The organism is Streptomyces sp. NPDC050145 (assembly GCF_044460245.1).
In the GTDB taxonomy this organism is placed as follows: Bacteria; Actinomycetota; Actinomycetes; order Streptomycetales; family Streptomycetaceae; genus Streptomyces.
Map to the genome: position 1 here is coordinate 1 of NZ_JBITJS010000017.1, position 57,671 is coordinate 57,671.

General features: G+C 71.2%; 47 protein-coding genes and 1 tRNA gene. 29 read left to right on the forward strand and 19 right to left on the reverse strand.

What is annotated here, in order from left to right; all coding sequences use genetic code 11:
* Positions 1-155 precede the first annotated feature (155 nt).
* A complete protein-coding gene (locus tag ACIBTU_RS29745) occupies positions 156-818 on the forward strand; it encodes a DegT/DnrJ/EryC1/StrS family aminotransferase (RefSeq protein ID WP_399129811.1) in 663 nt (220 codons plus the stop codon).
* 94 nt (positions 819-912) lie between these two features.
* A tRNA-Thr gene (locus tag ACIBTU_RS29750) sits at positions 913-985 on the forward strand.
* A gap of 94 nt (positions 986-1,079) precedes the next feature.
* On the opposite strand, the gene ACIBTU_RS29755 is transcribed toward ACIBTU_RS29750, so the two are convergent.
* A complete protein-coding gene (locus tag ACIBTU_RS29755) occupies positions 1,080-3,701 on the reverse strand; it encodes a SpoIIE family protein phosphatase (RefSeq protein ID WP_399129626.1) in 2,622 nt (873 codons plus the stop codon).
* 368 nt (positions 3,702-4,069) lie between these two features.
* Between ACIBTU_RS29755 and ACIBTU_RS29760 the strand changes: the two genes are divergently transcribed.
* From ACIBTU_RS29760 to ACIBTU_RS29805, 10 genes are all read left to right on the forward strand, one after another.
* Positions 4,070-9,577, forward strand: a complete 5,508-nt coding sequence (locus ACIBTU_RS29760) for a HAMP domain-containing protein (RefSeq protein ID WP_399129627.1) — start codon at positions 4,070-4,072, stop codon at positions 9,575-9,577.
* Positions 9,578-9,851: 274 nt separating this feature from the next.
* A complete protein-coding gene (locus ACIBTU_RS29765; RefSeq protein WP_188336495.1) occupies positions 9,852-10,532 on the forward strand; it encodes a two-component system response regulator in 681 nt (226 codons plus the stop codon).
* Between the two features lie 173 nt (positions 10,533-10,705).
* A complete protein-coding gene (locus ACIBTU_RS29770; RefSeq protein WP_399129628.1) occupies positions 10,706-13,453 on the forward strand; it encodes a DNA translocase FtsK in 2,748 nt (915 codons plus the stop codon).
* A 226-nt stretch (positions 13,454-13,679) separates the two neighbouring features.
* Positions 13,680-14,528 (forward strand): helix-turn-helix domain-containing protein, encoded by an 849-nt coding sequence (locus ACIBTU_RS29775; RefSeq protein ID WP_399129629.1) that lies wholly within the window; start codon positions 13,680-13,682, stop codon positions 14,526-14,528.
* A gap of 70 nt (positions 14,529-14,598) precedes the next feature.
* On the forward strand, positions 14,599-16,059 hold the full coding sequence (gene rimO / locus ACIBTU_RS29780) for a 30S ribosomal protein S12 methylthiotransferase RimO (RefSeq protein WP_399129630.1): 1,461 nt from the start codon (positions 14,599-14,601) through the stop codon (positions 16,057-16,059).
* The gene (gene pgsA / locus ACIBTU_RS29785; RefSeq protein ID WP_399129631.1) at positions 16,056-16,814 is read left to right on the forward strand and encodes a CDP-diacylglycerol--glycerol-3-phosphate 3-phosphatidyltransferase; all 759 of its coding nucleotides are present in this window, start codon (positions 16,056-16,058) and stop codon (positions 16,812-16,814) included. Before rimO ends, pgsA begins: the two co-directional genes overlap by 4 nt.
* A complete protein-coding gene (locus ACIBTU_RS29790) occupies positions 16,811-17,380 on the forward strand; it encodes a CinA family protein (protein ID WP_399129632.1) in 570 nt (189 codons plus the stop codon). Before pgsA ends, ACIBTU_RS29790 begins: the two co-directional genes overlap by 4 nt.
* A gap of 109 nt (positions 17,381-17,489) precedes the next feature.
* On the forward strand, positions 17,490-17,870 hold the full coding sequence (locus tag ACIBTU_RS29795; RefSeq protein ID WP_399129633.1) for a helix-turn-helix domain-containing protein: 381 nt from the start codon (positions 17,490-17,492) through the stop codon (positions 17,868-17,870).
* 240 nt (positions 17,871-18,110) lie between these two features.
* The gene (locus ACIBTU_RS29800; RefSeq protein ID WP_399129635.1) at positions 18,111-18,584 is read left to right on the forward strand and encodes a Dps family protein; all 474 of its coding nucleotides are present in this window, start codon (positions 18,111-18,113) and stop codon (positions 18,582-18,584) included.
* Positions 18,585-18,620: 36 nt separating this feature from the next.
* On the forward strand, positions 18,621-18,968 hold the full coding sequence (locus tag ACIBTU_RS29805; RefSeq protein ID WP_399129636.1) for a hypothetical protein: 348 nt from the start codon (positions 18,621-18,623) through the stop codon (positions 18,966-18,968).
* Here the strand turns inward: ACIBTU_RS29805 and ACIBTU_RS29810 are convergent.
* From ACIBTU_RS29810 to ACIBTU_RS29820, 3 genes are all read right to left on the reverse strand, one after another.
* Positions 18,916-19,692 (reverse strand): SDR family NAD(P)-dependent oxidoreductase, encoded by a 777-nt coding sequence (locus tag ACIBTU_RS29810; RefSeq protein ID WP_399129637.1) that lies wholly within the window; start codon positions 19,690-19,692, stop codon positions 18,916-18,918. The genes ACIBTU_RS29805 and ACIBTU_RS29810 overlap by 53 nt on opposite strands.
* 139 nt (positions 19,693-19,831) lie before the next feature.
* Complete coding sequence (locus ACIBTU_RS29815) at positions 19,832-20,638, reverse strand: Fpg/Nei family DNA glycosylase (RefSeq protein WP_399129638.1); 807 nt, start codon at positions 20,636-20,638, stop codon at positions 19,832-19,834.
* 46 nt (positions 20,639-20,684) lie between these two features.
* A complete protein-coding gene (locus ACIBTU_RS29820) occupies positions 20,685-25,445 on the reverse strand; it encodes an ATP-dependent helicase (protein ID WP_399129639.1) in 4,761 nt (1,586 codons plus the stop codon).
* An 81-nt stretch (positions 25,446-25,526) separates the two neighbouring features.
* Between ACIBTU_RS29820 and ACIBTU_RS29825 the strand changes: the two genes are divergently transcribed.
* From ACIBTU_RS29825 to ACIBTU_RS29835, 3 genes are read left to right on the forward strand one after another with little or no spacing between them, the layout of a single operon-like run.
* Positions 25,527-26,384, forward strand: a complete 858-nt coding sequence (locus ACIBTU_RS29825; RefSeq protein ID WP_399129640.1) for an AraC family ligand binding domain-containing protein — start codon at positions 25,527-25,529, stop codon at positions 26,382-26,384.
* A gap of 59 nt (positions 26,385-26,443) precedes the next feature.
* Positions 26,444-27,316 carry an AzlC family ABC transporter permease gene (locus tag ACIBTU_RS29830; protein WP_399129813.1) on the forward strand — a complete coding sequence of 291 codons (873 nt, stop codon included), beginning with the start codon at positions 26,444-26,446 and terminating at the stop codon, positions 27,314-27,316.
* The gene (locus ACIBTU_RS29835; RefSeq protein WP_399129641.1) at positions 27,313-27,621 is read left to right on the forward strand and encodes an AzlD domain-containing protein; all 309 of its coding nucleotides are present in this window, start codon (positions 27,313-27,315) and stop codon (positions 27,619-27,621) included. Before ACIBTU_RS29830 ends, ACIBTU_RS29835 begins: the two co-directional genes overlap by 4 nt.
* 135 nt (positions 27,622-27,756) lie before the next feature.
* Here ACIBTU_RS29835 and ACIBTU_RS29840 read toward each other — a convergent pair whose 3' ends face one another.
* Positions 27,757-28,725 (reverse strand): hypothetical protein, encoded by a 969-nt coding sequence (locus tag ACIBTU_RS29840; RefSeq protein WP_399129642.1) that lies wholly within the window; start codon positions 28,723-28,725, stop codon positions 27,757-27,759.
* Between the two features lie 79 nt (positions 28,726-28,804).
* Here ACIBTU_RS29840 and ACIBTU_RS29845 point away from each other — a divergent pair, with 79 nt between their 5' ends.
* Together ACIBTU_RS29845 and ACIBTU_RS29850 are read left to right on the forward strand one after the other, a co-directional pair.
* Complete coding sequence (locus ACIBTU_RS29845) at positions 28,805-28,999, forward strand: DUF3046 domain-containing protein (protein WP_399129643.1); 195 nt, start codon at positions 28,805-28,807, stop codon at positions 28,997-28,999.
* Positions 29,000-29,058: 59 nt separating this feature from the next.
* Positions 29,059-30,279: an AI-2E family transporter gene (locus tag ACIBTU_RS29850; protein WP_399129645.1), complete on the forward strand. Its 1,221-nt coding sequence runs from the start codon at positions 29,059-29,061 to the stop codon at positions 30,277-30,279.
* On the opposite strand, the gene ACIBTU_RS29855 is transcribed toward ACIBTU_RS29850, so the two are convergent.
* Entirely contained in the window at positions 30,276-30,599 is a 324-nt protein-coding gene (locus ACIBTU_RS29855) for a DUF6191 domain-containing protein (RefSeq protein WP_399129646.1), read from the reverse strand. The two genes, ACIBTU_RS29850 and ACIBTU_RS29855, sit on opposite strands and share 4 nt — an antisense overlap.
* Before the next feature lie 249 nt (positions 30,600-30,848).
* Here ACIBTU_RS29855 and recA point away from each other — a divergent pair, with 249 nt between their 5' ends.
* Together recA and recX are read left to right on the forward strand one after the other, a co-directional pair.
* A complete protein-coding gene (recA, locus tag ACIBTU_RS29860; protein WP_399129647.1) occupies positions 30,849-31,967 on the forward strand; it encodes a recombinase RecA in 1,119 nt (372 codons plus the stop codon).
* Positions 31,968-31,970: 3 nt separating this feature from the next.
* On the forward strand, positions 31,971-32,750 hold the full coding sequence (gene recX, locus ACIBTU_RS29865; RefSeq protein ID WP_399129649.1) for a recombination regulator RecX: 780 nt from the start codon (positions 31,971-31,973) through the stop codon (positions 32,748-32,750).
* Positions 32,751-32,842: 92 nt separating this feature from the next.
* On the opposite strand, the gene ACIBTU_RS29870 is transcribed toward recX, so the two are convergent.
* The 8 genes from ACIBTU_RS29870 to ACIBTU_RS29905 form a co-directional block, all read right to left on the reverse strand.
* Entirely contained in the window at positions 32,843-33,262 is a 420-nt protein-coding gene (locus ACIBTU_RS29870; protein WP_399129815.1) for a rhodanese-like domain-containing protein, read from the reverse strand.
* 59 nt (positions 33,263-33,321) lie between these two features.
* Positions 33,322-33,867 carry a cysteine dioxygenase gene (locus ACIBTU_RS29875; RefSeq protein ID WP_399129650.1) on the reverse strand — a complete coding sequence of 182 codons (546 nt, stop codon included), beginning with the start codon at positions 33,865-33,867 and terminating at the stop codon, positions 33,322-33,324.
* A gap of 111 nt (positions 33,868-33,978) precedes the next feature.
* Complete coding sequence (locus ACIBTU_RS29880) at positions 33,979-34,167, reverse strand: putative leader peptide (RefSeq protein WP_399129651.1); 189 nt, start codon at positions 34,165-34,167, stop codon at positions 33,979-33,981.
* A complete protein-coding gene (locus ACIBTU_RS29885; RefSeq protein ID WP_399129652.1) occupies positions 34,106-35,788 on the reverse strand; it encodes an FAD-dependent monooxygenase in 1,683 nt (560 codons plus the stop codon). Before ACIBTU_RS29885 ends, ACIBTU_RS29880 begins: the two co-directional genes overlap by 62 nt.
* A gap of 208 nt (positions 35,789-35,996) precedes the next feature.
* The gene (locus ACIBTU_RS29890; RefSeq protein WP_399129654.1) at positions 35,997-36,920 is read right to left on the reverse strand and encodes an amino acid ABC transporter permease; all 924 of its coding nucleotides are present in this window, start codon (positions 36,918-36,920) and stop codon (positions 35,997-35,999) included.
* Entirely contained in the window at positions 36,917-37,564 is a 648-nt protein-coding gene (locus ACIBTU_RS29895; protein ID WP_399129655.1) for an amino acid ABC transporter permease, read from the reverse strand. The genes ACIBTU_RS29890 and ACIBTU_RS29895 overlap by 4 nt, the downstream gene beginning before the upstream one ends.
* A gap of 121 nt (positions 37,565-37,685) precedes the next feature.
* Complete coding sequence (locus ACIBTU_RS29900) at positions 37,686-38,606, reverse strand: glutamate ABC transporter substrate-binding protein (protein ID WP_399129657.1); 921 nt, start codon at positions 38,604-38,606, stop codon at positions 37,686-37,688.
* 96 nt (positions 38,607-38,702) lie between these two features.
* A complete protein-coding gene (locus tag ACIBTU_RS29905) occupies positions 38,703-39,482 on the reverse strand; it encodes an amino acid ABC transporter ATP-binding protein (RefSeq protein WP_188336472.1) in 780 nt (259 codons plus the stop codon).
* A gap of 252 nt (positions 39,483-39,734) precedes the next feature.
* Between ACIBTU_RS29905 and ACIBTU_RS29910 the strand changes: the two genes are divergently transcribed.
* A complete protein-coding gene (locus ACIBTU_RS29910; RefSeq protein ID WP_399129658.1) occupies positions 39,735-40,421 on the forward strand; it encodes a response regulator transcription factor in 687 nt (228 codons plus the stop codon).
* Between the two features lie 22 nt (positions 40,422-40,443).
* The gene (locus tag ACIBTU_RS29915) at positions 40,444-41,895 is read left to right on the forward strand and encodes a sensor histidine kinase (protein ID WP_399129659.1); all 1,452 of its coding nucleotides are present in this window, start codon (positions 40,444-40,446) and stop codon (positions 41,893-41,895) included.
* Between the two features lie 27 nt (positions 41,896-41,922).
* Here the strand turns inward: ACIBTU_RS29915 and ACIBTU_RS29920 are convergent, their stop codons facing one another.
* Complete coding sequence (locus ACIBTU_RS29920; protein ID WP_399129661.1) at positions 41,923-42,927, reverse strand: TAXI family TRAP transporter solute-binding subunit; 1,005 nt, start codon at positions 42,925-42,927, stop codon at positions 41,923-41,925.
* Between the two features lie 137 nt (positions 42,928-43,064).
* On the opposite strand from ACIBTU_RS29920, the gene miaB reads away from it, so the two are divergent.
* On the forward strand, positions 43,065-44,600 hold the full coding sequence (gene miaB, locus ACIBTU_RS29925) for a tRNA (N6-isopentenyl adenosine(37)-C2)-methylthiotransferase MiaB (protein ID WP_399129662.1): 1,536 nt from the start codon (positions 43,065-43,067) through the stop codon (positions 44,598-44,600).
* Between the two features lie 91 nt (positions 44,601-44,691).
* Positions 44,692-45,399, forward strand: a complete 708-nt coding sequence (locus ACIBTU_RS29930; RefSeq protein WP_399129663.1) for a class III extradiol dioxygenase subunit B-like domain-containing protein — start codon at positions 44,692-44,694, stop codon at positions 45,397-45,399.
* Positions 45,400-45,590: 191 nt separating this feature from the next.
* On the opposite strand, the gene ACIBTU_RS29935 is transcribed toward ACIBTU_RS29930, so the two are convergent.
* Both ACIBTU_RS29935 and ACIBTU_RS29940 read right to left on the reverse strand, forming a co-directional pair.
* Positions 45,591-45,863, reverse strand: coding sequence for an antitoxin (locus tag ACIBTU_RS29935; RefSeq protein ID WP_399129664.1), 273 nt, complete (start codon positions 45,861-45,863; stop codon positions 45,591-45,593).
* Between the two features lie 56 nt (positions 45,864-45,919).
* Positions 45,920-46,207, reverse strand: a complete 288-nt coding sequence (locus ACIBTU_RS29940) for a hypothetical protein (protein ID WP_399129665.1) — start codon at positions 46,205-46,207, stop codon at positions 45,920-45,922.
* Between the two features lie 182 nt (positions 46,208-46,389).
* Between ACIBTU_RS29940 and miaA the strand changes: the two genes are divergently transcribed.
* From miaA to hflX, 6 genes are all read left to right on the forward strand, one after another.
* Entirely contained in the window at positions 46,390-47,328 is a 939-nt protein-coding gene (gene miaA / locus ACIBTU_RS29945) for a tRNA (adenosine(37)-N6)-dimethylallyltransferase MiaA (RefSeq protein WP_399129666.1), read from the forward strand.
* Positions 47,329-47,435: 107 nt separating this feature from the next.
* Positions 47,436-47,903 (forward strand): hypothetical protein, encoded by a 468-nt coding sequence (locus tag ACIBTU_RS29950; RefSeq protein ID WP_384621365.1) that lies wholly within the window; start codon positions 47,436-47,438, stop codon positions 47,901-47,903.
* Positions 47,904-47,959: 56 nt separating this feature from the next.
* Positions 47,960-48,829: a diaminopimelate epimerase gene (dapF, locus tag ACIBTU_RS29955; protein ID WP_399129668.1), complete on the forward strand. Its 870-nt coding sequence runs from the start codon at positions 47,960-47,962 to the stop codon at positions 48,827-48,829.
* A gap of 139 nt (positions 48,830-48,968) precedes the next feature.
* Complete coding sequence (locus tag ACIBTU_RS29960; RefSeq protein WP_399129669.1) at positions 48,969-51,089, forward strand: RelA/SpoT family protein; 2,121 nt, start codon at positions 48,969-48,971, stop codon at positions 51,087-51,089.
* A 77-nt stretch (positions 51,090-51,166) separates the two neighbouring features.
* Positions 51,167-52,633, forward strand: coding sequence for a M1 family metallopeptidase (locus tag ACIBTU_RS29965; protein WP_399129670.1), 1,467 nt, complete (start codon positions 51,167-51,169; stop codon positions 52,631-52,633).
* 241 nt (positions 52,634-52,874) lie between these two features.
* Positions 52,875-54,371 carry a GTPase HflX gene (gene hflX / locus ACIBTU_RS29970; protein WP_399129671.1) on the forward strand — a complete coding sequence of 499 codons (1,497 nt, stop codon included), beginning with the start codon at positions 52,875-52,877 and terminating at the stop codon, positions 54,369-54,371.
* A gap of 142 nt (positions 54,372-54,513) precedes the next feature.
* Here the strand turns inward: hflX and ACIBTU_RS29975 are convergent, their stop codons facing one another.
* Positions 54,514-55,710, reverse strand: a complete 1,197-nt coding sequence (locus tag ACIBTU_RS29975) for a trypsin-like serine peptidase (protein WP_399129672.1) — start codon at positions 55,708-55,710, stop codon at positions 54,514-54,516.
* Positions 55,711-56,008: 298 nt separating this feature from the next.
* On the reverse strand, positions 56,009-57,232 hold the full coding sequence (locus ACIBTU_RS29980; RefSeq protein WP_399129673.1) for a trypsin-like serine peptidase: 1,224 nt from the start codon (positions 57,230-57,232) through the stop codon (positions 56,009-56,011).
* Between the last annotated feature and the right edge of the window lie 439 nt (positions 57,233-57,671).

The window sequence follows — 57,671 nt, forward strand, 5'->3', positions numbered from 1 at the left end:
CAGGGGGGACCCTGTGGGAGAGTAGGACGCCGCCGAACTCCTTTTGATAAAGCCTCTGGTCCTGAGCATTCTGCTCGGGGCCAGAGGCTTTTTTGTTGTGTGTCACCGTTCGTTCACGTTGGACGACGACCATCCGGGTCATGGGCACAGTCGCAATGCTGCAGGCCGCCGGCATCGGTACCGGCGACGAGGTCATCGTCCCTGCCTACGGCAACTCTGAGATCGCCGAGGCCGTCGCGCGCACCGGGGCCGCCCCCGTCTTCGCCGACATCGATCCGGACACGTACTGCATCGACCCCGCGCACGTCGCCGCCTGCGTGAACGAGCGGACGGCGGCCGTCGTCCCCGTGCACCGTTTCGGGCGCCGGGCCGATGTCGCCCGGCTCCGGGAGCTCGGGGCCAAGCACGGGCTGCTGGTTCTCGAGCACGGTGAGGCCGAGAAGCCGTACGACCAGGTCGTGCAACGTCGGGCCCACGCTGCGTACTTGAGCGGGCGGCTCAGCGGCGTACGGACGCCTCAGGGGCATGACGGGCACACCTATCAGCAGTACGTCGTGCGGGTGCCCGGGAACGGGCGGCCCGACCGGGACGCCTTCGCGCGGGTGCTGCGGGGCAAGGGGATCGAGTGCAGCGTGCCCGTGAAGACGCCAGTGCACCGCATGCCGGCCTTCCGGCGGGATGTCGCGCTGCCGGAGACGGAGCGGGCCGCTGACGAGACACTGGCGCTGCCGGTCGACGGGCGTATGTCCCGGCGCCAGTTGCAGCGGCTGGTGGCGAACTGCAATGCGCTCGGCGGACTCCTCCAGCCGGCATTCTGAAACGGAAGAACGGCCACCGGAGGGTGGTTCGAAGAGCCCTGAACTTCAGGTATGCTTTTTCTTGTTGGCGCGCGGGAAACCGCGAAAGCGACAGGCCCCTATAGCTCAGTCGGTAGAGCGTCTCCATGGTAAGGAGAAGGTCAGCGGTTCGATTCCGCTTGGGGGCTCGGGAATTGAGGCCTCCGCCCTGATCGGGCGGGGGCCTTTTTCGTTGGGCCGGACAGGACGGTCGCACCCGCCGGAGCGGGTGCGACCCGGGCCTCAGTCGTGATGCAGGCCGGCGACGCGCATCGTCAGGATGGCCATGTCGTCCGACGGGGCGTCCGCGGCGAACCGCTCCACCGCACGCATGATGCGCGCGGCCACCGCACCCGCCGTCAGACCCGTGCACGTGGACAGGACTTCGGCCAGACCGTCGTCGCCCAGCATGCGCGTGCCCTCGCGGCGCTCCGTGATGCCGTCCGTGACACACAGGAGGACGTCGCCCGGGTCGAGCGTCATCGTCTGCTCGTACAGCTCGAGGTCGTCCATGACACCCAGAAGCGGCTGGGGCTCGGCGAACGGCACGACCGTGCCGTCCTGGCGCAGGCGCAGCGGCAGGGGGTGTCCGGCGCAGACCATCTTCAGGACGGCCGAGCCGTCCTCCTGCGGCCACAACTCCCCGTAGAGGAGCGTGAGGAAGCGGCTGCGGGCGCCCTCGTCCAGGATCGCCGCGTTCAGACGCTCCAGGACGGCGGGGCCGCCGAAGCCCTCGCGGGCCAGGAGGCGCAGGGCGTGACGGGCCAGGCCGGTGACCGCGGCGGCCTCCGGGCCGGTGCCGCAGACGTCGCCGATGGCGAAGCCGTACGCGCCGTCACGGATCGGGAAGAGGTCGTAGAAGTCACCGCCGACCTCGTTGCCCTCGCCGGCCGCGCGGTAGATGACCTCGACCTCGACGCCCGGGACCTCCGGGAGCTCCGGCGGGAGGAGGCTGCGCTGCAGGGACTGGCTGATCGCCATGCGCTCCGAATAGAGGCGGGCGTTGTCGAGGGCCAGGGCGGCGCGGCGGCTCAGGTCCTCGGCGAGCTCCAGGATCTCCTGGCGGAAGTGCTCGTCCGTCGGCTTGCCGAGGGTGAGCATGCCGATGACGCGGTTGCGCGCGACCAGGGGGAGGACCACCGTCTCGCCGCCGACGGCCGAGGCCGTCTGCAAGGTGGTGCCGATGCCCGAGCTGACGCTCGCCGGTGCGCCGAGGCCGAGGCTGCGCATGGACGTGCGCAGTGCCGCCTGGTGGGCGGCCTCGGCCGGTGCGGACCAGACGCGGGCGCCCGGGGTCGGGACCGGCTCCGGCGGCGCGATCTTGGAAAGCAGGGCTTTCAGGCCATCGATGCGTTCCTCGTCCTCGTGCAGCACATAGGAGAGGTACGGCTCGGAGGACTGGTCGGCGATCGTGTAGACGGCGCACCAGGTGGCCAGCGTCGGGACCGTCATCTGTGCCATGAGGGCGAGGGTCTGGTCGCGGTCGAGCGTGCCGGCCAGGAGGTCGGACGCCTCCACGAGGAAGCTCAGCGAGCCGCGGCGCAGCTTCTCGAGCTCGCCCAGGCGGGCGGACTCGACGGCCAGCGCGATGCGGTCCGCGGCGAACTGGAGCCGCAGGGCCTCTTCGTTGGAGTAGCGGTCCGGGGCCTCCGCCGCGACGCCCAGCGAGCCGGTGAGGCGGCCCTCGACCTTGAGGGGGACCGTGACGACCGAGCGCATCCCCGTGCCGTTCAGGAGCGGGACCGCGCCCGGGACCTGGGTGAGGTCCTCGTGGACGGCGGGCATGCGGGCCGATCCGTAGCGGCCGGGGCCGACCTCGACGGGCACGCGCGCGAAGCGCTGACGGGCCGAGGGCAGTCCGGTGGAGGCGCGGACCTCCAGCTCGGTCTCGTCGTCCGTCGCGAGGAGCAGGAAGGCGGAGTCGCCGTCGAGCATGTCGCGGGCGCGCTCCACGGTGCGCTGGAGCAGGCCGTCGAGGTCGTCGGGGGCCGGTGAGCCGATGAAGACCTCGAAGGGATCCGAGCCCTGGCCGTCGCCGTGCGAGGAGGAGTCGGGGGCGGGCACGCGCAGCGGGGTCTGCAGGACGGCCCGCTCGTGGTCGCGCACCAGGAGGCAGACCGTGGAGGGATCGCCGTCGGTGTCGCGTACGCGCAGGTGCGATGCGTAGACGGGGGTGACGCGGCCGTCGGCGCCGCGGATGCCGTAACTGCCCTCCCAGCGCGACAGTTGGAGCGCTTCGGCGATGCCGGTACTTGTACCGGGGGTGTGCGGCCAGGCCGCGAGGTCGGTGAGGGGTTTGCCGACGACCTGCTCGGCCGGGTAGCCGAACAGGTGCTCGGCGTCCTCGTTCCAGGCGGTGATGGCGCCCGTCTTGTCGATCTGGACCACGGCGACGCGGACGCGCTCGTCGGCGAGCGGGAGCAGGGCCGAGGGGAGCGCGGGGCCGGCGGTGCGGGTGCCCACCGACCGCTCGGGCAGGTCGAGTTGGAACCAGACCAGCTTGTGGGTGGCCGAGTAGTCGACGCCCCAGCGGCCGGCGAGTGCGGCGCAGAGCTGGAGGCCGCGGCCGCCCTCGCGGTCGGGGCTGCCCATGTTGATGGCCGCGGACTGGAGCGGGATCTCCCGTTCCGGATAGCGGTCGGAGACCTGGATGCGGACGTGGTCCTCACTGCGCAGACACAGAACCTCCGCGGACGTGCCCGCGTGGACGACGGCATTGGTCACGAGCTCGCTGGTCAGCACCACGGCGTCGTCGATGATGTCGCTGTAGCCCCACCCTTGGAGGGTGTCGCGCACGAAGGAGCGGGCGGTCGCGACGGAGCGCCCGACGGGTTCGAAAGTGGCGGCCGCGCGCGCGGTGATCACAGAACTCCCTGTACGAGTAGTACTCGCTGTACGAATGTCGAGGCCCAGGTCTCCCGTACCCATGTCTCGGCCGCCCCTCCGATGCCCGCTCGTTTTCCGCCACCGACCAGGCCGGGCGGACCGGGGTGGGTGGACAGCCGCTGCCCAGGTTACTTACCTTCGCCGTTCGTGCGGATGCCGGTCGCCAGTGTTTCCGCCGGGCGGGTGTGCGGAGGGTGTGCGAAGCTGCCGAACTGTTATGGCCTGGTTCAGCCATGGTGAAACACTGGGCAAGCTTCCTGTCGGTACGCATCGAAACGCGGATGCGGCGGTAGAAGCGAAACCGAGCAACCCGAGCAGTACAGGTCGACCCCTGCGGGAGGGACACAGTGGAGTCTGGCGCAGCGACGCGGGGCAAGAAAGCGCGCGCGGAAGGCGGACAGTCCCTGACGAAACAGCGCAAATCGCGCGGCGGCAGTGGCACGACGACGGTCGACACGGCCTCGCTGAACCGGCTGCTGGCCGGTCTGGTCGCGATGCGGGACGGCAACTTCCGCAAGCGGCTGACGGTCAGCGGCGACGGCGTGATGTCCGAGATCGCGGCCGTCTTCAACGAGGTGGCCGACCGGAACCTGCATCTGACAGGTGAGCTGTCGCGCGTGCGGCGCATGGTCGGGCGCGAGGGCAAGCTGACCGAGCGGCTGGAGGAGGGCGCCTGCGAGGGATCCTGGGCCGCCGCGGTGAGCGCGTCGAACGCCCTGGTCGACGACCTCGTACGGCCCGTCTCAGAGGTCAGCAGGGTGCTCTCCGCGGTCGCGGAGGGTGATCTGTCGCCCCGGATGGAGCTGCGGGCGCAGGGGCCGGGGGACGGGACCGGGCATCCGCTGCGCGGCGAGTTCCTCAAGGTCGGCCGGACGGTCAACAACCTGGTCGACCAGCTCTCCACCTTCACCGACGAGGTCACCCGCGTGGCCAGCGAGGTGGGGACCGAGGGCAAGCTCGGAGGTCAGGCCCGGGTGCGCGGAATGTCCGGTTCATGGAAGGACCTCACGGATTCCGTCAACAACATGGCGTACCGGCTCACCGCTCAGGTGCGTGACATTGCTCTCGTGACGACGGCCGTGGCCAAGGGTGATCTGTCCCGGAAGGTCACCGTCGACGTCGCGGGCGAGATGCTCGAGCTGAAGAACACCGTCAACACGATGGTGGACCAGCTGTCCTCGTTCTCCTCCGAGGTGACCCGCGTCGCCCGTGAGGTGGGCACCGAGGGTGAGCTCGGCGGGCAGGCGCAGGTGCCCGGTGTGGCCGGCGTGTGGAAGGACCTCACCGATTCGGTGAACCTGATGGCCGGCAACCTGACGGCCCAGGTGCGCGGTATCGCCGAGGTCACCACGGCGGTCGCCAACGGTGACCTGTCCCGGAAGGTGACGGTGTCGGCGCGCGGCGAGGTGGCCCAGCTCGCCGAGACGATCAACCAGATGACCGAGACGCTGCGCACGTTCGCGGACGAGGTCACGCGCGTCGCCAACGAGGTGGGCGCCGAGGGCCAGCTCGGCGGTCAGGCCAACGTGCCGGGCGCGGCCGGCACGTGGAAGGACCTCACGGACTCGGTCAACACGGTTTTCAGGAATCTGACGACCCAGGTGCGTGACATCGCCACTGTCACGACGGCGGTGGCGAACGGTGACCTCTCCCAGAAGGTGACCGTCGACGTCGCGGGCGAGATGCTCGAGCTGAAGAACACCGTGAACACGATGGTGGACCAGCTGTCGGCCTTCGGTGCCGAAGTCACGCGCGTGGCACGGGAGATCGGTGTCGAGGGTGAGCTCGGCGGCCAGGCGCTCGTCGTGGGCGCCGCCGGCACCTGGAAAGACCTCACAGACTCTGTGAACACGGCTTTCCGCAACCTCACCGGACAGGTGCGGAACATCGCCCAGGTGACGACGGCGGTGGCGAACGGCGACCTCTCCCAGAAGGTCACCGTCGACGTGTCCGGCGAGATGCTCCAGCTGAAGAACACCGTGAACACGATGGTGGACCAGCTGTCGAGCTTCGCCGACCAGGTGACCCGTATGGCGCGCGACGTGGGCACGGAGGGCCGCCTCGGCGGCCAGGCCCGCGTGGACGGCGTGAGCGGCACGTGGAAGGAGCTCACCGACTCCGTCAACTTCATGGCCGGGAACCTGACTTCACAGGTGCGGCAGATCGCTCAGGTCACTACCGCTGTAGCGCGTGGTGACCTCAGCCAGAAGATCGACGTGGACGCGCGCGGCGAGATCCTGGAGCTGAAGAACACCATCAACACGATGGTCGACCAGCTGTCCGCCTTCGCGGACCAGGTGACCCGCGTGGCCCGTGAGGTGGGTACGGAAGGCCGCCTGGGCGGGCAGGCGCAGGTGCCCGGTGTGGCCGGTGTGTGGCGCGACCTGACCGACTCCGTGAACGGCATGGCCGGCAACCTCACGGCCCAGGTGCGCAACATCGCGCAGGTCGCCACCGCGGTCGCCCGCGGTGACCTCTCGCAGAAGATCGACGTGGACGCGCGCGGCGAGATCCTGGAGCTGAAGAACACCCTCAACACGATGGTGGACCAGCTCTCCGCGTTCGCCGAGCAGGTGACGCGGGTGTCCCGTGAGGTGGGTACGGACGGCATCCTCGGCGGACAGGCCGAGGTGCAGGGTGTGTCGGGTACGTGGAAGGACCTGACGCAGTCCGTGAACGGCATGGCGAACAACCTGACCCTTCAGGTGCGCAACATCGCCGAGGTCACTACAGCGGTGGCGCGTGGTGACCTCTCCAAGAAGATCACCGTCGACGCCAAGGGCGAGATCCTCGAACTCGTCACCACGGTGAACACGATGGTCGACCAGCTGTCGTCGTTCGCCGAGCAGGTGACCCGCGTGGCCCGCGAGGTGGGCACCGAGGGCCAGCTGGGCGGCCAGGCGCGCGTCCCCGGCGTCACGGGCATCTGGAAGGACCTGAGCGACAACGTCAACCTGATGGCCAACAACCTGACCATGCAGGTGCGCAACATCTCGCAGGTGGCCGCGGCCGTCGCCAACGGCGACCTGACCCGCACGGTGACCATCGAGGCGCGCGGCGAGGTCGCACAGCTCGCCGACACGTTCAACACCATGGTGAAGACGCTGAGTTCGTTCGCCGACCAGGTCACCAAGGTGGCCCGCGAGGTGGGCACGGACGGCATCCTCGGCGGCCAGGCCCGCGTACCTGGCGTGTCCGGGACGTGGAAGGACCTCACCGAGTCCGTGAACGGCATGGCGTCGAACCTCACCGGCCAGGTGCGCAACATCGCGATGGTCACGACGGCCATCGCCAAGGGTGACCTGACCAAGAAGATCGACATCGACGCGCGCGGCGAGATCCTCGAGCTGAAGACGACGATCAACACGATGGTCGACCAGCTGTCGTCGTTCGCCGAGGAGGTCACGCGCGTGGCCCGCGAGGTGGGCACCGAGGGGCAGCTGGGCGGCCAGGCACGCGTGCGTGACGTGGACGGCACCTGGCGCGACCTCACCGAGTCCGTGAACGAGATGGCCGGGAACCTGACCCGTCAGGTGCGCGCCATCGCGGCCGTCGCCACCGCGGTGACCCGCGGCGACCTCAACCTCAAGATCGACGTCGACGCGGCGGGCGAGATCCAGGTCCTCCAGGACAACATCAACAAGATGATCTCGAACCTGCGCGACACCACGATCGCCAACGAGGAGCAGGACTGGCTCAAGGGCAACCTGGCGCGCATCTCGGGCCTGCTCCAGGGCCGCCGCGACCTCGACGACGTGGCCTCGCTGATCATGAGCGAGCTGACGCCCGTGGTGTCGGCGCAGCACGGCGCGTTCTTCATGGCGCTGCCCCTCGACGAGGCCGCGGACCCGGCGACCACCGACGAGGACGCGTACGAGCTGCGCATGCTGGGCAGCTACGGCTACTCGATGGGGTCCATGCCGACCTCGTTCCGGCCCGGCGAGACGCTCATCGGGACGGCCGCCCAGGAGCGGCGCACGATCCTCGTGGACAACGCGCCCAGTGGCTACCTGAAGATCGCCTCCGGGCTCGGGGAGGCGCCGCCGGCCCAGGTCGTCGTGATCCCCGTGCTCTTCGAGGGCACGGTGCTCGGTGTGATCGAGCTGGCGTCGTTCACGCCGTTCACGCAGATCCAGAAGGACTTCCTGAACCAGATCGCCGAGATGATCGCGACGAGCGTCAACACGATCTCGGTGAACTCCAAGACCGAGGTCCTGCTGAAGCAGTCGCAGGAGCTGACCGAGCAGCTGCGCGAGCGCTCGGCCGAGCTGGAGAACCGGCAGAAGGCCCTCCAGGCATCCAACGCCGAGCTGGAGGAGAAGGCCGAGCTGCTCGCCCGGCAGAACCGCGACATCGAGGTGAAGAACACCGAGATCGAAGAGGCGCGGCAGGTCCTGGAGGAGCGTGCCGAGCAGCTCGCCGTGTCGATGCGCTACAAGAGCGAGTTCCTCGCCAACATGTCGCACGAACTGCGGACGCCGCTCAACTCGCTGCTCATCCTGGCGAAGCTGCTCGCCGACAACGCGGACGCGAACCTGACGCCCAAGCAGGTCGAGTTCGCCGAGACGATCCACGGGGCGGGCTCGGACCTCCTGCAGCTGATCAACGACATCCTGGACCTGTCGAAGGTCGAGGCGGGCAAGATGGACGTGTCGCCGACCCGCATCGCCCTGGTGCAGCTCGTCGACTACGTGGAGGCGACGTTCCGGCCGCTGACCGCGGAGAAGCAACTCGACTTCTCCGTAAGGGTCTCGCCGGAACTGCCCACCACCTTGCACACCGACGAACAGCGCCTCCTCCAGGTGCTGCGCAACCTGCTGTCCAACGCGGTGAAGTTCACCGACTCCGGAGCGGTGGAGCTCGTCATCCGGCCCGCCGGCAGCGACGTGCCCCACGCCATCCGCGAACAGCTCCTGGAAGCGGGCTCGTTGCAGGACGCGGACGCCGACCTGATCGCGTTCTCGGTGACCGACACCGGCATCGGCATCGCGGGCAGCAAGATGCGCGTCATCTTCGAGGCGTTCAAGCAGGCCGACGGCACGACGAGCCGCAAGTACGGCGGCACCGGGCTCGGCCTGTCCATCAGCCGCGAGATCGCCCGCCTGCTGGGCGGTGAGATCCACGCGGCGAGCGAGCCCGGACGCGGTTCCACGTTCACGCTGTACCTGCCGCTGCACCCCGCCGAGCTGCCGCCCCAGGGGTACGCGCAGCTGGCGCCGTCCGTGGAGCCGGGGCGCCCGCTGGCCCTCGAGCCCGCGCCCGAGTCCACCGAGTCGGAGCCCCCGGCCGAGGTGAAGTCGTACCAGGAGACGCAGAGCGGTGCGGCCGCGCTCTTCAGGCGGCGGCGCAGGCACGCGCCGGCGCCCGAGCAGGGCACGGACCTCGGGGCGCGGGCGAACGGCTCGGGGCCGCAGGGCCGCGAGCGCTGGGACGCGGCGGCGGAGGAGAGCGCACCGAAGCCGCGGCGCGCCTTCCAGTTCGGCGGCGAGAAGGTCCTCATCGTCGACGACGACATCCGCAACGTGTTCGCCCTGACCAGCGTCCTGGAGCAGCACGGCCTGTCGGTCCTGTACGCGGAGAACGGCCGTGAGGGCATCGAGGTCCTGGAGCAGCACGACGACGTGACGGTCGTGCTGATGGACATCATGATGCCGGAGATGGACGGGTACGCGACGACGACGGCGATCCGGCGGATGCCGCAGTTCGCGGGGCTGCCGATCATCGCCCTCACCGCGAAGGCGATGAAGGGCGACCGGGAGAAGGCGATCGAGTCCGGGGCTTCCGACTATGTGACGAAGCCGGTCGATCCTGATCACCTGCTCGCTGTGATGGAGCAGTGGATGCGCGGTGAGTGACCGGAATTCGGAACCTTCACGTGTACTTGCTGACTGAGTGTGGTCGAACTCGTGTAGAAGTACGGGAATCGGGGAACCTTCAGGTCTCCCGCTACGTTTCTGCTACGTGCACAGTGACATCGCGGTGACAGGGTGTGGCGACAGGCGGGGTGCGGCTACCATGACCGGCACAAGGACGGGCGGCGCAAGGGAGTCGTTCCCCGGGGCGGCGGCAGGAGCCACCCCGAGTCCTGCGGACAGGGGCGGCCCCATGCCGGGGCGAGGAGGGCGGGCCATGGTGCAGAAGGCCAAGATCCTCCTGGTCGATGACCGGCCGGAGAATCTGTTGGCGCTGGAGGCCATTCTCTCCGCGCTCGATCAGACGCTGGTGCGGGCATCGTCCGGGGAGGAAGCGCTCAAAGCGCTGCTCACGGACGACTTCGCGGTCATTCTGCTGGACGTTCAGATGCCGGGAATGGACGGATTCGAAACCGCCGCGCACATCAAGCGCCGCGAGCGGACACGCGACATCCCGATCATCTTCCTCACCGCGATCAACCACGGCCCGCACCACACCTTCCGGGGCTACGCGGCCGGCGCGGTGGACTACATCTCGAAGCCGTTCGACCCGTGGGTGCTGCGCGCCAAGGTCTCGGTCTTCGTCGAGCTGTACATGAAGAACTGCCAACTGCGGGAGCAGGCCGCCCTGCTGCGCCTCCAGCTGGAGGGCGGCGGCAAGGCCGTGGGCGACACGAAGGAGCCCGCGGGGCTGCTCGCCGAGCTGTCGGCGCGGCTCGCCGCCGTCGAGGAGCAGGCCGAGGCGCTCTCCAAGCAGCTCGACGACGACTCGGCGGACGCGGCCGCGGTGGCCACCGCGGCGCATCTGGAGCGCAAGCTGACCGGACTGCGCAGAGCGCTCGACGCGCTGGAGCCCGGCACCGGCAGCGGCGCGCCCACGCTCCCGTCGCAGAACTGAGCGGAAGACTCAAGAGGCCCGGTCCGGTCCTAGGCGCGGAACCGAGGTGCAGATCCGAGGTGCTGACCGGCCCTTGAGGCCGCGTCAGCTCACGGCACGTCAGTCCGCGACACGAACGGGTGAAGCGGTGGGCACACGTGTCCCGGGTCGCCCTCCCCGGTAACCTCACACCTATGGCCTCACGTCCCGCAGCCAAGAAGACGCCCGCGAAGAAGGCGGCCGCGCCGACCAAGGCTCCGGCGAAGAAGGCCCCTGCGAAAAGAGCCCCCGCCAAGAAGGCACCGGCCAAGAAGGCACCCGCCAAGAGGGCCGCGGCGAAGAAGGCCGCGCCCAAGCCGGCACCCAATCCGACGGGCGGCCTCTACAAGGTCGTAAGGGCCCTGTGGCTCGGCCTCGCGCACAGTGTGGGCGCGATGTTCCGCGGCATAGGGCGTGGCGCCAAGGGGCTCGACCCGGCGCACCGCAAGGACGGCCTCGCCCTGCTGCTGCTCGGCGTCGCGCTGATCTGCGCCGCCGGTACCTGGTCCAATCTGCGCGGCCCCGTCGGCGACCTCGTCGAGATGCTGGTGACCGGTGCCTTCGGCCGGCTCGACCTGCTCGTGCCGATCCTGCTCGGCATCATCGCCGTCCGCCTGATCCGGCACCCCGAGAAGCCCGAGGCCAACGGGCGCATCGTCATCGGCCTGTCCGCGCTCGTCATCGGCGTCCTCGGCCAGGTCCACATCGCCTGCGGCGCACCCGCGCGCGGCGACGGCATGCGCGCCATAAGGGACGCGGGCGGGCTGATCGGCTGGGCCGTCGCGACGCCGCTGAGCTTCACCGTCACCGAGGTGCTCGCCGTCCCGCTGCTCGTCCTCCTCACCGTCTTCGGCCTCCTCGTCGTCACCGCGACCCCGGTCAACGCGATCCCGCAGCGCCTGCGCCTGCTCGGCGTGAAGCTCGGCATCGTGCACGACGACACGCCCTTCGACGAGCAGGACGAGGACGCGTACGACGACGAGTGGCGCGAGGCCACGCCCGCGCGCCCCCGCCGCCGCGCCGCCGCCCTGACTCCCGACGCGTTCGACCCGGACCGCATAGAGGAAGACGCCCTCTCCAAGCGGCGCCGCCCCCGGCGCGGCTCTGTGCAGCCCGCCATGGACCGCCCCATGGACGCCGTGGACGTGGCCGCCGCCGCGGCCGCCGCGCTCGACGGCGCCGTCCTGCACGGGATGCCGCCGTCGCCGCTCGTCGCCGACCTCACCCAGGGCGTCGGCGCCGAGCGCGCCGAGGAGGACACGTCCGCGACCGAGCGCTCGGCGCCGGTGCCGGGCGCGCGGGCCAAGCAGCCGCCCGCCAAGGCCGAGGACACGCCGTCGCGGCTCGCCGTGCCGGACCTCACCAAGTCGGCGCCCGACGGGCACCGCGACCTGCCGCCGCGCGCCGAGCAGCTCCAGCTCGCCGGCGACATCACGTACGGGCTGCCGTCCCTCGACCTGCTCACGCGCGGGGGGCCCGGCAAGTCGCGCAGCGCCGCCAACGACCTGGTCGTCGACTCGCTCTCGAACGTCTTCACCGAGTTCAAGGTCGACGCCGCGGTCACCGGCTTCACCCGCGGCCCGACGGTCACGCGCTACGAGGTCGAGCTCGGCCCCGCCGTGAAGGTCGAGAAGATCACCGCGCTCGCCAAGAACATCGCGTACGCCGTCGCCTCCCCGGACGTGCGGATCATCAGTCCCATCCCCGGCAAGTCCGCGGTCGGCATCGAGATCCCGAACACGGACCGCGAGATGGTCAACGTGGGGGACGTGCTGCGCCTCGCCGACGCCGCCGAGGACGACCACCCGATGCTGGTCGCGCTCGGCAAGGACGTCGAGGGCGGCTACGTCATGGCGAACATGGCGAAGATGCCGCACATCCTCGTCGCCGGAGCCACCGGCTCCGGAAAGTCGTCCTGCATCAACTGTCTGATCACCTCGATCATGATGCGGGCGACCCCCGAGGACGTCCGGATGGTCCTCGTCGACCCCAAGCGCGTCGAGCTGACCGCGTACGAGGGCATCCCGCACCTGATCACGCCGATCATCACCAACCCCAAGCGGGCCGCCGAGGCGCTCCAGTGGGTCGTGCGCGAGATGGACCTGCGCTACGACGACCTGGCGGCGTTCGGCTACCGGCACATCGACGACTTCAACGAGGCCGTCCGCACCGGCAAGCTCAAGACGCCCGAGGGCAGCGAGCGGGAGCTCAAGCCGTACCCGTACCTGCTGGTGATCGTCGACGAGCTCGCCGACCTCATGATGGTCGCCCCGCGCGACGTCGAGGACTCGATCGTGCGCATCACGCAGCTCGCGCGCGCGGCCGGCATCCACCTGGTGCTCGCCACCCAGCGGCCCTCCGTGGACGTCGTCACCGGTCTGATCAAGGCGAACGTGCCGTCCCGGCTCGCCTTCGCCACGTCCTCGCTCGCCGACAGCCGCGTCATCCTCGACCAGCCGGGCGCCGAGAAGCTCATCGGCAAGGGCGACGGCCTCTTCCTCCCCATGGGGGCGAACAAGCCGACCCGTATGCAGGGCGCCTTCGTCACCGAGGACGAGATCCACGCCGTCGTGCAGCACTGCAAGGACCAGATGGCGCCCGTCTTCCGGGACGACGTCACCGTCGGCACCAAGCAGAAGAAGGAGATCGACGAGGACATCGGCGACGACCTGGAGCTGCTGTGCGCGGCGGCCGAGCTGGTCGTCTCGACCCAGTTCGGCTCGACCTCCATGCTGCAGCGCAAGCTCCGCGTGGGCTTCGCGAAGGCCGGCCGCCTCATGGACCTCATGGAGTCGCGGAACATCGTCGGGCCGAGCGAGGGTTCGAAGGCTCGTGACGTTCTTGTGAAGCCTGATGAGCTGGACGGAGTGCTCGCCGTGATCCGTGGGGAGGCTCAGTCCTGACGATGTTGCGATTTCGATATCACCCGTAAGGGCGGCGGGGACAACCGTTTCCCTTTCGGGTGCGTCAAGTTGAGCGAGAGGGCGGCCCGCCGTCCCGCCGTCCCGCCGTCGGGTCACCGGGCCATACCGATGGCGTACAAAGTACGACCGCCCGGTTGCCCCACCCTTTCGTAACCCCCCTAGACTGAACCTCCAGCAGGTGGCTACACGCTCGAAAGGCGCCCCCGTGTCCATCGGCAACTCCCCTGAAGACGACCGTCCTTCGGAAGACCGCACCCCGCCCGTGGACGACGCCCGTCCCTCGATCGGACGCGTCCTCCAGCAGGCGCGCGTCGACGCCGGCCTGACCGTCGACGAGGTCAGCCAGTCGACCCGGGTGCGCATCCCGATCGTCCACGCCATCGAGCAGGACGACTTCTCCCGCTGCGGCGGCGACGTGTACGCGCGCGGACACATCCGCACGCTCGCCCGCGCCGTCGGCGTCGATCCCGAGCCGCTGCTCGCCCAGTACGGGGCCGAGCACGGCGGGCACGTCGCGCCCACCCCGGCCACGCCCCTCTTCGAGACCGAGCGCATCCGCTCCGAGCCGCGCCGGCCGAACTGGACGGCCGCCATGGTCGCCGCGATCGTCGCGGTGATCGCCTTCGTCGGCTACACGGTGGTCAACGGTGGCGACGACAGCGGCGACAGCCAGCAGGCGGCCGAGGGCTCCACGCCCGCGACCAGCAAGGCCCCGAAGCCGAGCCCGACGACGAAGAAGCCCGTCGACCCCAAGCCCGACCCCTCCGACAGCGCGATCGCGGCCGCCCCGGCGGACAAGGTCACCGTCAAGATCAGCGCGGCCGACGGCCGCAGCTGGATCTCGGCCAAGGACCACAACGGGCGGATCATGTTCGACGGCCTCCTCGAGCAGGGCCAGTCCAAGACCTTCCAGGACAGCCAGAAGGTCGACCTGGTCCTCGGCGACGCCGGAGCCATCCAGCTCTTCGTGAACGGAAAGCAGATCGAGGACGAGTTCCAGCCCGGCCAGGTGGAGCGCCTCACGTACACCAAGGGCGACCCCGAACAGGGCTGACCGAGGCCTCGACGATCTTCCGGCAACCTCCCGGCGAGGGCTGTCGGTGGAACGAAGTAGTCTTGAGCCCATGCCCGAACGCCGTACCGTCGCACTTGTCACCCTTGGCTGCGCCCGTAACGAGGTGGACTCGGAGGAGCTCGCAGGCCGCTTGGAGGCGGACGGCTGGGAGCTCGTCGAGGACGCCGAGTCGGCCGATGTCGCCGTCGTCAACACCTGTGGCTTCGTCGACGCCGCAAAGAAGGACTCCGTCGACGCCCTGCTGGAAGCCAATGACCTCAAGGGTCACGGCAGAACGCAGGCCGTCGTCGCCGTCGGCTGCATGGCCGAGCGGTACGGCAAGGAGCTCGCCGACGCCCTGCCCGAGGCCGACGGCGTGCTCGGCTTCGACGACTACGAGGACATCTCGGGTCGCCTGCAGACCATCCTGGCCGGCGGCAGCGTCGAGGCCCACGCCCCGCGCGACCGCCGCAAGCTGCTGCCGATCAGCCCCGCCGAGCGCCAGGAGGCCGGCTCCGGCGTCGCGCTGCCCGGGCACGCGCCCGTGGACCTGCCCGACGGCCTCGCGCCCGCCTCCGGGCCGCGCGCGCCCCTGCGCCGCCGCCTGGACGGAGCGCCCGTCGCCTCGGTGAAGCTGGCCTCCGGCTGCGACCGGCGCTGCTCCTTCTGCGCCATCCCCTCGTTCCGCGGCTCCTTCATCTCGCGCCGCCCCAGCGACGTGCTCAACGAGACGCGCTGGCTCGCCGAGCAGGGTGTGAAGGAGGTCATGCTGGTCTCCGAGAACAACACCTCGTACGGCAAGGACCTCGGTGACATCCGGCTCCTGGAGTCGCTGCTGCCCGAGCTCGCCGGTGTCGACGGGATCGAGCGCGTCCGGGTCAGCTACCTGCAGCCCGCCGAGATGCGGCCCGGCCTCATCGACGTGCTCACGGGCACCGACAAGGTTGTCCCGTACTTCGACCTCTCCTTCCAGCACTCCGCGCCCGGCGTGCTGCGCGCGATGCGCCGCTTCGGCGACACGGACCGCTTCCTCGAGCTCCTGGACACCATCCGGAGCAAGGCCCCGCAGGCCGGTGCCCGCTCGAACTTCATCGTGGGCTTCCCCGGCGAGACCGAGGCCGACCTCGCCGAGCTGGAGCGCTTCCTGAACAGCGCGCGGCTGGATGCCATCGGCGTCTTCGGATACTCCGACGAGGACGGCACCGAGGCCGCCACGTACGACAACAAGCTGGACGAGGACGTCGTCGCGGAGCGCCTCGCGCGCGTGTCGCGCCTCGCCGAGCAGCTGGTGTCGCAGCGCGCCGAGGAGCGCGTCGGCGAGACCGTGCACGTCCTGGTCGAATCCGTGGACGACGAGGACGGCGTCCTCGGCCGCGGAGCCCACCAGGCGCCCGAGACGGACGGGCAGGTGCGGCTCACGGGCGGCGCGGGTCTGACCGTCGGCCGTATCGTCGAGGCAAAGGTGGTCGGCACCGAGGGAGTGGACCTCGTCGCCGAGCCGCTCGACTGTACTGAGGAGGCGGGCAGATGACGGGAGTCCCGGCATCCGCCGCGGGCGGGACCGGCAGGCCGGCGCCCGGCGGCAAGCTGGGGGCTGCGGCCGTCAATCAGGCCAGCCTGTGGAACATCGCGAACATCCTCACCATGATCCGGCTGCTGCTCGTGCCCGGCTTCGTGGCGCTGCTGCTGGCCGACGGCGGGTACGACCCCGTCTGGCGGGCCTGGGCGTGGGCGGCCTTCGCCGTCGCCATGATCACCGATGTCTTCGACGGGCATCTGGCGCGCACGTACAACCTGGTCACCGACTTCGGGAAGATCGCCGACCCCATCGCCGACAAGGCGATCATGGGCGCGGCGCTGATCTGCCTGTCCTACCTGGGGGACCTGCCCTGGTGGGTGACCGGCGTCATCCTCGGCCGTGAGCTCGGGATCACGCTGCTGCGCTTCGTCGTGATCCGGTACGGGGTCATCCCGGCCAGTCGCGGCGGCAAGATGAAGACCCTCGCGCAGGGCACGGCCGTGGGCATGTACGTGCTCGCGCTGACCGGGCCGCTGGCCACGTTCCGGTTCTGGGTGATGGCGGTGGCCGTCGTCCTCACCGTCGTGACCGGGCTCGACTATGTGCGTCAGGCGGTCGTGCTGCGCCGGGCCGGACTGGCGGAGGCCGCGGAGGCCTCGGCCGCGTCGCAGGCCCAGGCCGCGTCGGAGGCGTCCGCCTCGGAGCCTGCTGCGGAGACGACCGCAGAGACGACTTCAGAGACGGCCTCGGGGGCGGCCGAGAAGTGACGCACGAGGCCGCCGAGGCGCTGCGACTGCTGCGGGAGCGGGGGGAGACCCTCGCCGTGGCCGAGTCGCTGACCGGTGGCCTCGTCGCCGCCGAGGTGGTGGCGGTGCCCGGCGCCTCGAAGGCGCTGCGCGGTTCCGTCACGGCGTACGCGACCGAACTCAAGCACCAGCTGCTCGGCGTCGACGCCGGGCTCCTCGCGGCGCACGGTCCGGTCCACCCCGATGTCGCGCTGCAGATGGCGGTCGGCGTACGGACCGCTCTCGGCGCCGACTGGGGCGTCGCCACGACCGGTGTCGCGGGCCCCGAGCCGCAGGACGGTCAGCCCGTGGGAACCGTCTATGTGGCCGCCGTCGGGCCCGGACGGAGTGCTTCCGAGGGTGAACAGAATTTCGCTGGTAGCCGCAAAGTGCTCGAGCTGCGGTTGAACGGCGACCGTACGGAAATCCGTAGGGAGAGTGTACGGAGCGTGCTGAGGTTGCTCGTGGAAGAGCTGGTCGGAGCACATTCGGGCGACGCCAGTGGGAATGCGCGGGCACAGGATACGGAACAGAACGGGGGGTTTTGATGTTTGCAGCCCTGAGTGAACACGACATCGCTCCCCGCACGGCCGCGGCACGAGGCGGTACGGTGGGGCGTGAAGGATGCGGCTACGCGGTCCGAGGAGGGAGCCACCGATGATTCTGCTCCGTCGCCTGCTGGGTGACGTGCTGCGTCGGCAGCGCCAGCGCCAGGGCCGTACTCTGCGCGAAGTCTCCTCGTCCGCCCGAGTCTCGCTCGGCTATCTCTCCGAGGTGGAGCGGGGGCAGAAGGAGGCATCCTCCGAGCTGCTCTCCGCTATCTGCGACGCGCTTGACGTACGGATGTCCGAGCTGATGCGCGAGGTGAGCGACGAGCTCGCCCTCGCCGAGCTGGCCGAGTCGGCGGCAGCGGTCCCGTCGGAGCCGGTGTCCGCACCGGTTCGTCCGAGGCTCAATTCCGTCTCCGTGGCCGGTGTCCCGCCGGAGCGGGTGACGATCAAGGCGCCTGCGGAGGCAGTGGACGTCGTCGCGGCATAGCGCCTGCGACCGGCATCAGATGTGCGCGAAACCCCGGCCGGGTGAATCCCGCCGGGGTTTTGTGTTGTCCGGTGCGGGGTGTCCGGTGATGGGCGTTCGGGGGTTGTCCGCTGTGGGGCGCTCGGGGTTGTCCCGTGGCGGTGCCCGGCGCCCGCTCTGCTGTGTCCGGATTGGTCTGAATGTGCCATCGTGGGGTGGAGTTGATCGCTCCGATCGTCCCGCTGTGGAGGTGGATCGTCCGTGTACGTCGTGAAGAGCCCGCTGTCCGACGCCGAACTCGAGACCGTGTCCGAGGCCCTGCAGGGCGCTCTGGTCGACCTCGTGGACCTCTCGCTGGTGGCGAAGCAGGTCCACTGGACCGTGGTCGGTCCGCGCTTCCGCTCCGTGCACCTGCAGCTCGACGAGGTCGTCGACACCGCGCGGCTGCACTCCGACACGGTCGCCGAACGCGCCTCGACGCTGGGCGTCCCGCCGGACGGGCGGGCCGCGACGGTGGCCGGGACGAGCGGGATCGGCGCGGTGCCCGCGGGCTGGATCAAGGACGTGGACGCGGTGGCCATCCTGGTGGACGCGCTGGCCGCCGTGATCACCCAGATGCGGGATCGGGTCGTGGCGACCGGGGAAGCGGACCCCGTCAGCCAGGACATCTTCATCGGGATCACCGCCGACCTCGAGAAGCATCACTGGATGTTCCAGGCCGAGAACGGCGGCTGAAGTCGCCGGACGGCCGGCGGGCGAGGTGGTGGTGCGGTGGTGCGGTCGGTGACGGTGGGCCGGCGGCGGTTGCTGCGCCTGATACCGGCCCTGGCGCTGGGCGCGCTGTGGTGGTGGGGGGTGCTGCGGCTGGCGTTCGCGCCGGACGCGGGGGCGTTCGAGGGGGCGGTCGCCGCCGGGGGCTGGGGGCTGAGTCTGCTGCCGGTGCACGCCCTGCCGAAGTCGCGGGCGGTGGGGGTCGTCGGGGCGCCGGGCCATCACGGCGCGCGGCGCGTGCGGGCCCGGGCGCTCGATGTCGGACGGGAGCTCGGCGGGGGACTGTGGGCGGGCGTCACCAGGGCATGGCGACGCCTCCGTTCGGGCGGAGGATCTGGCCCGTCGTGAACGAGGCGGCGTCCGAGGCGAGATGCAGCACCGCGTGGGCGATGTCCTCGGCCTCGCCGACACGGCCCAGCGGCGACATGCGCGCCATCACGGACTCGACGCGGGCCTGCTCGCTCTCGTCCTGCCGATTCGTCATGGGAGTGCGGATCCAGCCGGGGGCCACGGCGTTGACGCGGATTCCGTGCGGCCCGATCTCGGTGGCCAGGGTCTTCGTGAGCTGGACGACGGCCGCCTTGGCCGCTCCGTAACAGAGCAGTTCGGGTCCGCCGGTGTCGACCGCGCCGGAGGCCATCGTGACGATGCTGCCCCGGGTGCCCGCGGCGATCATCGCCCTGGCCGCTTCCTGGCAGGCGTACAGGACGCCCTTGAAGTTGACCGCGAGGACGCGGTCCAGGTCCTCGTCCTGGGTCTCCAGCACGGTGCTGCGGTGCATGATGCCGGCGACCGCGGCCATGATGTCGAGGCCGCCGGACGTGGCTACGGCCGTGGCCACCGCCTCGGCGACCTGGGCCCGATCGGTCACGTCCACCGTGTGGACGTGGGCCGTGCCGCCCTGTTCCTTGATGAGGGCCGCCGTCTCGTGCAGCCCCTGGGTGTCGCGGTCCGCGCCGTGCACGGTGGCACCGGCTTCGGCCAGGAGCGCCGCGGTGGCGCGCCCGATGCCGCCGGCGGCGCCGGTGACGAATGCGGTGCGTCCGGTGAGGTCGTACGCCTTGACCGACATGGGGGGACCGTACGAGCGAATCTGACGGGTCGTCAATTGGTGTGCGTGGATTGCTTGGTCAGTACATGGTCCGGTCAGGAGGTTGCCTGGTCGGCGGATTGCCAGGGCAAGAGGACTGCCCGGTCGGCTGATTGCCCGGTCAGGGGGAGGGTGACGGGCCCTTCTGGCAGGCCGGGCACCAGTAGGTGGGGCGGGCGCGGGTGCCGTCGCCCTGGTCCGCGACCCGGATCGGGGTGCGGCAGCGCAGGCACGGGCGCGGGGCGCGTCCGTACACGAAGAGGCGCTCGTCGGGGCGGCCGCGACCCGTGGTGACGCGGATCGGACGGTCCCGGTTGGCCTCGAGGAGCTTCTTCGCGAGTGGCGCGATGTGCTCGGCGGTGCCGGGCGGCAGCTCGCCGAGGGGGAGCCAGGGGGTGACCCGGAGCAGGAAGCAGAGCTCGGACTTGTAGATGTTGCCGATGCCCGCGAGGTTGCGCTGGTCCAGGAGGGCTTCGCCGAGCGGGCGGGCCGGGTCGGCGAGCAGCCGGGTCAGCGCCGTGTCCGGATCCCAGTCGGGGCCGAGCAGATCGGGGCCGAGATGGCCGACGGCCTTGGACTCCTCGGAGGTGCGCAGGAGTTCGAGCACGGGCAGCCGGTAGCCGACGGCCGTGCGCTCCGCCGTACCCAGGATCGCGCGGATCTGGTGTGCCGGGCCGCCGCGCCAGCGCTCGCCCGGCGCGTACACCTTCCAGGAGCCGTCCATCCGCAGATGCGAGTGGAGGGTCAGGCCGCCCTCGATCCGGGTCAGCAGATGCTTGCCGCGCGGGGTGACGTCCAGCACTGTGCGCCCGGTGAGGTCCGCCGTGGCGAACCGGGGGACGCGCAGGTCGGAGCGGGTCAGCACCTGGCCCGCGAGCGCGCTGTGCAGGCGCCGCGCGGCCTGTAGGACGGTGTCTCCTTCGGGCATGGGGTCAGCCTAGGTCCCGAGCGGTGATGGCCGACGCGGGCTGCGCCTAGGCGCGCAGGCGCAGTCCGCGGGGCGTCGCATGGAAACCGGCTCCTTCCAGGAGAGGGGCGTACGGGGAGGTCAGCGCCGCCGTGCCGTTGATCCGCTCGACCGTGATCGTGCCGAGCGCGCCGGAGAGGGCCGCGTCGGCCAGGGCCTGGGCGGCGGCGGGCAGTCTCGGGTCCGCGGCGACCCCGGCCGGGGTCGGATCGTCCGGCCCGTCGGCGGTCGGCCAGGCCAGCAAGGTCTTGCCGCCGCGCTCCATATAGACCGTCAGCTCGCCGTCGACGAGCACGACCAGGGAGCCCGCCTTGCGGCCCGGCTTGTGGCCCGCGCCGCTCGGGGGCTCGGGCCAGGGCAGGGCCGCCCCGTACGCGTTCGCCGGATCCGACGCGGCCAGGACGAGGGCGCGGGGCGCCGCGCTCTTCGGGGCCGGAGCGTCGACGGGCGCGTACGGGTCGGGCGGGGCCGCACCGCGTTCGCGCGCGTTCGCCGCCGCGCGCAGACGGTCCACCGCGCCGTCCATCGCGAACTGGGCGGCGCCGAGTCCTTCCACCACGTAGCCCCGCCGCGCCTGCCCGCTCTCCTCGAAGACGGACAGGATGCGGTACGTCGCCGAGAAGCCGCCCTCGACCCCCTCGGCGGCGACCGCGCCACGGGTGACCACGCCGTGCCGGTCGAGCAGGGTCCGGGCCAGCGCGTGCGCGCGCACGGTCGGGTCGGGCTCCTGGTCCGGCAGCACCGACCAGCGGCCGGCGACCGTGGGCGGGCCGGTGCGCGAGGCGGGCCGGGCCGCGCCGGTGAGGCTTCCGTAGCGGCCGCGCGGGACGGCCCGGCGCGCGCGGTGCGCCGTGGACCCGGCGGTGCGGCCCGAGCCGAGCAGGGCGCGCATCGGGGCCAGCGTGTCGTTCGTCAGCCGCCCGGACCAGGCCAGCTCCCAGATGGTGTCCGCCAGTTGGGGATCGGTCGCCTCGGGGTGGGTCGTGGCCCGGACCTGGTCGGCGATCTGACGGAAGAACAGGCCGTAGCCGCCGGACAGGGTGTCCAGGACCGCGCGGTGGAGCGGTGACTGCTCCAAGGGGTGCGGGGGCGGCAGGAGCAGGGGCGCGGTGTCGGCCAGGTAGAGACTCACCCAGCCGTCCTTGCCGGGCAGGGAACCGGCCCCGGCCCACACCACCTCGCCGGTCGCGGTCAGCTCGTCCAGCATCGCCGGGGCGTAGCCGCTCACGCGGGACGGCAGGACGAGCTTCTCCAGGGCCGAGGCCGGCACGGAGGCGCCTTGCAGCTGCTCGATCGCCCGCACCAGGCCGTCGATGCCGCGCAGGCCGTGCCCGCCGACGTGCTGCCACTGGGGCAGGAACTGGGCCAGCGCGGCGGGCGGCACCGGCTCCAGCTCGTGCCGCAGCGCGGCCAGCGACCGGCGTCGCAGCCTGCGCAGGACCGCCGCGTCGCACCACTCCTGGCCGATCCCCGCCGGATGGAACTCGCCCTGCACGACCCGGCCGGCCGCGGCCAGCCGCTGCAGCGCGCCCTCGGTGACCGCGGTGCCCAGTCCGAAGCGCGCGGCGGCCTGCGTCGAGGTGAACGGGCCGTGCGTACGGGCGTAGCGCGCCAGGAGGTCGCCCAGCGGGTCCTTGACAGGCTCGGTGAAGGCCTCGGGGACACCGACCGGGAGCGCGGTGCCGAGCGCGTCCCGCAGACGTCCCGCGTCCTCGATGGCCGCCCAGTGGTCCGTTCCCGCGACGCGGACGCGGATCGCGCGGCGGGCGCCCGCGAGCTCCTCGGCCCAGCCGGGCTCCGCGCCGCGCTCCGCCAGCTCGGCGTCCGTGAGCGGCCCGAGCATGCGCAGCCGGTCGGCGACACCCTCGGCGTCCTTGATCCGGCGGTCCTCGGTGCGCCACTGGAGCTCCTGCTCCAACTCCGCGAGGACGTCCGCGTCGAGCAGCTCGCGCAGCTCCGCCTGTCCGAGCAGCTCGGCCAGCAGCCGGGAGTCCAGGGACAGGGCGGCCGCGCGGCGCTCGGCGAGCGGTGAGTCGCCTTCGTAGAGGAACTGCGCCACGTAGCCGAACAGCAGGGAGCGGGCGAAGGGGGACGGCTCGGGAGTGGTGACCTCCACGAGCCGCACCTTGCGCGACTCGATGTCGCCCATCAGCTCCGCGAGGCCCGGTACGTCGAAGACGTCCTGGAGGCACTCCCGAACGGCTTCCAGGACGATCGGGAAGGAGCCGAACTCGCTCGCCACCTCGAGCAGTTGCGCGGCGCGCTGGCGCTGCTGCCACAGTGGCGTGCGCTTGCCGGGATTGCGCTTCGGGAGCAGCAGCGCGCGGGCGGCGCACTCGCGGAAGCGGGAGGCGAACAGGGCGGAGCCGCCGACCTGATCGGTGACGATCTGGTCCACGTCCCCCTTGTCGAAGGCGACGTCCGCCGCACCGATGGGGGCCTGGTCGGCGTCGTACTCCAGGCCCGGCTTGGAGGGCTCCTGGTCGAGCAGGTCCAGGCCCATCAGGTCGGCGTCGGGCAGCCGCAGCACGATCCCGTCGTCCGCGTGCATGACCTGCGCGTCCATGCCGTACTTCTCGCCGAGCCGGGCGCCGAGGGCGAGCGCCCAGGGAGCGTGCACCTGGGCGCCGAAAGGGGAGTGGACGACGACCCGCCAGTCGCCCAGCTCGTCGCGGAAGCGCTCCACCACGATGGTGCGGTCGTCCGGGACGTGCCCGCACGCCTCGCGCTGCTCCGCCAGGTAGGAGAGCACGTTGTCCGCGGCCCAGGTGTCCAGGCCGGCCGCGGTGAGCCGGCCGCGCGCGTCCTCGGGCGCCAGCGAGCCGACCTCGCGCAGGAACGCGCCCACCGCGCGTCCCAGTTCGAGCGGGCGGCCCAGCTGGTCGCCCTTCCAGAACGGCAGGCGGCCGGGGACACCGGGCGCGGGGGAGACCAGGACACGGTCGCGCGTGATGTCCTCGATGCGCCAGGAGCTGGTGCCCAGCGTGAACACGTCCCCGATCCGGGACTCGTAGACCATCTCCTCGTCGAGCTCGCCGACGCGGCCGCCGCCCTTCTTCGGGTCGGCTCCCGCGAGGAAGACGCCGAACAGGCCGCGGTCCGGGATCGTGCCGCCCGAGGTGACGGCGAGCCGCTGGGCGCCGGGGCGGCCCGTGACCGTACCGGCCACGCGGTCCCACACCACGCGCGGGCGCAGCTCGGCGAACGCGTCGGAGGGATAGCGCCCCGCCAGCATGTCGAGCACGCCCGTGAACGCCGACTCCGGGAGCGAGGCGAACGGGGCGGCGCGGCGCACCAGGGCGAGCAGATCGTCGACCTGCCAGGTGTCCAGGGCGGTGATCGCCACCAGCTGCTGGGCCAGCACGTCCAGCGGGTTCGCCGGGACGCGCAGGGACTCGATGGCGCCCGTGCGCATGCGCTCCGTCACCACCGCCGACTGCACCAGGTCCCCCCGGTACTTCGGGAACACGACACCGGTGGAGACCGCGCCCACCTGGTGTCCCGCGCGGCCCACCCGCTGAAGCCCGGACGCCACCGAGGGCGGCGACTCCACCTGCACGACCAGGTCGACCGCGCCCATGTCGATGCCCAGCTCCAGGCTCGACGTGGCGACGACCGCGGGCAGCCGCCCCGCCTTCAGGTCCTCCTCGACCAGCGCGCGCTGCTCCTTGGACACCGAGCCGTGATGCGCGCGGGCGATGACGGTGGGGGCGCCCGCCGCGGCGCCCGAGCCGCCCATGAGTTCGGCCGGGGCGTGGTCCTCGGGGAGTGCCTCCCCTGTGGTGCGCTCGTACGCGATCTCGTTCAGCCTGTTGCACAAGCGCTCCGCCAGGCGGCGGGAGTTGGCGAAGACGATCGTCGAACGATGGGCCTCGATGAGATCCGCGATGCGCTCCTCCACATGCGGCCAGATCGAGGGGCGCTCCGCGCTCTGCTCCCCGTCGGCGACCGGCGAGCCGCCCAGCTCGGCGAGGTCCTCCACCGGCACGACCACCGACAGGTCGAACTCCTTGCCGGACGGCGGCTGGACGATCTCCACCTTGCGCTGCGGCGACAGATAGCGGGCCACCTCGTCGACCGGGCGGACCGTCGCCGACAGGCCGATGCGGCGGGCCGGACGCGGAAGCAGCTCGTCGAGGCGCTCCAGGGAGAGCGCCAGGTGGGCGCCGCGCTTGGTGCCCGCCACCGCGTGCACCTCGTCCAGGATCACCGTCTCGATGCCCGTCAGCGCGTCCCGCGTCGCCGAGGTCAGCATCAGGAACAGCGACTCGGGGGTGGTGATCAGGATGTCCGGCGGGCGCGTGGCCAGCGCCCTGCGCTCCGCCTGCGGGGTGTCGCCGGAGCGGATGCCGACCTTCACCTCCGGCTTGGGCAGGCCCAGGCGCACGGCCTCCTGCCGGATGCCGGTCAGCGGACTGCGCAGATTGCGCTCGACGTCGACCGCGAGAGCCTTCAGCGGCGACACGTACAGGACCCGGCAGCGCTTCTTCGGGTCGGCCGGCGCGGGCGTGGACGCCAGCTGGTCCAGCGCGGCGAGGAACGCGGCCAGCGTCTTGCCGGAACCGGTCGGCGCGACGACCAGCACGTCCGAACCCGCGCCGATCGCCCGCCATGCCCCGGCCTGCGCGGACGTGGGCGCGGAGAAGGCCCCCGTGAACCAGCCGCGGGTCGCGGGGGAGAAGCCGTCGAGCGCCGCGTGGGTCCCACGGGCGTCGAGGGCGCTGTGAGCGTCGCCCGTGTCCCGGGCTCCGTCGCTGGACCTGACCATGCCCCCCATCCTGCACCCCGCCACTGACATCAGCCGTGACCTGCGGAAACGGTGAACTCACGGCGCGTGACATGACGCAGAATGGAGGCCATGGCGGGACAGGGCGAATGGGCACGGCACTGGCAGTACGAACGACTGCCCGGGCTCGACCTGCTGCGCGCCCGCTACGTCCGGCACACCTTCCCGCGCCACAGCCACGACGGCTTCGTCTTCGGCGCGGTCACGCAGGGCGTCGAAGCGGTCGGCATACCCGGCGAGACGCTCCACGCGGGCCCCGGCAGCGTCGTCATGATCAACCCCGAGGTGGCGCACACCGCGAAGGCGGGCGGGCCCGACGGGTGGGCGTACTTCACGCTGTACCCGTCGGCCGAGCTCGTCGCGGAGGTCGCCGCCGAGACCACCACCGTCCGAGGCAGCGCCGCTTTCGCGGAGCCCATCGTCACCGACCCGTACGCGGCACGGCTGATCCGTGAGGTGCACCGCGCGGCGGAACAGGGGAACGCGCTGGCCGCCGACGGCCTGCTCCGGGTCGTGCTCGCCCGGATGCTCCGCGACCACGGCACCACGCGCGCGGTCCGGCCGCGCCGCTCCGCCGGGACCGTCGCCGCGGCCCGCGCGCGAGAGCTCCTGGAGGACCGGATGGCCGACCCGCCCTCCCTCGACGCCCTCGCGGCCGAGCTGGGCACCAGCTCCTTCGCCCTCCTGCGGGCGTTCCGCGACGCCTACGGGATGCCGCCGCACGCCTGGCTCACCGACGCGCGCGTGCGCCGCGCACGCGGCCTCCTGGAGGCGGGCACACCGCCGGCCGACGTCGCCGCGACCGTGGGCTTCACCGATCAGCCCCATCTGAACCGGCACTTCACCCGCATCGTCGGGGTGCCGCCGGGCGCCTACCAGAAAGAGCGCACCAGGGAGCGCAAGAACGTACAAGACCGGTGACCTCCTCCTCTCGTAGCGTCCACGACGTGGCAGAACAGGACCTGGCTGAACAACAGTCGATCGAGCAGCAGTCGACATCGACAGACATACCTGCGGAGGGAGGTGGCGGGGCCGGCAAGCCCGATGCAGCCGTCGTCCGGGACGCGCTCGGCGTCGGCGTGGCCGTCGGACTCTCTGGCTTCGCCTTCGGGGTGACCTCGGCGGGCAGCGGCCTCACCGTGCTCCAGACGTGCGTGCTCAGCCTCCTGGTCTTCACCGGGGCCTCGCAGTTCGCGCTCGTCGGGGCGCTGGCGGGCGGCGGCAACCCGTTCACAGCGGCGGCCGGCGCCTTCTTCCTCGGCGTGCGCAACGCGTTCTACGGGCTGCGGCTCTCGCAACTGCTCGCTCTGCCGCGCGCGGTGCGCCCGTTCGCCGCGCACTGGGTGATCGACGAGACGGCCGCCGTCTCCCTCGCGCAGCCGACCCGGCGCAGCGCCCGTATCGGCTTCACCGTGACCGGCCTGACCCTGTACGTGCTGTGGAACCTGACCACCCTGCTGGGCGCCCTCGGCGCGGAGGCTCTGGGCGACACCGACGCCTGGGGGATCGACGCCGCGGGACCGGCGGTGTTCCTCGCCCTGCTCGCGCCCATGCTGAAGAGCACCACGGAGCGTGCCGTCGCGGGCATCGCCGTCGTCCTGGGCCTGGGCCTGCTGCCCGTGCTGCCCGCGGGCGTGCCCGTGCTCGTCGCCGCACTGGCCGCACCGGCCGTGCTCTGGGCCGAGGGACGCAGGCGCGGTGCCCCTCGCGCGGCACAAGAAGAGCGACCGCCGGAAGAAGCAGGCGCCGCACAAGAAGGCTCCGCACAAGAAGGCGCGGCGCAAGACGGCGCGACAAGAGAAGGACACGCGGCACAAGAAGGGCGCGCGTCGCAAGGAGGAGACGACCGATGAACTTCTGGATGGCCATCGGAGTCACCGCGGTCGGCTGCTACGCGGTCAAGCTCATCGGCCTGCTCGTGCCCGCCGGCGCGCTGGAACGCCCCGTGGTGCAGCGACTCTCCGCGCTGCTGCCGGTCGCCCTCCTGGCGGCGCTCACGGCCCAGCAGACCTTCGCTGACGGCCGCGTCCTGGTGCTCGACGCCAAGGCCGCCGGAGTCGCGGCGGCAGCCGTCGCCCTGGTGCTGCGAGCCCCGTTCCTCGTGGTGGTCGGGGCCGCCGTGGTGGTCACGGCGGGAGTGCGCGCGCTGACCGGATGACGGCCCCGCACGGGGCGCCTCGGTCTGGTGACGCGTCCCAGCGCCCCACGGAGTGCATCGGAAGGCGCGCACGAGGCGGACGGCGCAGCTGACCCGGAGGTGAGGACAGGGCAGGCCGGTCGGTTCGGACGCCTCCTACAAGGGGCGACCGTAGGCGCGCAGGGTGCGCAGCGCCTCGACGGTCACCAAGGGGCGCGCCTCCAGGACGACCGCGGGGGACCAATGGCGCCAGTTGACCGGCCAGCCGCCGTCCTCCTGCTGCTCGCTCTCCAGATGGTCCAGCGAACGCGCCATCTCCTCGTCGGTGAACCAGGCGCACGCCAGCGACTCCGGCGCCTTCGCGTAGTCGTGCGGGAAATGGTGCTCACCCGGGGCGTAGCCCGGCGCCACCTCGTAGGTGTCGCGGCGCGCGGGGTCCAGCACCGCGAGATGCTGCTCTCGCACCAGGCGTCCGAGCCGGTCGGCGGCGGCGCGCGCACGTGGGCGGTCCGGCACACCGTCGAGGAAGGCAACCGCTGCCTCGATCTCGTACGGATGTGACGTCTTCAGGGCGTCGACGGCGGCCCAGCAGAACTCCGTGGCCCGGAAGAGCCAGGCGTGCCACACCTCGTTGCGGTGCAGCAGGCCGACGACGGGGCCGGTGGCGAGCAGCTCGCTCGGCGGGTCGTCGACCACGGGCACGAACGGGGCATGGGGGTAGCCGCGCTGGCTGGGAAGCACCGCCGGAAGGGCTCCTTCCGGCGTGGAGACGGCGGTGAGATAGCGGCACACGTGATCCGCCCGCCGACCCGAGCAGCGCCCGATCGTGTCCAGGACGCGGAGCGCGTGCCCGGTGTGCAGGGGCTGGCTCACCGGACCGCGCAGATCGGGTTCGAGCGCGTGTCCGTAGCCGTCGTCCTCGGTGCCGTAGGCGTTCAGGGCGGTCTCGACGGCGTCGGCGGCGGCGTCGGACTCGCCCGCGAGGAAGTGATAGGCGAAGCGGCGCTGCTCCAGGACGCGCGCGGTCGACCAGATGAACGCCTCGGCACGCGCGAGCCGCGACGCCGGGGGCGAGGAAGGTGAGGAGGGCGATGAGGGGCGTGGGGATGCTCCGGTTCCGGCCATGTTCCGACCGTAGGGCGCACAGCCCGTACGACAAGTGCCCCGGGCCCGGCTGCACTCTCAAGGGCGGGATACTGGGGTCATGCGGTTGACGGTCTTCTGGCAGCTAATGGCGGATCACTTCGGATCCGGGTACGCCGACACGTTCGCGCGCGACCACGTGATGGCGGGGCTCGGCGGGCGCACGGTCCACCAGGCGCTCGACTCCGGGTGGGAGGCGAAGGACGTCTGGCGCGTGGTGTGCTCCACGATGAACGTGCCGGCGGAGAAGCGCTGACCGGGGTGACGGATCGGGGGCGGTCACCGGCAGTCGCCGGCGTGGGCGAGACTGGCACGGTGGCAGCGACAGACGAGACCCTCCAGACGGCCGACGCCGCACAGCACGGCACGACGCCCCCCGCGGCGCCTCCCGGCCCGGCGGCGCCGCGCGCGGGCATGCCGCGCTGGCTGCCGCGTGCCATGGTGCTCGCCCTCACCCTCGTCGCCTGTTTCCAGCTGGGCAGTTGGGCCTTCCACCAGGTCACCGGGCTGCTGATCAACGTACTGATCGCGTTCTTCCTCGCGCTCGCCGTGGAGCCCGCCGTGAGCTGGATGGCGGGGCGCGGAATGCGTCGCGGCCTCGCCACGGCCACCGTCTTCCTCGGCGTGATGATCGCGGGAGCCGGCTTCATCGTGCTGCTCGGCTCGATGCTCGCGGGCCAGATCGTGGACATGGTCGAGGACTTCCCGAAGTACCTCGACCAGGTCATCAACTGGATCAACCAGACGTTCCACACGGACCTCAACAGGGTCGAGGTCCAGGACAGCCTGCTCCACTCCGACTGGCTGCAGAAGTACGTCCAGAACAGCGCGACCGGCGTCCTGGACGTCTCCACACAGGTGCTCGGCGGGCTGTTCCAGCTGCTGACGATCCTGCTGTTCTCGTTCTACTTCGCCGCCGACGGGCCTCGGCTGCGGCGTGCGCTGTGCTCGGTGCTGCCGCCGGCCAAGCAGGCCGAGGTGCTGCGCGCCTGGGAGATCGCCGTCGACAAGACGGGCGGCTACCTGTACTCGCGCGGGCTGATGGCGCTGATCTCCGGGGTCGCGCACTACATCCTGCTCGCGCTGCTCGACGTGCCGTACGCGCCCGTGCTCGGCATGTGGGTCGGACTCGTCTCGCAGTTCATCCCGACGATCGGCACGTACCTGGCGGGCGCGCTGCCGATGCTGATCGCCTTCACCGTCGACCCCTGGTACGCGCTGTGGGTGCTGGGCTTCGTCGTGGTCTACCAGCAGTTCGAGAACTATGTGCTGCAGCCGAAGCTGACCGCGAAGACGGTCGACATCCACCCCGCCGTCGCCTTCGGATCGGTCATCGCGGGCACGGCGCTGCTCGGCGCCGTCGGCGCGCTGATCGCGATCCCGGCGGTGGCGACGCTGCAGGCGTTCCTCGGCGCGTACGTGAAGCGGTACGACGTCACCGACGACCCCCGGGTGCACGGCCACCGCAGACGGACCGGGGAGTCGCTCGTGGCCCGTGTCCGGCGTGCGGTGCAGGGGCAGGAGCGGGCCGACTAGTCCCGGTCCGGGCGTGGCACGCGGACGACCGCGGTGCCCCCGGCCAGATCCACCGTCGTCCTGTTCGGCGGCGCTCCGTCGTCCTCGCCGTCGGGCAGGACCAGAGCGGACTGCCGCTCCTTCAGCTCGTTCTGCTTGCCCGGCGACAGGCTCGCGTGCAGCTGCTCGAACCCCGTCGCCGATATCTGCCCCTGGCGTGCGCCGTTCCGCCACGGCAGCATGCCCGCCCGGCCCGCGCGCAGCAGCAGCTGGTCGGTGAAGGCGATCACCGTCAGGAGGATCACGAGCCCGGGCAGGGTCATGAAGAAGACGAGTTCCATGGCCCCAGTATCGGGAGCGGATCGGTCGCCGGTGCCCCGCGTGGTGCGCTTGACACCAAAATCGAACATCCATTCTTATTGAGTGTCCAAGGGCACACTGCCCAGGATTCCCAAGGGATCCGGGCAGTGCTGGCCCGGCGAGGAGCCTCGAGTTATCCACAGGCGGACGGGCGTCGAGGCCGATTGTCAGTGGCAGGCGTTAGCGTCTTTGACGTGAAGCGATCGACACAAGCAAACCGGGTGGAACCCATGGCAGGAACCGACCGCGAGAAGGCGCTCGACGCCGCGCTCGCACAGATTGAACGGCAATTCGGCAAGGGCGCAGTGATGCGCATGGGCGAGCGGCCGAACGAGCCCATCGAGGTCATCCCCACCGGGTCGACCGCGCTCGACGTGGCCCTCGGCGTCGGCGGCCTGCCGCGCGGCCGTGTGGTGGAGGTCTACGGCCCGGAGTCCTCCGGTAAGACGACCCTGACCCTGCACGCCGTCGCCAACGCCCAGCGGGCCGGCGGCGCGGTGGCCTTCGTGGACGCCGAGCACGCTCTCGACCCCGAGTACGCGAAGAAGCTCGGCGTCGACATCGACAACCTGATCCTGTCCCAGCCGGACAACGGTGAGCAGGCTCTCGAGATCGTCGACATGCTGGTCCGCTCCGGCGCCCTCGACCTCATCGTCATCGACTCCGTCGCCGCGCTCGTGCCGCGCGCGGAGATCGAGGGCGAGATGGGCGACTCGCACGTGGGTCTGCAGGCCCGTCTGATGTCCCAGGCCCTGCGAAAGATCACCAGCGCGCTCAACCAGTCCAAGACCACCGCGATCTTCATCAACCAGCTGCGCGAGAAGATCGGCGTGATGTTCGGCTCGCCGGAGACCACGACCGGTGGCCGCGCCCTGAAGTTCTACGCCTCCGTGCGCCTCGACATCCGTCGCATCGAGACCCTCAAGGACGGCACGGACGCGGTCGGCAACCGCACCCGCGTCAAGGTCGTCAAGAACAAGGTCGCGCCCCCCTTCAAGCAGGCCGAGTTCGACATCCTCTACGGCCAGGGCATCTCCCGCGAGGGCGGCCTGATCGACATGGGCGTGGAGCACGGCTTCGTCCGCAAGGCCGGCGCCTGGTACACGTACGAGGGCGACCAGCTCGGCCAGGGCAAGGAGAACGCGCGCAACTTCCTGAAGGACAACCCCGACCTGGCCAACGAGATCGAGAAGAAGATCAAGGAGAAGCTCGGCGTCGGTGTCCGTCCGCAGGAGCCGGGCAGCGAGCCGGGCACGGACGCGGCAGCCGCCGCACCCGCCGACGACGCGGCCAAGTCGGTCCCCGCGCCCAAGGCGGGCAAGCCCAAGGCCGCGGCGGCCAAGAGCTAGTCCGTGACACGACGCACCGACTGGGCCGAGTACGACGCCCGCCCCGCCGTCCCCGAGGACCGGGGGCACGGCGGCGCCGGGCAGGGCGACGCCGCGCCCGGGGACACGGGGTTCGACGTCGCACCGGGGGACGGCGCGGTGGACGGACCGCGCCGTGGTGGACGTGCGCGCGCCGCAAGCGGGTCGCGCGGGCGGCGGCGCCGGGGCGGATTCGGGGATCCGCCCGGTGCCGCGCAGGACGACGGCCCCCCTGACCCGTCGAGGGCCGGGCGAGGGGAGCCGTCAGGGGACCCGGCGGAGCGGGCGCGGAACATCTGTCTGCGCCTGCTCACCGGGACCCCGCGCACGCGCAAGCAGCTCGCGGACGCGCTGCGCAAGCGGGAGATCCCGGACGAGGTGGCGGAGGAGGTGCTGTCCCGGTTCGAGGAGGTCGGACTGATCAACGACACTGCCTTCGCGGACGCCTGGGTGGAGTCCAGACATCATGGCCGCGGCCTGGCGCGCCGAGCCCTCGCGAGGGAACTGCGCACCAAGGGCGTGGACTCCGCCGTGATCGACGAGGCCGTGGGGCAGCTGGACTCGGAGCAGGAGGAGGACACCGCCCGCGAGCTCGTCGCCCGCAAGCTCCGCTCCACCCGGGGCCTCGACCGGGACAAGCGGCTGCGCCGTCTCGCCGGCATGCTCGCGCGCAAGGGCTACCCGGAGGGCATGGCGCTCCGCGTGGTCAGACAGGCCTTGGAGGAAGAGGGGGAGGACACGGAGGACCTGGGTTTCCCGGACTGAGCCCGAGCCGTCTCCTCCTGCGCCCTGCCCTCCCGGGCCCTCCCCGGCAGCACCGTCAGGCCTCCGACTCCTGCCGCTTCAGTCTCCAGCCCTCAGACCTCCGGCCCCGTCACCGGCAGCCCCTCCGACCGCCACGCCTGGAAGCCGCCCACGAGGTCCGTGGCCCGGTGCAGGCCCAGTTGGCGCAGGGACGCGGCCGCGAGGCTGGAGGCGTAGCCCTCGTTGCAGACGACCACGACGCGGAGGTCGTGGCCGGTCGCCTCGGGGGAGCGGTGGCTGCCCCAGGGGTCGAGTCGCCACTCCAGCTCGTTGCGCTCCACGACGAGGGCGCCGGGGATCAGACCGTCGCGCTCGCGCAGCGCCGCGTAGCGGATGTCGACCAGCAGCGCTTCGCCGCCGGCCGCGAGTGCGAAGGCCTCGCGCGCTTCGACCCGGTCGAGCCCGGACCGTACGCGCTCGAGCAGGTCGTCGATGCCGACGGGGGCCGGTACGGAGTCCGGGGCGGGAATCAGGTCGGGAACCAGGTCGGGAGTCGGGTCGGCATTTGGCGGGTCGGGGTTCGGGGGTGTGGTCACTGCCAGTCCTCCGGGCGTTCGACCGCTTCGAGGCGCAGGACCTGGCCCGTACGGCTGTACCGGCGGATCCGCGGCAGCGGCGGATAGTAGGCGTGGACCGAGACGGCGTGCTCGGTGGGGGACTGGTTGAGGACCTCGTGCACGTGGTGGACGCCGAAGGCGCGCCCCGAGCCGGGGCCCAACGCGCGTTCCCTGTCGACGTCCTCGGACAGTTCCAGGGTCTTCCAGCCGTCCGTGGGCAGACGCGCGGCCAGGGAGTTCTCGGTGAGTTCGCCGGACGCGGTGAGGAACGCGCCGACCGAGTCCGCGTGGTCGTGCCAGCCGGTGCCGGTGCCCGGCGGCCAGCCGATGAGCCAGGCCTCGCTGCCGCCCGGCCCGTCCAGCCGCACCCAGGTACGGCCCTCCGGATCGAGCGGCAGCGAGGCCACGAGGTCACGGTCCGCGGCGGTGCGGCGGACGAAGTCGAGCAGGTCGGCCTGGGTGGGCGCCGCGTCGGGCGCGGCCGGGGCCGAAGGCGTGCGGGAGGGCGTGGGCAGTGACACAACTACCGTCCTGGAGTTCGCGAAGGGCGCGTGCCGAGGGCGTCGGGACGACGCGGGCGCCGAGCAGCGGCGATGGACCGCGGGCACGCGGAAAGGGGAGAAGATGCGAATTCAGCAGGACGGGCGACACGTGCAGCCCGCGTAGCGGACCAGGTCCATATGGACCCTCCGCCACAGGCGCACATCGGTGTCGATCGTCACGCTCCGGAGTACACCACGGTGGCGGAGGCCGGTCAACTCACGTTCGATCAGGGCCTCCCGACGCACGGCCACGGCCGCCGCTGCCCTTGCCGCCGCCACCGCGTGCCCCGCTGCGTACGGGCTCGTCCTCGGTCGGCTCGTCCTCGGCCGACTTGCCGAGTGCGGTCCGCGCGGCGTCCAGCAGTTCGGCGGGGCGCACGCCGTTCAGCGCCGTCACCAGATGCCCGTCGGGACGCACCAGCAGCACCGTGTGCGCCGCCGCCTGCGGATACGACTCCGTCACGAGCAGCTCCGTCTCGTGCGGCAGAGCCGAGACCGCCTCCGCGAGCCGCGGCATCAGCCCCGCGGACATCCAGTGCTTGCGGTCCCACACGCCGGTACCGGGTGCGACCAGGACCACCAGGAGCCGCCCGAGACCGAGCCGGTCCCGCAGCCGCACGGTCGAGCCGTCCGGCGCGGTGACACGGACGTCGGACACCGCGGCGCCGGGCTCCGTACCGATCGCGGCCGCCGCCCCCGTGACCGGAGCGGCGAGCGGGGAGTCCGGATAGCCGCCGGGGGCACCGAGCGGGCCGAGCCCGAGGTGACCGTCCGTGAGCAGCGCGTCGTGCCCCCGGGCGGCGCCGGGCACGTACGAGCGCAGGCCGCCGCCCCCGCGCAGTATCGGCAGCGACTGGTCCGCGGCCCGCAGCCGGCCGGCGACGACGGCGCGGCGCTCCGCCTGATAGCTGTCGAGCAGCGCGGACGACCCGCCACGCGGACCGTCGTGCCAGGCCAGGGCCAGCTTCCAGGCCAGATTGTCGGCGTCGCGCAGGCCCTCGTCGAGGCCCTGCGTACCGAGAGCGCCCAGCAGGTGCGCGGCGTCCCCGGCGAGGAAGGCACGCCCCACCCGCCAGCGGCGGGCCAGCCGGTGGTGGACGGTGTGCACGCCCGTGTCGAGCAGTTCGTACGGCGGCGTGGAACCTCCGCACCAGCCCGCGAGGGTCTCCCGGACGCGGGCGACCAGCACGTCCGGGGTCACCAGATCGCTGCGGGGCGGCAGCAGCCAGTCCAGGCGCCAGACACCGTCGGCGAGGGGGCGTCCGACGATCTCCGAGCCCGAGGGACCCGAGGTCCGCCACGGAGGGTTCCGATGGAGCAACGCTTCACCGGGCCACGGAAGTTCCGTCCGCAGTGCGGCGACCGCGTGCCGTTCGACGGCGGTCCGCCCGGGGAAGCGGATGTCGAGGAGTTTGCGCACCGTGGAGCGGGGGCCGTCGCAGCCCACCAGATGGCTGCCGCGCCATGAGGTGCCCTCGGGGCCGCGCGTGCGCGCCGTCACGCCCGACGCGTCGTTCTCGATCGAGTCGAGGCGACTGTCGACGGCCAGCTCGACCAGGCGTTCCTCGGCGACGGCCGCGCGCAGCGCGCCGGTCAGTTCGTGCTGGGCGAGGTGCAGCGGCGCGGGGAGTTGCTCACCGAAGGTGAGCGCGCGCATCTCCTGCTTGCGGCGCAGGGAACGCCATCCGGTCCAGCGCGCGCCGACCCGGTCGAACGACCGTCCCGCCAGCCGCTCGACGAACGCGGCGGTGTCCTCGCGGAGCACCACGGTGCGGGCCGGCCGCTGCTCGTCCTTGCCGGAGCCCTCGTCGAGCACCACGGACGGCACGTCCTGGCGGGCGAGCGCGAGGGACAGCGCGAGGCCGACGGGCCCGGCGCCGACGACGATCACCGGATCCACGGCGCGGCCCCTCCTGCCCCGGAAGGCGCCGCGACCGAGGGCGCGGGCGGTGTACTGGACGTACAGAGAGAGGCAGTTGGAGCGGGGTGCGCGTTCACAGAGCGTATGCAACCCATTGCCGGTGCTTGCGTCAAGTGACGGAGGCAGTGGCGATCATGCCACTGCCTCCGTCACGACGGCCGATCGGACCGGCCCTGGTGATGCTCCGTCAGGCGCCGCCGCTCTTCGGCCCGGACAGCGTCTGGTCGATCTCGGACAGCTCCACGACGGGCTCGGTGGCCGCCGCGACGGCGATGCCCTTCTTGGCCCGGCGGCCGCGCCGCTCGATCCAGCTGGCCAGCCAGGACAGGGCCAGACACATCGCGATGTAGATGACGCCGACCACGAGGACGACCGCGGTGATCGGGTTCTCGCCGTTGACGATGATGTTGTTCGCCATCTGACGGGCCGCGAACAGCAGCTCCGTGTAGGTGATGACGTAGCCGAGCGAGGTGTCCTTGAGGGTCACCACGAGCTGGCTGATCATCGTCGGCAGCATCGCCCGTACGGCCTGCGGCAGTTGGAGCATCGTCATGACCTGCGACTTGCGCAGACCCAGAGCGTACGCGGCCTCGACCTGGCCGCGCGGCACGGAGTTGACGCCGGCCCGCAGCACCTCGGCCTGGACGCAGCCGTTGTAGACGGTCAGACCGATGACGAGCGCCCAGAAGCCGGAGTTCTCGCCGACGACCCCGAGGTTCTCCTTGTAGGTGAGGAAAAGCACCCACAAGGCGTAGATCGTGATCAGCAGCGGGACGGCGCGGAACAGCTCGATGAAGCCGGTGGCGAACCAGCTGACGGCCTTGTGGTCGGACAGCCGTGCGACCGCGAGGAGCAGGCCGAGCACCAGGGAGAGAGCACCGGCGACCGCGAACACCTGCAGGGTGGTGACCACGCCGTCGCGGATGTTGGCGCGCACACCCGCGTTGTTGAAGATGTTCCAGACCTCGGGCTCCAGCTGGCCCTTCTCGTTCATCCGGAAGATCGCGAAGGCGACCAGACCCAGGACGGCGAGAGAACCGACGACCGTGTAGAGCCGGTTGCGCATACGGGCCTTGGGGCCCGGCGCGTCGTACAGGACGCTCGAACTCATCGTGCGACCCCCATGCGCCGCTCGAGCAGCCGGAAGAGACCGCTGATGGAGAAGGTGATGACGAGGTAGCCCAGGGCCACCCACAGGAAGATCCAGCCGATCGCGAAGCCCTTGTCGCTCAGCAGCTTCTGGACGCTGAAGAGCTCGGCGACGCTGAACGCGCCGGCGATGGCGGAGTTCTTGGTCAGCGCGATGAAGATCGAGCTGAGCGGCGGCAGCACCGTACGGGTGGCCTGCGGCAGGATGATCAGCCGCAGCGTCTGCCCGAAGGTCATGCCGATCGACCGCGCGGCCTCGGCCTGGCCCAGCGGCACCGTGTTGATGCCGGAGCGGACGGCCTCGCAGACGAACGCCGAGGTGTAACAGCCCAGCGTCAGCAGGGCCTTCATCCACGGGTTCAGCCCCGGGAAGAAGATCACCGGAAGGACGAACCAGACGACGAGGAAGAGCAGCGTCAGGGGCGTGTTGCGAAAGAGCGTCACCCATGCGGTGCCGAACAGGCGCAGGGGCGGGACGGGGGAGACACGGAACCCGGCGATGATCACGCCGAGGACCATCGCCAGCAGCCCGCTGGCCAGGGTCAGCAGGACGGTGCCTATGAACCCCTCGCGGAACTCCGGGAGATAGTCGAGCAATACGTTCACGGGGATGTCCTCGTGGGCGGCGGGCGGGCAGGAAAGGCCGCGCCACGGGCGCACCGCGAACGGTGCGCCCGGAGCGGGGCGTACTCCTCAGGCGCGGAGCGCGCCGGTCAAAGGCGCTCGATCAGTAGCGCTCGAGAGCCGGCGGCTCGGTGTAGGCCGACTTCGACAGACCCAGCGTCGCGTCGTACGCCTTCTTGTAGTCGCCGTTCTTCTCATGCGCCTCGATGGCGTTGCTCACCGCGTCGCGCAGCGCCTTGTCGTCCTTGTTCATGCCGATGCCGTACGGCTCCTTGGTGAACGGCTTGCCGACCACCTTGAGCTTCGTCGGGCGCTGGGCGGCGTAGCCCTTGAGGATCGCGTCGTCCGTGGTGACCGCGTCCACCTCGTTGTTCAGCAGCTGCTGAACGCACTCGGAGTACTTGGACAGCTCGACCGTCTTCGCGCCGTACTTGGGCTTCTTGATCTCCTGCAGCGGGGTCGAGCCCTTGATGGAGCAGACCGTCTTGCCCTTGAGCGAGTCGGGGCCGGTGATGCCCTTCTCGTCCGCGCGCACCAGGAGGTCGGCACCGGCGAGGAAGTACGGGCCGGCGAAACCGACCTGCTTCTTGCGCTCGTCGTTGATCGTGTAGGTGCCTACGTAGAGGTCGACCTCGCCCTTGGAGATGGTCGTCTCACGGACGTTCGAGTCGACCGTCTTGAACTCGATCTGGTCGGGCTTGAAGCCCAGGTCGGCGGCGACCATCTTGGCGATCTCGATGTCGAAGCCGGAGCGCTTGCCGTCGGTGTCCTGGAAGCCCAGGAACGGCTGGTCGTCCTTGGCGCCGAAGACGATCTTGCCGGCCTTCTGGGCCTTCTTCAGGGTCGCGGAGTCGACCTTGACGTCCTTGGCGACCGTGTACGTCGGCAGCTTCGGCTGGTTCTTGCCACCCGAACCGCCGGCGGGCTTGTCACCGGCGTTGCCGGACTCGCCGCCACACGCGGTGGCGGTCAGGGCGAGAGCGGCGACGGTGGCCGCGACGGCGGCGGACTTGCGGAGATTCATGGTGAACATCCTTCGTGTCGGCAGATTCGGCAGTCTGAAAATTCGACGCGCGCGGAGCCTCGGGCCTCGGCCCGAGGGCGCACGTACGGCGCGCGTCTAGTGGTGCAGGATCTTCGACAGGAAGTCCTTGGCCCGGTCGCTGCGCGGATTGCTGAAGAACTGGTCGGGGGTGGCCTCTTCGACGATGCGGCCGTCCGCCATGAAGACGACACGGTTGGCGGCCGAGCGGGCGAAGCCCATCTCGTGCGTGACCACCACCATCGTCATGCCGTCCCGGGCGAGCTGCTGCATCACCTCGAGGACCTCGTTGATCATCTCCGGGTCGAGCGCCGACGTGGGCTCGTCGAAGAGCATCACCTTCGGGTCCATCGCCAACGCCCGTGCGATGGCGACACGTTGCTGCTGTCCGCCGGACAGCTGCGCGGGGTACTTGTCCGCCTGGGCGCCGACGCCCACCCGGTCCAGCAGCGCGCGCGCCTTCTCCTCGGCCTTCTTCTTGTCCGCCTTGCGGACCTTGACCTGGCCCAGCGTCACGTTCTCGAGCACCGTCTTGTGCGCGAAGAGGTTGAAGGACTGGAAGACCATGCCCACGTCGGCACGCAGCCTGGCCAGCTCCTTGCCCTCCTGGGGCAGCGGCTTGCCGTCGATCGTGATCGACCCGGAGTCCACGGTCTCCAGGCGGTTGATCGTGCGGCACAGCGTCGACTTGCCGGAGCCCGACGGGCCGATGACGACCACGACCTCGCCTCGCGCGATGGTCAGGTCGATGTCCTGGAGCACGTGCAGAGCGCCGAAGTGCTTGTTGACTGCGCTCAGCGCGACCAGTGTGTCGCCCGCGGGGGGAGTGGCGTCCTTGGTCACCGAAACTTCGGTCATCGGGGTCTTGCTCCATCCTCCTCGGTTGGGAGGACAGTAGTAACCCGGTACGACCAGCGTCATTACATCTGAGGGGAAATTGAGCATAACGATCCGGTCGCAACCGGACACGATGTGTGAAGGGCCGCGGCCCCCGCGTACCGGCTGCATAACGGAAACGGGACGGGGCCCGAAGGCTCTTGACGGCATCCTCATGGATCGGCGTGGATGCCTTGGTGAACGCAAGGGATCGACACAGGTGAGGGGGCCGGAATGAGACTGCTGCTCGTCGAGGACGACGATCACGTCGCCGCGGCCCTGTCCGCCGTGCTCTCCCGGCACGGCTTCGAGGTGCGGCACGCGCGCAACGGGGAGGAGGCCCTCCAGGCCCTCGTCCCGGACCCGGCCGGCTTCGGTGTCGTCCTGCTCGACCTGGGACTGCCCGACCAGGACGGCTACGAGGTCTGCGGCAAGATCCGCAAGCGCACCACGACGCCCGTCATCATGGTCACCGCGCGGGCGGACGTCCGCTCCCGCATCCACGGGCTGAATCTCGGCGCCGACGACTACGTGGTGAAGCCGTACGACACGGGGGAGCTGCTCGCCCGTATCCACGCGGTCAGCCGGCGCACCGTCCAGGAGGAGGCCGCCCCCGCGTCCGAGCACGAGGTGCTGCTCGGCGACGTGGTCATCGACCTGCCCACGCGGCAGGTCACCGTGGAAGGCGCCGCCGTGCAGCTCACCCGTAAGGAGTTCGATCTGCTGGCCCTGCTCGCGCAGCGGCCCGGGGTCGTCTTCCGCCGGGAACAGATCATCAGCGAGGTGTGGCGCACCAGTTGGGAGGGCACGGGACGCACCCTGGAGGTGCACGTCGCCTCCCTGCGCTCCAAGCTGCGCATGCCCGCCCTGATCGAGACCGTGCGCGGCGTCGGCTACCGGCTCGTCGCCCCGGCCGCCTAGCGGAAGCCGTAGAGTCCCCCGGGTGCGCGCCCGTCTGCTTCCGCTGCTCATCGTCCTCATGGCGGGCGTCCTGCTCGCCCTCGGCTTCCCGCTCGCCGTGAGCGTGGCCTCCGCCGAGCAGCAGAAGGTTGTCGTCGACCGCATCGACGACACCGCCCGCTTCGCCTCGCTCGCCCAGTTCGTCACCACACGTCCCGGCGAGAACGGCGCACAGGCCCCCGACGAGCGCCGGCAGACCCTCAAGAAGGAGCTCGACCGGTACTACACCGTCTACGGGATCAGGGCGGGCGTCTTCTTCCGCGACCACGTGCCGATGGCCCGGTCGCCGCGCGCCTTCGGGGTGCCCGCCAGGGGCGCCCTGCGCGAGGCCTTCGACGAGGCGCTGTACTCGCGCCGCAGCCACGACCCGTCCCAGGTGTGGCCCTGGCGGCACGGACGGCTCGTGGTGGCCTCGCCGGTCATCCGGGACGGTGACGTCGTCGCCGTCGTCGTCACCGACTCGCCCACCGGCGCGATGCGCGCCAAGACGCTGCGCGGCTGGCTGATCATCGCGGCGGGCGAGGTCGCCGCGATGCTGCTCGCGGTGGGCGCCGCGCTGCGCCTGACCGGCTGGGTGCTGCGACCCGTACGCGTCCTGGACGCCACCACCCACGACATCGCCACGGGCCGGCTCAAATCACGGGTCGCAGCCGCCGGCGGTCCGCCGGAACTCAGGCGCCTGGCCCGGTCGTTCAACGAGATGGCCGACAACGTCGAGGACGTGCTGGAGCAGCAGCGGGCCTTCGTCGCCGACGCCTCGCACCAACTGCGCAACCCGCTCGCCGCCCTGCTGCTGCGCATCGAGGTCCTGTCCTACGAACTACCGGAGGGTAACGAGGAGATCGCATCCGTTCAGGCCGAGGGCAAGCGCCTGGCCCGCGTCCTCGACGACCTGCTCGACCTCGCCCTGGCCGAGCACGCCGGCGCCGACCTCATGCTGACCGACATCGGGGCGCTCGCCGCCGAGCGCGTCGAGGCCTGGCGGCTGACGGCCGACGAGAAGGGCGTACGGCTGGTCGCGCGCTGCCCCGCCGTGACCGGCTGGGCCGACCCGATCGCCCTGTCCAGCGCCCTGGACGCCGTGGTCGACAACGCGCTCAAGTTCACGCCCGAGGGCGAGCGGGTCACGGTCACGGTCGTCGGGGGTGGTGAGACCACCGCGGTCGAGGTCACCGACGGTGGCCCCGGCCTGCGCGACGAGGAGCTCGCCCGCGTCGGCGACCGCTTCTGGCGCAGCGGCCGGCACCAGAACGTGAAGGGCTCGGGCCTCGGCCTGTCGATCTCCCGCGCCCTGCTCACGGCGGGCGGCGGCTCGATCGCGTACGCGCATCACGAACCGCACGGGCTGCGCGTGACGCTCAGGGTGCCGAGAACGGCCCCGCTGCCGCGTCAGAGCGCAGGGACAGACACCGAGCAGGATCTGGCCGGGCGGTAGCCACGGCGCGGCAGGGCAAGGCAGGGCTCAGGGTTTGACCGAGCGGTAGTAGCGCCGCGCTCCCTCGTCCAGGGTGAGCGGATCGGTGTAGATCGCCGTGCGCAGGTCGACGAGTTGCGCCGCGTGGACCTGCGCGCCGATGTGGTCCCGGCTGTCGATGACCGTGCGGGTCACGGCCTCCGCCATCTCCGGATCGATCCGCTCCGTCGTGACCAGCAGGTTCGCCACGGCCAGCGTGCTGACCGCCTTGCCGTGCTGGGCGTCCGGATAGGCGTCGGCCGGCATCGTCGCCGCCCGGTAGTAGCGCGAGGAGCCGCTCTGGGCGTGCAGTTCGTCGATCAGGCTGCCCAGCTCGACGAGACGGATCGGGAACCGCTCCGACAGCGTGCGCACGTGCTGCGTCGTCAGGCCGCCCGACCAGAAGAAGGCGTCGATCTGACCGGCCTGGAGCGCCGTCGGCATGGTGTCTATCCCGAGGCCGACGGGGGTGATGTCCTTCTCCGGATCCAGGTCCGCCGCCAGCAGGATGCGGTTCGCGATCAGCCGCACGCCGGACGCGCTCCCGCCCACGGCCACCCTCTTGCCGCGCAGATCGGCCACCGACCTGATCTTGGACGAGCGGGGCACGACGAGCTGCATGTAGTCGTCGTAGAGGCGGGCGCAGGCGCGCAAGCGCTCGGCGCCGGGCCGGCCCTCGAGCTGGTACTTGGCGACCGCGTCCGCGGCGGCGATCGTGAAGTCGGCCTTGCCGGTCGCCACCCGCCGCACGTTGTCCCACGAGCCCTCGCTGCCGTCGAGCCGCACGTCGACGCGGGGCAGATCGCGCGCCATGGCGGCCTTGAGCAGGTTCCCGTACTTCTCGTAGACGCCCGTCCTGGCGCCCGTGCTGATCGTCACCTGCCCGCTCGGCGTCTCGTCCTCCAGCGGCAGCAGCCACCACAGCAGCAGCCCGACCACCACGAGCCCGGCCACGGATCCCCGCAGGACGTGGCGGCGGGCCGGGCGGAGGCGACGGAGGGCGGTGAGCGGCATGGGCGCGATCCTGCCAGGTGGGGGCGGGGGCTGACCAGGGTTGACGGCGTACGTCACGGCCCGCCCGCCGCCGGGTGCCGGGCGTGCGGCGAGGAGGCGGCGCGGGGCGCCCCCGCGAACCCCATACCCTTGTCCGTATGAGCAGCAGCGACCCGCGCACGTCCGCCGTGGACGATCGTTCTCCCAATCCCCCCAAGACGTACGAAGTACGCACCTACGGGTGCCAGATGAACGTCCACGACTCCGAGCGCCTCTCGGGCCTCCTCGAGGGCGCGGGATACGTCCGCGCCCCCGAGGGATCCGACGGGGACGCCGACGTCGTGGTGTTCAACACCTGCGCGGTGCGGGAGAACGCGGACAACAGGCTCTACGGCAACCTCGGCCGGCTCGCCCCCCGCAAGGCCTCGCGTCCCGGGATGCAGATCGCCGTGGGCGGCTGTCTCGCTCAGAAGGACCGCGACACCATCGTCAAGAAGGCGCCCTGGGTGGACGTCGTCTTCGGCACGCACAACATCGGCAAGCTGCCCGTCCTCCTGGAGCGCGCCCGCGTCCAGGAAGAGGCGCAGGTGGAGATCGCCGAGTCGCTCGAGGCCTTCCCGTCGACGCTGCCGACCCGCCGCGAGAGCGCGTACGCGGCCTGGGTGTCGATCTCCGTGGGCTGCAACAACACCTGCACCTTCTGCATCGTCCCGGCGCTGCGCGGCAAGGAGAAGGACCGCAGGACCGGCGACATCCTCGCCGAGATCGAGGCCCTCGTCGGCGAGGGCGTCTCCGAGATCACGCTGCTCGGCCAGAACGTGAACGCCTACGGGAGCGACATCGGCGACCGCGAGGCCTTCAGCAAGCTGCTGCGCGCCTGTGGGCAGATCGAGGGCCTTGAGCGGGTCCGCTTCACCTCCCCGCACCCGCGGGACTTCACCGACGACGTCATCGCCGCCATGGCCGAGACGCCCAACGTGATGCCGCAGCTCCACATGCCCATGCAGTCGGGCTCGGACACGGTCCTCAAGGCGATGCGCCGCTCGTACCGCCAGGAGCGCTTCCTCGGCATCATCGACAAGGTCCGCGCCGCCATCCCGCACGCGGCCATCACCACCGACATCATCGTGGGCTTCCCCGGCGAGACCGAGGAGGACTTCGAGCAGACGATGCACGCCGTGCGCGAGGCCCGCTTCTCCCAGGCCTTCACCTTCCAGTACTCCAAGCGCCCCGGGACCCCGGCCGCCACCATGGAGAACCAGATCCCCAAGGAGGTCGTGCAGGCGCGCTACGAGCGTCTGGTCGCCCTCCAGGAGGAGATCTCCTGGGAGGAGAACAAGAAGCAGGTCGGCCGCACCCTGGAGCTCATGGTCGCCGAGGGCGAGGGCCGCAAGGACGGCGCGACCCACCGCCTGTCCGGCCGCGCCCCCGACAACCGCCTGGTGCACTTCACGAAGCCGGACGAGGAGGTCCGCCCCGGTGACGTGGTGACCGTGGAGATCACCTACGCCGCCCCGCACCACCTGCTCGCCGAGGGCGCCGTCCTGAGCGTGCGCCGCACCCGCGCGGGCGACGCCTGGGAGAAGCGCACCCAGGAGGTGCAGGACAAGGCGCAGGGCGTCCTGCTGGGCCTGCCGAAGGTCGGCGTCCCCGAGCCGCTGCCGGCGGTCACCGGAGGCTGCGCCGTCGACTGACGCGGCCGCCCGCCGGGGCCCGCTCCGTCACTCCGTGTGCGACCGGCGGCCCCCGGCCATGATCGGCAGCGCGCGCAGTAGGCTGCCGATCATGCTTGTCGCTGCCGCCGTGTGCCCCTGCCCCCCGCTGCTCGTGCCCGAGGTGGCCGCGGGTGCCGCCCCCGAGCTGGACGCCGCCCGCGCGGCGTGCGACGAGGCGGTCGGGGCCGTGATCGCGGCCCGCCCCGAGCTGATCGTGGTCGTCGGCCAGGGGACGCGGAACGCGCACCACGAGGCCGGTGCCCGCGGCTCGTTCCGCCCCTTCGGCGTCGACCTCGAGGTGACCCTCGGTGCGGCCCCCGCGGAGGGCAGGGAGGCCGAGCTGCCGCCCTCCCTGGCCGTCGGCGCGTGGCTGCTCGCCCGCGCGGGCTGGGACGGTCCGGTGCGCGGCTACGAGGTCACGGACGACCGCTCCTGGCCGGTCAACGGCGAGGACGGCGTCCACATCGCCGGGTACGCGGACCGCGTCGGCCTCCTCGTGATGGGCGACGGCAGCGCCTGCCGCACCGTGAAGGCGCCCGGGTACCTGGACGAGCGCGCCGAGGGCGTCGACGCGGAGATCGCCGCCGCGCTGCGTGACCTGGACGACGAGGGCCGCTTCCCGAACCTGGACGCGGATCTCGCCCGTGCCCTGAAGATCTCCGGCCGGGGCCCGTGGCAGATCCTCGTCGGGGCCTGGGACAAGGAGCCCGCCTCGGCCCGCCTCCTCTACGAGGACGCGCCCTACGGGGTCGGCTACTTCGTGGCGTCCTGGACGTAGTGACGCCTCTGGACGTCGTAGCTCTCTGGACGCAGTGACGCCCCTATAGGGCGCGCACACGTCTACAAGGACGCTTACAAGGACGTGCCTACAACGACGCGCCTACAACGACGCCTACAAGGCACGCACACGGCGACGGCCGCGAAGCCCGATGGCTTCGCGGCCGTCCGCCGGGTGTGCCGCGTGCGGCGTCAGGAGGCCGGAGGCGGGGTCGGCGGGGTGTCGTCGCCCCCCTTGCCCTGGGTCCCCCGGTCGGGGGACTCGGACATCCGGTCCACGGCGTCCTTGGCCTTCGCCGTGCCCTGCTGGATCTTGTCGCTGTACTTGCCCTTGGTCCTCTTGTCGACCATGTCGGCGGCATTGTCGAGGCCCTGGTCGATCTTGTCCCCGTGCTGCTGCGCGAGGCCGGAGGCCTTGTCCTTGGCGGGGCCGAGCTTGGCTTTGAGTTGGTCCAGGAAGCCCATGGATCTCACTTTCCTCGCGGATGTCCCACGCCCGGACGGGCGTGCGCCGGCAGGTACTACTGACGGGCGCCTTCGCCGGCCTCGCTGTCGGCCGCCTGCTCCGCGGACTGCTGCTTCGGGATCTCCACCGCGTCCGTCGCGGCGGGAGCCGCCGGCTCGTCCGTCTCCGGGGCCTGTGCGGCCTGCTCCGCCTCCGCCGAGGCCGGTGCCGGGTCGCCCCCGGTCTCCGCGGCCTCGGCAGCCTCAGGCTCGGCGTCGGCCGCCACGACGGCGGCCTCGGTCTCGGCCGGCGACGCCTCCTCGCTGTCCTTGGCCTTCCGGCGGAACATGGCAAAAACGCCCATTTCAACTCCATACGGTACTCGTGTGGGCGAAATCCCGCCCTGCCCGGTGCGTCCCATTGCGCCGCCCGGGTCGCCGGTCCTCAAAACCGGCGGCTGGAACCTCGCAACAGGCAACGACCCCGCACCGGGCTCGTCACGTAGCTCGTTCGAGAAGTGGCAAGGAGGTTTGCGAGACTGGGACGGTGAGTAGCGCAGCTCCCGCCCCGCGGGTCATCGCCGTCGTCGGGCCGACCGCCGCCGGAAAGTCAGATCTAGGTGTCTTCCTCGCCAAGGAACTCGGCGGCGAGGTCGTCAACGCCGACTCCATGCAGTTGTACCGGGGGATGGACATCGGTACCGCCAAGCTGACGCCCGAGGAGCGCGAAGGAGTCCCGCACCACCTCCTCGACATCTGGGACGTCACCGTGACGGCCAGCGTCGCCGAGTACCAGAAGCTCGCCCGCGCGGAGATCGACCGCCTCCTCGCCGAAGGGCGCTGGCCCGTCCTGGTGGGCGGCTCGGGCCTCTACGTACGCGGCGCGATCGACAAGATGGAGTTCCCCGGCACCGACCCCGAGGTGCGCGCCCGCCTGGAGGAGGAGCTCGCGCTGCGCGGCCCCGGCGCCCTGCACGCGCGGCTCGCCGCCGCCGACCCGGAGGCCGGCGCCGCCATCCTGCCGAGCAACGGACGGCGCATCGTGCGCGCCCTGGAGGTCATCGAGATCACCGGCAAGCCCTTCACGGCCAACCTGCCGGGCCACGACTCCGTGTACGACACCGTCCAGATCGGCGTGGACGTCGCCCGCCCCGAGCTCGACGAACGCATCGCCACGCGCGTGGACCGCATGTGGGAGGCCGGACTCGTCGACGAGGTCCGCACCCTCGCCGACCAGGGCCTGCGCGAGGGCGTCACGGCCTCCCGGGCGCTCGGCTACCAGCAAGTACTCACGGCGCTCTCCGGAGAGTGCACCGAGGACGAGGCGCGCGCCGAGACCGTGCGCGCCACCAAGCGCTTCGCGCGCCGCCAGGACTCCTGGTTCCGCCGTGACCCCCGCGTCCACTGGCTCAGCGGAGCCGTCGCGGACCGCGGGGAACTCCCGGCCCGGGCAATGACGTTGATCGAACGACCGGTTACAGCCTGATCACGTGATGGCATCGGGACGCCCGGGCGGTCATCCCGGCCTCTCCGGGCGTGCCATCATCGACCATCGATCGACCAGTGGAGTCCGGAGTGGGAGGGCGCGTGGCGATGGAGGCCGGCCCTCGTGACACCGCACCAGGCGGGGATCAGTTGAGCCCCGACGGTCCTGAGGCGACCCCGGACGGCGTGATCGCCGACGGGCCGACCGCCGAGGAGATCGCCGCGCAGGACGAGGCGGCGGAGGTCGAGGTCGAGCTTCGCCCGCAGCGCAGGCTCCGCATCTGGCAGCTCGCGCCCATCGTCATGCTGGCGACGCTCGGCTCCCTGATGTTCGCCTTCCCCCTCTTCTTCGAGTTCGGCGACGGCGGCGCCGTGGTGGCGATGCTCGGGCTGCTGATCAGCTCCTGCGCCGCCGGCTGGGGCATGATGGCCGCCCGCCGCGTCGGCTACACGATGCCGGGCCTCCCGCCGCGCGGCTCGGGCCGCAGACCGGACTGGCGCGTCGTGGGTGCCTACGTGGTCGTCGTGGCGTCCGTCGCCGTGCTGGCCGTCTGGCGCGTCGCGCGCCTTCGGTGACCGGCCGCACACGGCCCCCGCTCACCCCTGACGCCCTGACCCCGTACGATCGAGAGATGACCACTTTCCTCAAGGGTCACGGAACCGAGAACGACTTCGTGATCATCCCGGACGCGGAGAACGCGGTGGCGCTCCCGCCGTCCACCGTGGCCGCGTTGTGCGACCGCAGGGCGGGCATCGGCGGCGACGGTCTCCTGCACGTCGTGCGCTCCGCCGCGCACCCCGACGCGCGGGACATGGCCGAAGAGGCCGAGTGGTTCATGGACTACCGCAACGCGGACGGCTCCGTCGCCGAGATGTGCGGCAACGGCGTACGGGTCTTCGCCCGCTACCTCCAGCACGCCGGTCTCGTCGCCGAGGGCGATGTGGCGGTGGCCACCCGCGGCGGCGTGAAGGCGGTCCACATCGACAAGGAAGGCCTCGTCACGGTCGGCATGGGCCGCGCGACGCTCCCCGAGGGCGACGTCACCGTGTCCGTGGACGACAGCTCCTGGCCCGCCCGGAACGTGAACATGGGCAACCCGCACGCGGTCGCCTTCGTCGAGGACCTCGCCCAGGCGGGCACCCTCTACGAAGCGCCCCCGTTCACCCCGGCGAGCGCCTACCCGCAGGGGGTGAACGTGGAATTCGTCGTGGACCGCGGCCCGCGCCACGTCGCCATGCGCGTGCACGAGCGTGGCGTCGGCGAGACGCGGTCCTGCGGCACCGGAGCCTGCGCGGTGGCCGTCGCCACGGCCCGCCGCGACGGTCACGACCCCGTGGCCGACGGCACCCCGGTGACGTACGAGATCGACCTGCCCGGCGGCCGGCTCAGCATCACCGAGCGGGCGGACGGGGAGATCGAGATGACCGGGCCCGCGGTCATCGTGGCCGAAGGCGAGATCGACGCGGACTGGTTCGCGGCGATCGAAACCGTAAACCCGTAAGCCTTCGCTCGAATGGGTGATCCGTTTCACGCTGGGCGAGAGGGGGACTGCGCCACGTGATGGGCTCGGTAGCATCAAGCACCGGTCCGGACGGGTGCCCCCGCCAGCCCGCCGCCGGTCGATCAAGCCGGAGGTGCTCATGAGTGCGGAGGCGACCAACCCCGCGACGCCCGGGCCGATCACGCCCGAAGCACCTCGCAGGCGTGCCCGCCCACGGATCGACCTGCGCCGACTCGGCCGGGCCGCGCTGCTCGGCTCCGCGACCCGCGACCGGCTCCCGGACGCGATCGGCCACGTCGTCGAGGCCCACCGCGCGCACTATCCGGACTCCGACCTGGAGCCGCTGCGCCGCGCCTATGTGCTCGCCGAGTCCTCGCACCGCGGTCAGATGCGCAAGAGCGGCGAGCCGTACATCACGCACCCGCTCGCCGTCACGCTGATCCTGGCCGAGCTCGGCGCCGAGGCCACCACCCTGACCGCCTCCCTGCTCCACGACACGGTCGAGGACACCGACGTCACCCTCGACCAGGTGCGCAGCGAGTTCGGCGAGGAGGTCGCCTATCTGGTCGACGGCGTCACCAAACTCGAGAAGGTCGACTACGGGGCCGCGGCCGAGCCCGAGACCTTCCGCAAGATGCTCGTCGCCACCGGCAACGACGTGCGCGTCATGTCGATCAAGCTCGCCGACCGCCTGCACAACATGCGCACCCTCGGCGTCATGCGCCAGGAGAAGCAGGAACGGATCGCCAAGGTCACCCGGGACGTCCTGATCCCGCTCGCCGAGCGACTCGGCGTCCAGGCGCTCAAGACCGAGCTGGAAGACCTCGTCTTCGCGATCCTGCACCCCGAGGAGTACAAACAGACCAGGGAGCTCATCGCGGCGAACGCGGCCCGCGCGGAGCATCCCCTCGACGAGATCGCCGAAGAGGTGCGCGGCGTGCTGCGCGAGGCGGGCATCACCGCCGAAGTCCTCATCCGGCCCCGGCACTTCGTCTCCGTGCACCGCGTGCGACGCAAGCGCGGCGAGCTGCGCGGCGCCGACTTCGGGCGCCTGCTCGTCCTCGTCTCCGAGGACGCGGACTGTTACGGCGTCCTCGGCGAGCTGCACACCTGCTTCACGCCCGTCGTCTCGGAGTTCAAGGACTTCATCGCCGTCCCGAAGTTCAACCTGTACCAGTCGCTGCACACCGCCGTGGCCCGCGCCGACGGCGAGGTCGCCGAAGTCCTCATCCGCACGCACCAGATGCACAAGGTCGCCGAGGCCGGCGTCGTCGCCCTCGGCAATCCCTACACGCCCTCCGGCGAGGAGCACCTGGACACCGTCGGCGAGCGCTCCGACCCCACCCGCCCCGGCTGGCTCTCCCGCCTCCTCGACTGGCAGCAGTCGGCGCCCGACGCCGACACGTTCTGGTCGACGCTGCGCGAGGACCTGGCGCAGGACCGCGAGATCACCGTGTTCCGGCCCGACGGCGGCACCATCGGCCTGCCCGCGGGCGCCAGCTGCATCGACGCCGCCTACGCCCAGTACGGGGAGGACGCCCACGCGTGCATCGGCGCGCGGGTCAACGGGCGCCTGGCCGCGCTCGGCACCGTCCTCGCCGACGGCGACACCGTGCAGCTCCTGATGGACCAGGACGCGGCCTCCGAGCCGTCCCTCGACTGGCTGGACCACGCCAAGACCCCGGCCGCCCGCATCGCCATCCGACGCTGGCTCACCGCGCACCCCGAGGGCCCCCGCGCCCCGGAGCCGGAACCGGAGCCGCGCGCCGCCTACAGCGGCCCCTCGGCCCGCCCTGCTGCGGCGAACGCGGTGGTCGACCAGCCGGGCGCCACCGTGCGCCTCGCGGGCTGCTGCACGCCCGTACCGCCCGACGAGATCACCGCCTTCGCGGTCCGCGGCGGCGTCGTCACCGTGCACCGCGTCGAGTGTTCCGGCGTGGCGCGCATGAAAGCGGCCGGGCGCCCGGAGATCGGCGTGCGCTGGGCCGACGCCGAGACCGCCGAGTACCGCGTGACGCTGATCGCCGAGTCCTTCAGCCGCCCGCACCTCCTCGCCGACCTCACCGAAGCCATAGCGCTCGAGGGCGTCGCCATCATCTCGGCGACCGTCGACCCGCCCGACCAGGGCCGCGTCCGCCACACGTACACCCTCCAACTCCCGGACGCGGACCGCCTCCAGAACCTGATGCGGGCGATGCGCAACGTGCCGGGCGTGTACGACGTGGACCGCGCCCGGCACGCCGCCGCCGGGGCGCACTGAGCGAACCCGGGGTCTCGTTCGGGTGGTCCGGCGCGTGCCGTCCGGGCCTTCGGGGCGCGCGCTGATAGCCGTAGGGGATGCTGCTCAGCTCCCGAACGCCCCGCACCGCCGCACTGCTCGCCGCCGGTGTCTCCCTCGCCGTGATCGCCGCCGCCGCGCCGCAGTCCGCGACCCCGCTCGGCGTGGGCGACCGCCTCTTCCCGCACCTCGGCAACCCCGGCTACGACGTGCAGTCGTACGACATCGCCTTCACCTACCGGGGCGACAACAGCAAGCCGCTCGACGCCGTCACCAAGATCGACGCGCAGGCGACCGACATGCTCGACCGGATCAACCTCGACTTCTCGCACGGCACGGTGCGCTCCGTGAAGGTCAACGGCCTGCGGGCGGACTTCACGACGAAGGGCGAGGACCTGGTTGTCGAGCCGACGCGGTCGGTCGTGCCGGGGCAGCCGCTCCACATCACCGTGGAGCACACCAGCGACCCCGTGCCCGGCAAGGAGGAGATCGGCTGGGTGCGCACCAAGGACGGCCTCGCGATGGCCAACCAGGCGGACGCCGCGCACCGGGTCTTCCCGTGCAACGACCACCCGTCGGACAAGGCGTACTTCACGTTCCACGTCCGCACGCCGAAGGGACTGACCGCCGTCGCCAACGGGCGGTCCGTGAGCACCACGCGCGCGGGGGGCACCACCGACTGGACCTACCGCACCGAACACCCCATGGCCACGGAGCTGGCCCAGGTCTCCATCGGCCACTCGTCCGTCCTGCGCCGCGAAGGGCCGCACGGACTGGAGGTACGGGACGTGGTGCGCACCCAGGACGTCAAGACGCTCGACCCGTGGCTCGCCAAGACCCCCGCGCAGATCTCCTGGATGGAGAGCAAGGTCGGCCGCTACCCGTTCGAGAACTACGGGCTCGTCATCGCGGACGCCACCACCGGCTTCGAACTCGAGACCCAGACGCTCTCCCTCTTCGAGCGCGACCTCTTCACCCGCGCCGAGTACCCGAAGTGGTACGTCGAGTCGGTCATGGTCCACGAACTCGCCCACCAGTGGTTCGGCGACAGCGTCAGCCCGCGCACCTGGTCCGACGTGTGGCTCAACGAGGGACACGCCACCTGGTACGAGGAGCTGTACGCGCAGGAGAAGGGCGAGCGCCCCATGGAGAAGCGGATGCGCGCCGCCTACGGGGCGTCGGACGCCATGCGCGCCGCCGGAGGGCCGCCGGCCGCGCCGAAGAGCCCGGCGCCGGGCGAGAAGATCAGCATTTTCCGGCCGGTCGTCTACGACGGTGCGGCACTCGTCCTCTACGCGCTGCGCCAGGAGATCGGCAAGGCGGCCTTCGAGAGCCTGGAGCGGCAGTGGGTGGGCACGCACCGCGACGGCACGGCCACGACCGCCGACTTCGTCGCGCTCGCCTCACAGATCGCCGGACGCGACCTGACCGGCTTCTTCGACGCCTGGCTGTACGGGAAGAAGACGCCGCCGATGCCGGGACACCCGGACTGGAAGATCGAGCAGGTGAAAGCCGCGACGAAGTAGGCTTCGGCCCGGCGTACCGGGGAAAAACCCTGATGACGAGACGCCCCGTTCCGTGCGAACATCTTCAGGTCGACGGCGCGGAACGGCCGGCGGGGCCACCGGGAATCCTGGGGTCGGGCCGAGCGTTGTCACAGGTGACGGAGCCTGGTCTCCGTCACGAGTTCCGAAGTCCCGCAGCAGTACCCCCAGACGTAGACACAGTCGTCACCACAACAGTTGTCACCACAGACGTAAGGATCCAATGACCTCCTCTTCTTCCCCTTCCCAGGAAGCGCAGAACCTCGCGCAGAACTACCCCGAAGGTCTTCGGGCCGATGCCCTGATGGAAGAGGACGTCGCCTGGAGCCACGAGATCGACGGAGACCGGGACGGCGAGCAGTTCGACCGCTCCGAGCGCGCGGCCCTGCGCCGCGTCGTGGGCCTCTCCACCGAGCTCGAGGACGTCACCGAGGTCGAGTACCGACAGCTCCGTCTGGAGCGTGTGGTGCTTGTCGGTGTGTGGACCTCGGGAACGGTTCATGACGCGGAGAATTCCCTCGCGGAGCTGGCCGCCCTCGCCGAGACCGCGGGCGCGCTCGTGCTCGACGGCGTCGTGCAGCGCCGGGACAAGCCCGACGCGGCGACGTACATCGGCTCGGGCAAGGCCCTCGAACTGCGCGACATCGTGCTCGAGACCGGAGCCGACACCGTCGTGTGCGACGGTGAGCTCAGCCCCGGCCAGCTCATCCACCTCGAGGACGTCGTCAAGGTCAAGGTGGTCGACCGGACCGCGCTGATCCTCGACATCTTCGCCCAGCACGCCAAGTCCCGAGAGGGCAAGGCGCAGGTCGCCCTCGCGCAGATGCAGTACATGCTGCCGCGCCTGCGCGGCTGGGGTCAGTCGCTGTCCCGGCAGATGGGTGGCGGCGGCGGTGGCGGCATGGCCACCCGTGGTCCCGGTGAGACCAAGATCGAGACGGACCGGCGACGGATCCGCGAGAAGATGGCGAAGATGCGCCGTGAGATCGCGGAGATGAAGACGGGCCGCGACATCAAGCGCCAGGAGCGCAAGCGCAACAAGGTGCCCTCGGTCGCCATCGCCGGTTACACGAACGCGGGCAAGTCGTCCCTGCTCAACCGCCTCACGGGCGCGGGCGTCCTGGTGGAGAACGCACTGTTCGCCACCCTGGACCCGACCGTCCGCAGGGCCGAGACGCCCAGCGGCCGGCTCTACACGCTGGCCGACACGGTCGGTTTCGTCCGGCACCTGCCGCACCACCTCGTCGAGGCGTTCCGCTCCACGATGGAGGAGGTCGGCGACTCCGACCTGATCCTCCACGTGGTCGACGGTTCGCACCCGGCGCCGGAGGAGCAGCTCGCCGCCGTGCGTGAGGTCATCCGCGACGTCGGGGCCACCGAGGTCCCCGAGATCGTGGTGATCAACAAGGCGGACGCCGCGGACCCGCTGGTGCTCCAGCGTCTGATGCGCGTCGAGAAGCACTCGATCGCCGTCTCCGCCCGTACGGGCGCCGGTATGGAGGAGCTGCTCGCGCTCATCGACGCCGAGCTGCCGCGCCCCGAGGTCGAGGTGGAGGCACTCGTGCCGTACACCCACGGCCAGCTGGTGGCGCGGGCGCACTCGGACGGTGAGGTGATCTCCGAGGAGCACACCCCGGAGGGCACGCTCCTGAAGGCGCGCGTCCACGAGGAGCTGGCGGCCGAGCTCGCGCCGTACGCTCCGGCGGCGATCGCGAGCTGACGCGGCGCCGTCCCGCACGGCAGCACGACAGACAGGAGGGCCCGCCCCGATTCGCTCGGGGCGGGCCCTCCTGTCTGTGTCAGACGTCGTACGCCAGCCGGTCGGTCGGCGACTACCGGCCGACCGGCTGTCGTACCGCTCGCTACTGGCTGCCGTACTTCTCGCTCATGGTGTCGAAGACCTGCTTGGCCTCGTCGCCGAGCTGCGGTCCGGCCAGCCAGGTGTTGTCCGCCGGGCCGATCGACGTGTTCGACACCAGGACCGTCTTGTCACCGCGGACGCGGAACCAGCCACCGCCGGACGAGCCACCCGTCATCGTGCAGCCGATGCGGTACATCGTCGGCAGCGTCGATTCGAGCGACAGCCGGCCCGGACGGTCGAGGCACTTGTGCATCAGCAGACCGTCGTACGGCGGCGCGGCCGGGTAGCCCCAGGCACCCATCGAACCGACCGACTGCACGGACGGCTTGGTGAAGTCGACGTCGAGCGCGTTCCCGACCGTCTCCTCCAGGGACTTGGTGCCCTGCTCGGGCTTCACGTGCAGCACCGCGAAGTCGTACGGAGCGCCCTCGCCGCCGGTCGGGCCGCCGCCGTTGATCCACTCGTTCGAGGTCGACGCCCAGTCCGCCCAGTACGAGCCGTACGGGGCGATCTCCTGCTGCGTCGCGTTGCGCAGGGCGTCAGCGGACTTGCCCATGTCGTTGTAGGACGGCACGAACATGATGTTGCGGTACCAGCCGCCCGCCGAACCGGCGTGCACGCAGTGACCCGCGGTCCACACCAGGTTCGAACGGCCCGGGTTGCGCGGGTCCTTGACGACCGTGCCCGAGCAGACCATCGAACCCTCGGGGGAGTCGAAGAAGACCTTGCCGACCGGCGCGGCGTTCTCGTGGTACGGCGTCTTCTCCGGACGGGCCCGCACGGGGGAGGGGTCCGGGTCGGAGACACCCTGGTCGTCCGCGTAGTCCTTCGCCGCGATCGTCTTGTCGGGATCCTTCGCGGACTTCATCCGCTCCGGCTTCCACAGCCCGTCGATGACCGGGTTCACGAAGTCCTTGGCTTCGCGCAGCCAGTCGTCCTTGCTCCAGTTCTTCCAGGCGCCGTCCTTCCACTTGTCGGGGTCGATGCCGTGCTCCTTGAGCCGGTCGGCGATGTCCCCGGGCAGCTTGGCGCCGTCAGAACCCTGCGACGCGCCGGCGGCGGGCTTGCCGCCCGCGGCGTCGTCCTTGCTGTCGTTGCAGGCCGTGGCGGTCAGCGCCAGGACCACGGCGAGTCCGGTCACGGCGAGAGCGCCGCGACGCCCCCGCACGCGCGTGGCGGACGGACGTATGGAACGCATGGTGCGAGTACCCCCGAGTGAAAAACGTGCGTCGGACCCGGCGGAGCGACACCGCCGTCGACGCGGAACTGTCATGAGCGTGTCATGAGCGGAGTGCATGTTCCTGTGGACCCGCTGTGACACAGCACCCCACTATGCCTGTGAGGTCGAGGACGAACTGCGGCGGGGTGGTGAAGGTTTCCGCACTCCCGCCGGAGATCCGGACGAACCGCCGGACGAACCGCCGGGCGGACCGGCCGGGGCGGGCCCGGCAGCGCCTTCCGCGCTGCCCGGAGCCCACCACGAACCGGAACGGCTGCTACTGCCCGGCGTACTTCTTGCTCACCGCGTCGTAGATCCCCTTGGCCTCCTTGCCAAGGCGCGGACCGGCGAGCCAGCCCGAAGTCACCGGACCGATCGAGGTGTTGGACACCAGCGCCGGCTTGCCGTCGGAACCCTGGCCGACCCAGCCACCGCCGGACGAACCACCGGTCATCGTGCAGCCGATGCGGTACATCGTCGGGTCCGTGTCGTTCAGCGACAGCCGGCCCGGCTTGTCGGCGCACTGGTACAGCTTCTGGCCGTCGTACGGCGGCGCCGCCGGGTAGCCCTTCGCCGTCAGCTGCGAGATCTCCGGCACTGCCGGGGCGTTGAAGTTCACCGGAAGCGCGGAACCCACCGTCTCCTCCAGCGACTTGCCCGTGCTGCCCTTCTCCGGCGTCACGTGGATCGCGGCGAAGTCGTACGGAGCACCCTGACCACCGGTCGGACCACCCTGCTCGATCCACTGGTCGGAGGTCTGCGCCCAGGAACCCCACCACACGCCGTACGGGGCGACCTCGCTCTTGGCGGCACCCTGGAGCTGGTCCGCCGACTTGCCACCGTTGTTGTACGACGGCACGAACGCGATGTTCCGGTACCAGCCGCCGTCCTTGCCCGCGTGGACACAGTGGCCGGCCGTCCAGATCATGTTCGACTTGCCGGGGTGCGCCGGGTCGGTGACGACCGTGGCCGAGCACACCATCGAACCCTCGGGCCCGTCGAAGAACAGCTTGCCCGCGTACGGAGCACTGTCGTGGTACGGCGTCGCGGCAGCGGCGGCCTTCACCGGCTTCGGCGTCGGGTCGGTCACACCCTGGTCGCCCGAGATGTCGTTGTCGTCGACCTCGTGATCCGGGTTCTTGTCGGCGTCCCGCATACGGTCCGAGTCCCACAGACCGTCGATGATGGGATTGACGAAGTCCTTCGCCTCACGAAGCCACTTGTCCTTGTCCCAGTTCTTCCACTCGCCGCCCTTCCACTTGTCCAGATCGATCCCGTGCTCCTTGAGCCGGTCCTTGATGTCGTCCGGAACCTGGATGCCGTCGCCCTCCGCGGGCGAGGCGGCCGACGGCTTGCTGTTCGCGTCGTCCTCGGTCGGACCGCACGCGGTGGCGGTCAGCGTGAGGACGGCGCCGAGCGCAACGGCCGCCACCACGGGGGTCGTTCTCCCGCGCGCGCTCTTTGCGCGGCGAGCGGCGAACAGCGGGCGTGTGGGTCGCATGTCGTGAATCCCCCTGGGCTTCGTCATCGTTGCACTGCCGTACTCGTGCGGGGGACGGGTGCCTTGAGCCCCTCCCCGAACGGCACCCCACACTATGCCGGTGCCGTCGGGGCCGACCGACGGATCCGCAACGGTTCGGCTACAAGGCGACCACCCCCTTCCGCCTCCCCTCACCCCCGCCATGGCCTGCGATTCCGTTGCTCCGTCCCGACCTCGGAACGGTCCGGCCGGCGCCCGTCGGCATACGCTCGCGCAGGACCAACCAGGACCGAGCGGCACCAAAGGGGACGGAGCGCGAGCCCGGCTCGGCCCACCGTCGACAGGGCGCGGAGCACTCCACATCTCCACTGCGAACGGATCGACCCGACCGCGCCGCCCCTACTCCGCGTGACGGCGGCGTGACAAAGGTCTCGTCACGAGTCGATGCACGACCCGTGTT

Bases quoted from the DNA above. Each gene is read 5' to 3' on its own strand.
- ACIBTU_RS29745 (WP_399129811.1), top strand. From the start codon at position 156: ATGCTGCAGGCCGCCGGCATCGGTACCGGCGACGAGGTCATCGTCCCT.
- ACIBTU_RS29765 (WP_188336495.1), top strand. From the start codon at position 9,852: ATGGTGCAGAAGGCCAAGATCCTCCTGGTCGATGACCGGCCGGAGAAT.
- ACIBTU_RS29770 (WP_399129628.1), top strand. From the start codon at position 10,706: ATGGCCTCACGTCCCGCAGCCAAGAAGACGCCCGCGAAGAAGGCGGCC.
- rimO (WP_399129630.1), top strand. From the start codon at position 14,599: ATGCCCGAACGCCGTACCGTCGCACTTGTCACCCTTGGCTGCGCCCGT.
- pgsA (WP_399129631.1), top strand. From the start codon at position 16,056: ATGACGGGAGTCCCGGCATCCGCCGCGGGCGGGACCGGCAGGCCGGCG.
- ACIBTU_RS29795 (WP_399129633.1), top strand. From the start codon at position 17,490: ATGATTCTGCTCCGTCGCCTGCTGGGTGACGTGCTGCGTCGGCAGCGC.
- ACIBTU_RS29810 (WP_399129637.1), bottom strand. From the start codon at position 19,692: ATGTCGGTCAAGGCGTACGACCTCACCGGACGCACCGCATTCGTCACC.
- ACIBTU_RS29815 (WP_399129638.1), bottom strand. From the start codon at position 20,638: ATGCCCGAAGGAGACACCGTCCTACAGGCCGCGCGGCGCCTGCACAGC.
- ACIBTU_RS29820 (WP_399129639.1), bottom strand. From the start codon at position 25,445: ATGGTCAGGTCCAGCGACGGAGCCCGGGACACGGGCGACGCTCACAGC.
- ACIBTU_RS29825 (WP_399129640.1), top strand. From the start codon at position 25,527: ATGGAGGCCATGGCGGGACAGGGCGAATGGGCACGGCACTGGCAGTAC.
- ACIBTU_RS29835 (WP_399129641.1), top strand. From the start codon at position 27,313: ATGAACTTCTGGATGGCCATCGGAGTCACCGCGGTCGGCTGCTACGCG.
- ACIBTU_RS29840 (WP_399129642.1), bottom strand. From the start codon at position 28,725: ATGGCCGGAACCGGAGCATCCCCACGCCCCTCATCGCCCTCCTCACCT.
- ACIBTU_RS29845 (WP_399129643.1), top strand. From the start codon at position 28,805: ATGCGGTTGACGGTCTTCTGGCAGCTAATGGCGGATCACTTCGGATCC.
- ACIBTU_RS29855 (WP_399129646.1), bottom strand. From the start codon at position 30,599: ATGGAACTCGTCTTCTTCATGACCCTGCCCGGGCTCGTGATCCTCCTG.
- recA (WP_399129647.1), top strand. From the start codon at position 30,849: ATGGCAGGAACCGACCGCGAGAAGGCGCTCGACGCCGCGCTCGCACAG.
- ACIBTU_RS29890 (WP_399129654.1), bottom strand. From the start codon at position 36,920: ATGAGTTCGAGCGTCCTGTACGACGCGCCGGGCCCCAAGGCCCGTATG.
- ACIBTU_RS29900 (WP_399129657.1), bottom strand. From the start codon at position 38,606: ATGAATCTCCGCAAGTCCGCCGCCGTCGCGGCCACCGTCGCCGCTCTC.
- ACIBTU_RS29905 (WP_188336472.1), bottom strand. From the start codon at position 39,482: ATGACCGAAGTTTCGGTGACCAAGGACGCCACTCCCCCCGCGGGCGAC.
- ACIBTU_RS29910 (WP_399129658.1), top strand. From the start codon at position 39,735: ATGAGACTGCTGCTCGTCGAGGACGACGATCACGTCGCCGCGGCCCTG.
- ACIBTU_RS29920 (WP_399129661.1), bottom strand. From the start codon at position 42,927: ATGCCGCTCACCGCCCTCCGTCGCCTCCGCCCGGCCCGCCGCCACGTC.
- miaB (WP_399129662.1), top strand. From the start codon at position 43,065: ATGAGCAGCAGCGACCCGCGCACGTCCGCCGTGGACGATCGTTCTCCC.
- ACIBTU_RS29930 (WP_399129663.1), top strand. From the start codon at position 44,692: ATGCTTGTCGCTGCCGCCGTGTGCCCCTGCCCCCCGCTGCTCGTGCCC.
- ACIBTU_RS29935 (WP_399129664.1), bottom strand. From the start codon at position 45,863: ATGGGCTTCCTGGACCAACTCAAAGCCAAGCTCGGCCCCGCCAAGGAC.
- ACIBTU_RS29940 (WP_399129665.1), bottom strand. From the start codon at position 46,207: ATGGGCGTTTTTGCCATGTTCCGCCGGAAGGCCAAGGACAGCGAGGAG.
- ACIBTU_RS29950 (WP_384621365.1), top strand. From the start codon at position 47,436: ATGGAGGCCGGCCCTCGTGACACCGCACCAGGCGGGGATCAGTTGAGC.
- dapF (WP_399129668.1), top strand. From the start codon at position 47,960: ATGACCACTTTCCTCAAGGGTCACGGAACCGAGAACGACTTCGTGATC.
- ACIBTU_RS29960 (WP_399129669.1), top strand. From the start codon at position 48,969: ATGAGTGCGGAGGCGACCAACCCCGCGACGCCCGGGCCGATCACGCCC.
- ACIBTU_RS29965 (WP_399129670.1), top strand. From the start codon at position 51,167: ATGCTGCTCAGCTCCCGAACGCCCCGCACCGCCGCACTGCTCGCCGCC.
- hflX (WP_399129671.1), top strand. From the start codon at position 52,875: ATGACCTCCTCTTCTTCCCCTTCCCAGGAAGCGCAGAACCTCGCGCAG.
- ACIBTU_RS29975 (WP_399129672.1), bottom strand. From the start codon at position 55,710: ATGCGTTCCATACGTCCGTCCGCCACGCGCGTGCGGGGGCGTCGCGGC.
- ACIBTU_RS29980 (WP_399129673.1), bottom strand. From the start codon at position 57,232: ATGCGACCCACACGCCCGCTGTTCGCCGCTCGCCGCGCAAAGAGCGCG.